Below are 57,671 nucleotides of genomic sequence, written 5' to 3'. Positions count from 1 at the left end.
CTCGGCGCGCTTGCGATACGGAATGTCGCGGCCGTTGATCCGCAACACGCCGTCCAGCTGCACGGGGCCGCTGGCCTGGCTGGTGAAGATACGTTCGAGCGCGCGGTGCGCTTCGGCACCAGGCGGAGTCAGGTACACCCGTGCCTGGGCCAGCGCACGCAGTCGCCAGTCATGCGATGACGCCATCTCGACCACGTGGCAATGCCGTTCGATCGAGGCGATCGCCGGCAGGAAGCGGGCGCGCTGCAGGCCATCCCGGTACAGGTTCGCCGGCGCCGTGTTGGAGGTGGTGACCAATGCCACGCCGCGTGCGAACAGCGCGTCGAGCAGCCCGGCGAGGATCATCGCGTCGCCGATATCGTTGACCAGGAACTCGTCCAGGCACAGCACGCGGCAGCGTTCGGCAAGCCCGGCGGCGACGTCGACCAGCGGATTCTGACGCTCACCGAGTGCGCGAAGGCTATCGTGCACTTCGCCCATGAAGCGGTGGTAATGCCGGCGCAGCGCAATGTTGTGCGGCAGGCTGGAGACGAACAAGTCCATCAGGAACGTCTTGCCGCGGCCGACGCTGCCCCACAGATACAGGCCCGGCACGGGCGCGGCCGGTTCATTGCCAAGCAGAGACTTCAGCCGTCCAAACAGTCCATTGCCGGCGCTCGGTTCGGCGCACAGCGCGGCCTGCATGCGATCGAACTCGGGCAGCATCGCGAGCTGGGCCGGATCGGATTCCCAGCGATGCGCGGCCACGCCTTCCTGGTAACGCGCACTGGGCGCATGCAACGGGTTTTCACTCATGGAACGAAAGTCTTTGGGATAGGGGAGAGCGGCGGAGCATCAGGGGGGGGAAATCAGACAACACAAGCCCCTGCGCTCATGACTGGCGCGGGGGTGGCAACCAGTCATGCACGGCATGCTTGATCGCGCCGCGCAGATCCATCAATCGACGGTGGAAGAAGTGGCTGGTGTCGGGCATGCGCACCAACTCCGGTTTGTGCTCCAGCGTATCCACCCAATCGAACACCGCTTGCGGCTCGACGATTTCGTCGGCTTCACCCTGCACGATCAACCACGGGCAAGTGGGCAGGGTGATTTCCTCGAACTTCCACCGCCCGACCGGCGGCGCGATGCTGATCAGCGCGTCGGCATGCAGCCGCGCGGCATTGCTGATGCTGACGTAGCTGCCAAACGAAAAGCCGGCCAGCCACAGCGCGTCGTCCGGCCGCACGTGGCGCGCCCAGGCGACCACGGCCGCCAGATCGTCGCCCTCGCCACGGCCATCGTCGTACTCGCCTTGCGAGGCGCCGGTGCCGCGGAAATTGAAACGCACGGTGTCCAGCCCGGATTCGCGCAAGGCGCGCTCGGCCATGGTCACCACCTTGTTGTGCATGGTGCCGCCCTGCAGCGGATGCGGATGACATATCACCGCCACGCCGCGCCGCGCATCGGCCGGGGTGGCAATGTCGCTGATCGCTTCGAGCTTGCCGGCTGGGCCGTCCAGCAGGAAACTGGCAGCCTGATCGGGAAACTGGGTCGGGTCGGCGGGGAGCTCGATGGGGTTCATGCGTATGATCATAACCGCCCCCGGCTACCTGCTGCCGATTGGCCGGCTTTTGCCGGGCCGACGCATCGAATCTCCCCACCTACCTGACCTGTGCGAACCCCATGACCAAGGCCTCCGATCTGCCCCGCTGCCACTGGGCCATCAGCGACGAACTGCTGCGCGATTATCACGACACCGAATGGGGAGTGCCGCTGCACGACGACCGCGGACTGTTCGAATTCCTGTGCCTGGAAGGCGCGCAGGCCGGATTGTCATGGCGCACCGTGCTGGCCAAGCGCGAGCACTATCGCAAGGTATTCCATAATTTCGAAATCGCCCGTGTCGCAGCAATGAAAGATCGCGAACTGGAAAAGCTGCTGCTCGATCCCGGCATCATCCGCAATCGTTTGAAGGTCACCGCGACACGCGACAACGCCAGCGCCGCGCTGCGCGTTATCGAGGAGTTCGGAAGTCTGGACGGCTATCTGTGGTCGTTCGTCGATGGCAGGCTGCTGGTCAACCGTTGGCGCGACAGCAGCGAAGTTCCCGTCAGCACGCCGCTGTCCGATCGCATGAGCAAGGAGCTGAAGAAGCGCGGTTTCCGTTTCGTCGGCACCACCATCTGCTACTCACTGCTGCAGGCCACCGGTATGGTGAACGATCATCTGGTGGGGTGTTTCCGCTACAAGGCTATTGCCGGAAAGAAATGAGCGTCAGCTGGCAATGCTCGCGACCGCAATGCGCCCGACTTCGGCCACGACCTGATTGCGAGCGGCATCATCTGTCGACGGATTCGCGTAGTAAGCCGTTACCAACAACGGCTTGCGTCCCGGCGGCCAGATTATCGCCACGTCATTGGACTCGCCATGGCTGCCACTTCCCGTCTTGTCGCCAACCTTCCAGCCCATAGGCACGCCAGCGCGCAGCTTTGCATCCCCGGTTGACGTCGCGCATAGCCACGCGATCAGTTGCTCACGCGAAGTGTCGGAAAGCGCGTAACCGAGCAGTATCTTCTGCATGTCACCAAGCATGGCACTCGGCGTCGTGGTATCGCGCACATCGCCTGCAGCGCCGACATTGAGTTCGGGCTCCATGCGATCCAGCCGAGTTGTACCATCGCCCAGGCTACGCGCAAGAGCGGTTACCGCCGCGGGCCCACCAAGGCTTCCCAGCAGCAGGTTGGCCGCCGTGTTGTCACTTACCGTGATCGCCGCCTGGCAAAGCTCGGCGACCGTCATTCCATGTCCGCCTGTCCGATGCCGCGTTATTGGTGCGTAAGACAACACGGCGTCATTGCCGAAGACGATGCGCCGGTCGACCTGCTCAACGCCGCAATCCACCCGAGCCAGCACCGCCGCCACAGCCAGCAGCTTGAACGTGCTGCACATCAAGAACCGCTCGTCCGCACGGTACCCAGCACTCCTCCCATTGCCGGTATCCAGAATCGCCACACCGAGTCGCCCGCCATGCGCGCGCTCCAGCGCCTCCAGCCGCGCTTTGACGTCGCCCACACTGGCTGCCAGGGAAAGCTTCGGACGAAGGGCTAGCGCCGCAGCGCCCAGTACCGCGCCTTTCAACAGACTTCGACGATTCATGGAAACACCTTTGTGGATAGGATCTGAGATCAGGACACGCCATCTGGCCCGCCCGAGCCTAACCACCCAGGCGGAGCATTCGCGGTAAAAGATAAGGCAATACCGTGGCAATGCTGCGCGCGCGGCTTCAGCTTTGGAGAGGATGACGTTCGACAAACACGGATCACCGATTTCGTTAGCGTGCTTACTTTTTCGTCCGCGGAAGGGGGTCAGCATTTCGCGCATCAATTACTTCTCATATGAAATTGAAAGGCTCGTCTCCTCAAGAAGAAGTCAGCCCTCGAGCTAAACGACATGGGTATCATTACCAGGCCCGATGGCCATCCCATCATCGTGACCGCGTTTTTGACTGCTTCCCCTGCCGATAAAAAGCACAGAGATGCGCTCTTTGCCGAGACGCCAAAGACGTATTGGCGACACCGGCTCGCTATCGGACTCGACGATACCGGCAAGGTTGCCAGCTTGTCGTTCGGTTGATCCGTCGTACAAGGATGCGCTGCACTTAGTCCTCGACGACACCGATCGTCCTCAGCCACACCTCGACCAGCCGGGGCCAGTCCGAAATCGGAAGCTGCGTTCGCCGCAAACCGAATGCATGGCCGCCATGCGCATACAGATGCATCTCCACCGGCACGTCGGCCTTTTTCAACGCGCTGTAGTAAACCAGCGATTGGTCCACGCCATCCACGTAGTCGTCTTCCGCCTGCGCCAGAAATGTGGGCGGGGTCTCATGCGAGACCGGAACATTCTTATTCAACGTATCGTTATCGGTGGTGAGATGTCCCGGATAAATCGCTATCGCAAAATCGGGGCGGCTGCTTTCTTTGTCGGCAGTGTCCACGGGTTTGTACAGATGACGTTTGAAGTTCGTGCTGACCTCGGCCACAAGATATCCGCCCGCTGAAAACCCAAGCACTCCAATCTTGTGGGGATCGACGTGCCATTCCGCGGCATGAAAGCGCACCAGCCTCAACGTTCTCTGGGCATCCTCCAGCGACGGCAAGGATGTCGCCAAATTGTGCGGTCGACAATCGCATTGCCAGACATAAGGCACACTCGGGACGCGGTATTTCAACAGCACGCAAATGATGCCTTTGGAAGTCAGCCAGTCGCAAACTTCGGTACCTTCGAGATCTATGGCAAGGATCTGGAAGCCGCCACCCGGAATCACGATAACCGCGGCGCCGCTGCTCGTTCCCTTTGGGGTATAGACCGTCATCGTGGGGTGGGTCACGTTGGTCGCCGCCCCCTTCGTTTCGGTTTCCGGTCCTGGAACGGCTTGCTCATCCGGCGCTACTGCGGGCCATATCAGTACTTGCGTATGCCCAGCGGTGGGTTGCCAAACGACTGTCTGCGCGTAGACGTTTCCGCAGCCTATGCACAGCAGGCACATGGCAATGGTCCACAGCTTCATGTCGCTCCTCCACATTGGCGCTCGGCCAGAGTTTTACGATCGAGGCAAGTCGCCGGATAGACCCCCATCTCTCCAATCCTGCGCGCCATATCGGGCGTTCAGCGGCAGCCGCCGGGAATTTTTTCGGGCAAGCTTGCCGTCAGCGCGGCTGCCGGCCACGGCGGACATTAGCTGCTATGTTGAAAGCTCGGTAAGCGGGATTCATGAAGAGACCATTTTTCACTCTGGCCATGGCATCCATTGCCGTACCGGCTTGGGGACAGAGCCCGGCGTGGTCTCTGCATGACACTGAGGTCTTGTGCGGCAGCGGCGCGCCCGAAATCCGAATCAAGATGTGCACCAGCTTGATTCAGTCTGGCCGCGAAAGCGGGTTGGCCTTGTTGCAGGTCTACTACGATCGTGGCACCGCTTATTTACAGCGGGGTTTTTACGACCAAAGTATCGCTGACTTGACCAAGGCGATTGAGCTCAATCCAGATGTCATCTACACCTATATCTATCGCGGCCTTGCGTATGCGAAAAAAGGTCTTAATGACCAAGCCATAGCTGATTACACCAAGGCGATCGGACTACGCCCTGATTCCGCCGCCTATTCCGGTCGTGGCCAAGCCTATGACTCCCAGGGCTACTACGATTTGGCTATTACCGACTACACCAAAGCGATCAAGCTCAACCCGGGTGACGCGCCTGCTTACAATAATCGTTCCTGGGCTTATCACCAGGAAGACGAAGACGCTCAAGGTTTGCCAGACGCCGAGATGGCTGTGGCCATGGCGCCGCAGAATGCCCACTTCTTCGGAACGCGGGGTGCGATTTACGAGAACCTCGGGCAGCGCGACAAGGCCATGGCCGATTACTGGGTTGCGTTTGGACTCGATCCTGCCGATCAAATTGTAAAGGACGGGCTGGCGCGTCTCGGCGCCGGGCCGTAGCGTCCGCAAAACCCAGGGGGCGGCAGTGGCGCAGTAGCAACTCAAAGCATCTGCCGACAGGTCCATAGCCATACGTCTGCTTGTGGCCGCGAACCGCCCTTGCACAGCGGACAGCCAAGGGGCAATCTCAGGAGGTCTGTTTCCGACCCGAAGCTGACAAAATCGCGAGACCTTTGAAGGTGGCAAGCATGACAGTAGTGGCCTGGCTATGCTGCTTGGCAAGCGCGCTATGGACCTTAAGGATTCTGGGAGCCATCCGAACCGGAGGAGTTCGAGCGATTCCTTTTCGCAGCGGTCATGTTCATTTCAGAGCCAAGCAACCGAGAGCCTTTTATTGGACGCTGGCCATGTTCGCGATGATGGCTTTCATCTCCGGCTGGGTTGCGTTCGACGCACTCAGTCGGTCGGCCTCATGACCGCTTCCGCCGCCGGAAGCAGACGCTTCCGGTTGCGCCAAGGCCTTCGACGTCAGCGACGTCTCGAACCGCGCAGGCTGTCTACGGAGAAGCTGGCTATCTCGCTGCCATCGGCGTTGCGTCGGCCCTGGCCGTGTGGCGGGCCCCAGGCGTGGGCGGTGATGACTTCCCAGGTGGCGGGAATGCGGTCGTCTACGCGCATGGCTTCGTAGGCGGCGAGCATGCGTTGATAGCGGGTCTTGCCGGTGAGGCCGCGGACTCGGGCGTGGTCGGCGTTGGTGGCGCCGAGGCCTTGCAGTTCCTGCAGCAGCTTGCGTGGTTCGCTGTAGGTCAGCGTGTAGCGGAATACGTCGAGTACCGGGTCGCGCAGGCCGGCGGCGAGCATGGCGTCGCCGACGTCGTGCATGTCGAGGAAGCGGCTGACGTGTGGTTGCTGGTCGGCTTCTGCCCAGGCAGCGCGCAGTTCCTTCAGCGTATCCGGACCGAAGGTGGAGAACGCTAGCAGGCCACCGGGCTTCAGCACGCGCGCGCACTCGTTGAATAGCGCGGGGAGGTCGACAATCCACTGGAAGCACAGATTGGAATGCAGCACGTCCACGCTATGGTCGGGCAATGGCAACGCGGTGGCTTCCGCGCACACGCGCTGGAAGGGCTTCAGCCAGCTCGCGTGTTGCTTCGCCGCGCGCAGCATCGGCAGCGCCAGATCAATGGCAATCACTTCGGCTTTGGCGTAGCGCTGCTTCAGCTGCGCGCTCCCACGGCCGGTGCCGGCGCCGACATCGATGATGCGTTGCGGCGTTTGCGTATAGAAGTCCAGACGCTCCAGCAGCGCAGCCTGCACTTCGCGTTGCAGCACGTCATGTTGTTCATAGCTGCTGGCGGCGCGGCCGAAGTGGCGGCGCACTTGATCCTGGTCGAGTTGGAAGGTATCCATCAAATCGTGCTCATTGCTGGGTGGGTGCTTGCCAGCAGTGGCTGGAGTGCTTGTGCGACCAAGGCGGCGTGACCGAAAAATGGTGCGTGGCCAGCGTGATCGATTTCCTGATAGCTGCCGGCGCACTGGCTGGCCGACCATTGCATGGCCTGCGGTGGCACCAGCCGATCACGGCGACCGGCGATCCATGCGCTGGATACCGTGAGATCGGGCAATGCGGCGCGCCTGTCGGTGGTTTCCAGGATCAGGATGCCTTCCTGCAGCACGCGCAGGTCAGGTTCGCCGCGGGCAAATACCAAGGTACGCAGATGGCGCAATTCGGCGCGCGGGTCAGCGCTGCCCATTGCCTCCAGCGCGAGGAAGCGCTCGATCGTGGCGTGGTAGTCGGTTTCCAGATCGGTGGCCAGTTGATGCACCAGTGTCGCGTCGTTGCCGTAGGGCCAGCTCGCATCGCGCACGAATTTCGGTGTGGCGCACAGCATCGCCAGGCCGCGCACCTGCTGTGGCATCTCCAGCGCGGCGGTCAGCGCGATCAGTCCACCCAGCGACCAGCCCAGCCAGATTGCTGGCGGAGTAGCTGCGGCAATCGCAGCGGCGCACACGCGCGGCTCCAGTGGCAGCCCGCAATCACGCGAATAGCCGTGACCAGGCAGATCCACCACGTACATCGTGCAGCGATCTTCCAGCGCCTCGACCAAGGGCGCCATCACGCCGCCATGCATCGCCCAGCCATGCAGCAGCACCAGTGGCACCGGGCCATGGCCAAGTTTGTCGACATGCAACGTCATGCCGATTCCTCCTCTCCCCATTGGGGAGAGGATCGAGGTGAGGGGCGAGTGCTCGCGGGGTCGTCGCTCGAAGTCGGCTCTGACGCGACTTCATCGCAAGACTGCCCCCTCACCTCGATCCTTTCCCCGCAAGGGAGAGGACGCAAAGGCGCGAGCTGTTTATCCACTGCGCCGCGCTCGTCGAACACGAAGCAGTCGCCGTACCAATGCGCAGCGTCGGTCTGCTCCAGGTATTTCAGGATGCCGCCTTCAAGTTGGTAGACGTGCGGCATGCCGAGGTCCTGCATGTGCAGCACGGCTTTCTCGCAGCGGATACCGCCAGTGCAATACGACACGACGGTCTTGCCTTCGTAACGCGCGCGGTCGGCGGCAATTGCGGCAGGAAATTCGGTGAAGCTGGCGATGCGGTAGTCCACTGCCTGGGGGAATTTGCCGACATCGGTCTCGTAGTCGTTGCGGGTGTCCAGCAGAACAACCTCGCGGCCGTTGTCGTCTTGACCCTGATGGATCCAGCGCTGCAGTGTGGATGCATCCACCGCCGGCGCGCGACCGCCTTCGGGGCGGATCGTCGGTAGCCGCATGGTGATGATTTCTTTCTTCAGGCGTACCCGCATGCGGCCGAACGGCACCGTGTCGGACGGCGACTCTTTCGGCGCGATGTCGGCGAAGCGAGCATCTTCATGCAGCCAGACAACAAAGCTGTCGATCGCGATGCGATCACCGGCAAGGAACAGGTTGATTCCTTCGGGCGCCAGCAGGATGGTGCCTTTCAAGGCCAGCGCAGTGCAGCGTTCGAGCATGCGTTCGCGCAGCGTGGGCAGTTCGTCCAGGCTGACAAATTTGTAGGCGGAGATGTTGACGATCGGCATGCGGGGTTATCGGTAAATCAGGTGGCGATTATAGGTGGTGAGTCGCTGATGTCCGGCGATCAGCCGGGAGCGGGCGCGAGACGCAGTGTTTCCAGTGCATCCAGCAATTGATCGACGTGCTCTTCCTCGTGCGCAGCTGACAGCGTGATGCGCAGTCGTGCGCTGCCCGCAGGGACGGTGGGCGGGCGGATTGCTGTGACGAGCAGGCCTTGCTGCTCCAGTGCCTGGGCGGCATCAACCGCGGCCTGCGTATCGCCGAGCACGAGCGGTTGAATCGCGCTGCTTGAAGGCGATAGCGTGAGGCCGAGCTGCACGGCGCCCGTGCGAAAGCGGCTGATGAGCGCGGTGAGCTTCTCGCGGCGCCATGACTCTGTCTGTGCCAGCTGCACCGCCGTGAGTGCCGCTGCGGCGAGTGCCGGCGGCATCGCGGTGGTGTAGATGTACGGTCGCGCGAATTGCATCAGGCCATCGATCAGTGCGGCCGGTCCGGCGACAAACGCCCCGGCGCAGCCCAGCGCCTTGCCCAGGGTGGCCATCAGCACGGGTACTTCACGCTGGCCCAGGCCTGCAGCGCGGACGCTACCGGAGCCGTCTTCACCGAGCACGCCCAGGCCATGCGCATCGTCGACCATCAGGGTGGCGTGTTCGCGGCGACACAGCGCAGCCAGCTCGTGTAGCGGCGCGACATCGCCGTCCATGCTGAACACGCCATCGGTGGCCAGCAATGCGCCGGCTTCACCGCGCGCAGCAAGTTGGCGCGCGGCGGCGGCCACATCGGCATGCGGATAGCGCTTAAGCTCGGCACCGGAAAGTTGGGCGCCATCGAGCAGGCACGCATGGTTGAGCTTGTCCTGCACGCATAGGTCGCCGCGCGCCAGCAGTGCCTGCAGCACGCCGAGGTTGGCCATGTAGCCGGTGGAAAACAGCAGTGCGCGTTCGCGGCCTGTCCACGCGGCGAGCGCTTCCTCGAGCATCGCGTGTTCTGCGCGATGACCGCAGATCAGATGCGCCGATGTGCTGCCCACGCCTTCGTCGTCGGCTACGCGCTTGAATGCAGCGATGAGCTGCGGATGCTGCGCGAGACCGAGGTAGTCGTTGCTGCAGAAAGCCAGCAGACGTCGACCACCGGTTTCCAGCCACGGGCCGTCGGCGTGCTCGATCGTGCGCAGGCGGCGCCGTAATTGCGCGCTCTCGCGTTCGGCCGTCTGGACGGCCAGTCGATCGAGCAGATCAGGCCGCGGCGCTGCAGCCACAGCTCTGCCCACAACTTGCCTGATCGGTTCCGCTCGATTCAGTTTCAAGGATGTCCGCGTGCACGGTGCCGACCTCCTCGATGACCTGCAGCGGATGCAGGTCGAGTCGCGCAAACAACGCACGATCATGTTCTACATCGGGGTTGCCGGTGGTCAGCAGCTTTTCGCCGTAGAAGATCGAATTCGCGCCGGCGAAGAAGCATAGTGCCTGCACCGCATCGTCCATCTGCTGGCGGCCGGCCGACAGGCGCACCATCGAGGCGGGCATCAGCAGGCGCGCGACCGCGATCGTGCGTACGAACTCGAACGGATCGAGCGCCGCGGTGCCGGCCAGCGGCGTACCTTCCACCTGCACCAGCTGATTGATCGGCACCGACTGCGGATGCTCGGGCAGATTCGCCAGGGTCTGCAGCAGGCCGGCGCGCTGATCGCGCGATTCGCCCATGCCGACGATGCCGCCACAGCAGGTTTTCATGCCGGCCGCGCGCACGTGATCGAGCGTGTCCAGACGATCCTGGTACTGACGGGTGTGGATCACTTCGCCGTAGAACTCCGGCGCGGTGTCGAGGTTATGGTTGTAGTAGTCGAGCCCGGCCGCTTTCAAGGTGTCGGCCTGCGAGCCGCTCAACATGCCCAGCGTGGCGCAGGTTTCCAGGCCCAGGCCTTTGACGGCGCGGACGATCTCGGCCACCTTCAGCACGTCGCGATCCTTCGGGCCGCGCCATGCCGCGCCCATGCAGAAACGACTGGCGCCGGCATCCTTTGCTGCCTGCGCGCGCTCCAGCACGGCCTCCACGCTCATCAATTTCTGCGCCTGCACGCCGGTGTCATAGCGCGCCGCCTGCGGACAATAGGCGCAGTCTTCCGGGCAACCGCCGGTCTTGATCGAGAGCAGGGTGGATACCTGCACCGCGTTCGGGTCGTGGTACTCGCGATGTGTCGAGTGCGCGCGGTGCAGCAGCTCGTTGAACGGCAGCGCGAACAGCGCGCTGACTTCGTCGCGGGTCCAGTCGTGGCGGATGGTGGCGTCGACCATGTAACAGCTACTCCCAGGCGTTAGGCCGGAAAGTGTGGAAGCGGCCCGGAACCGTGTCAACCCAATATTCAGGCATCTGGTTGACGAAGGGCCTCCGGCCCAGGTGGGCTACCATCCGGTCAAGAGCCACGGATGGAGTGACCCGCATGGATGCGCTGGTTGAACGGCTGTATCGATGGCAGCGATTTCTGCTGCCGCTGCGCTGCCTGTTGTGCGGGGCTGCCGGTGCAAAGGGCATCGATCTGTGCGCCGATTGCGCGGCCGACCTGCCACGCAACCACAGTTGCTGCGCTCGCTGTGCACTGCCATTGGCAATACCGGCAGCGTTGTGCGGCGAGTGTCAGCGACACGCGCCGCCCTGGGACGGGGCGTGGGCGCCGTTCCGCTACGGTTGGCCGCTGGATCGGTTGGAATCGCGCTACAAGTTCGGTGCGGATCTGGCAGCCGGCCGCGTGTTGTCGACGCTGTGGCAACGCGAGTCCTGTCCGGTAGCACTGGCGCAATGCCTGCTGACCGTTCCGCTGCATCGCCGTCGGCTGCGTCAACGTGGTTACAACCAGGCGCTGGAACTGGCTCGACCACTGGCGCGCGCACTGGGTCTGCCCTTTCGTCACGATGTGCTGCAACGCACGCGCAGCACCGAAGCGCAAACCGAACTCGATGCGATCAGTCGCCGCCGCAACGTGCGGGGCGCGTTCGCCCTGCGCCACGGCATCGAGCTTCCCGCGCATGTGGCGATCCTTGATGATGTGATGACTACTGGGGCCACGCTGGCCGAATGCGCGCGCGTGCTCAAGCGGGGAGGCGTGCAGCGGGTGGATGTGTGGGCACTGGCACGGGCACCCTCGCCGAGCGGAGGATGAAGAAGAGCGAGGGGCGAGTCGCGAGGGACGAGGGGCGAAGAGCCAAAAACGAAGGCGCCGGCAAGTAGCATGTCGACGTGGTGGACCTTGCGCCCTCGCTACGCGCTACTCGCCCTCGTCCCTTAGTCTTCAGCGCACCGCCAGCGCCAGCACGATACCGACCCAAACAGTCAGTCCGAGCCAGTTGTTGTGGCGGAACGCCGCGAGGCAGGCGTCGCGTTGGCGGTCGCGGATCAGCCACATCTGGTAGCCGAACAGGCCGGCGGCGATGAGCAGGCCGAGCCAGTAGGGCCAGCCCAGCGCGGCGCGCTGGCCAACGAACAGCATGGTCAGCAGGAACGTACCCATCAGCACGCCGAGGATCGGCAGGTCGGCATCGCCGAACAGGATCGCGGTGGAGCGCGCACCTGCTTTCAAATCGTCTTCGCGATCGACCATCGCGTACTCGGTGTCGTAGATCACCGACCACAGAATGTTGCCAATAAACAGCAGCCAGCCCATCGGTGGCACGCCGTTCGTCACCGCCGCGAACGCCATCGGGATCGACCAGCCGAAGGCAGCGCCCAGCACCACCTGCGGCATATAGGTGTAGCGTTTGCTGAACGGATACAGGGCGGTCAGCGCCGCACCGGCAAACGACAGTTCGATCGTCAGCCGGTTGGTGAACAGCACCAGCACGAACGCAAACGCGAGCAGTGCGGCAAACACGACCAGGGCCTCGCGCGGCGTCACCCGGCCGCTGGCGATCGGCCGGCCGGCGGTGCGCGCCACCTGTGGGTCGAGCTTGCGGTCGGCGTAGTCGTTGATCGCGCAACCGGCCGCGCGCATAGCGAATACGCCGAGCGTGAAGATGATCAGCGGCTTCCATGGCGGGAAGTCGCTTGCCGCCAGCCACAGCGCCCACCAGGTTGGCCACAGCAGCAGCAACGCGCCGATCGGCCGATCCATCCGGGTCAGCACCAGATAATCCAGCGCCTTCTCACGATAACCTGCGGGCAAATTTTGCAGCAGCCAACTCAGTACCCGTGTGGCGCGGGTGGAGCTGTCAGCCGGTCGGACCGGCTTTTTGACCGCAAATCTGGCGACGCCAGGCGGCTGGCGCGACGCCGGAATCGGCGTCGGTTTGCGTTGCTGGCGTTTGCGGGAGGAAGAAGCCATCCGAACAGTTTAGCGTGACCCGGGCCCCATGGTTGCGTGACGGGGTGCCCGAAACGGTGTCATCGATCGAACACACGATTGGTGCGAAGATTGAGTGCTCCTCCTCCTGGTTTATCACGGAGCCTGCTCATGCCGAATGCCATCGACCACATCGCGCTGATGGTGCGCGATCCTGCCCGGACCGCGACGTTGTACGCACAGCTGTTCGGAGACGCCATCATTACCCCCAGTCGGGAAGTGGGTCATCACTCCAGCCTGGTGCAGCTCGGTGGCACGTGCTTCGTGTTGTCGCAGGGCGAGCCGCCGGCGAAGTGCAATGGCGACCATATCGCGCTCTCGGTGAGCAAGGCGGAACAGCTGATCTGTGCAGCCAAGGTCAAGTCTTTCGGTCTGGAGTGCCAGTTTGCGCGAGGGGGCACCGCGCTGTATTTCACCGACTACGACAACCATGTGTTCGAGCTGGATTCAGAAGGCGGCGGTGTAACAAGTTAGCTGCCGGACTTCGAAAGAAAATGCTCAGCCGCGCAGCAACAAACGATACGCCGGGTGCGCGCTCTCATCCACGTAAGGATAGCCAAGCGTGGCGACGAAGCGCTCGAACAGCGGCTGCTCCGCATCGGGTACCTGGATGCCGACCAGGATGCGGCCGTAGTCGGCGCCGTGATTGCGGTAATGAAACAGGCTGATGTTCCAGTCCGGATGCAGTTGGCTGAGAAAGCAGGTGAGAGCGCCGGGGCGCTCGGGGAATTCGAAACGGTACAGCCGTTCGTCCTGTGCCAGTAGGGAACGGCCGCCGATCATGTGGCGCAGATGCAGCTTGGCCAGCTCGTCGTCGGTGAGATCGAGCACACCAAACTGCTGCGCGTGGAACGCAGCGACTAATGCTTCGCGCTCACCACGGCCGGCCGTCTGCACGCCAACAAAGATATGCGCCTGGCTGGCATCGCCAATGCGGTAGTTGAACTCGGTGATGTTGTGCTGGCCCAGCGCGGCGCAGAAGCGGCGGAAACTGCCGCGCTGCTCCGGTATGGTCACCGCGAACACTGCCTCGCGCTGCTCGCCCAGCTCGGCGCGCTCGGCGACGAAACGCAGGCGATCGAAATTCATGTTGGCGCCGGAGACAATCGCCACCAGCGCGCCGTCGCTGCTGGCGCCGTGGGCTGCGACGTACTGCTTCAGCCCGGCCAGCGCCAGTGCGCCGGACGGTTCCGGCACACTGCGGGTGTCCTGGTAGATGTCACGGATCGCCGCGCAGATCGCATCGTTGTCCACCCGCAGCATCGCATCCACATGCTGTTGGCACAGCGCGAACGTATGCGCGCCGACCTGCTTCACCGCCGTGCCGTCTGCAAACAGGCCAACCTCGTCCAGCATCACCCGCTCGCCGGCTTCCAGCGAACGCGCCATCGCATCGGCATCGGCCGCCTGCACGCCGATCACCTGAACTTCCGGGCGCAACGACTTGATGCATGCTGCCACTCCGGCCAGCAAACCACCGCCGCCAACCGGCACGAACACCGCATGCAGCGGGCCCGGATGTTGGCGCAGGATTTCCAATGCCACCGTGCCCTGGCCGGCGATCACCGACAGATCGTCGAACGGATGCACGAAGGTGGCGCCGCGCTCGGCCTGCAACTGCACCGCTGCAGCCTGTGCGTCGCTGAAGGAATCGCCGACCAGCACGATCTCCACCATCGCACCGCCCAGTCGGCGCACTGCATCCACCTTCACCTGCGGCGCGGTTACCGGCATCACGATGAGGGCGTGAATGCCCAGTTTCGCCGCCGCAAGCGCAACGCCCTGCGCGTGGTTGCCGGCCGAAGCGGCGATCACCCCGTGCACACGTTGCGCCGCATCCAGCTGCACCATGCGGTTGTAGGCGCCGCGCAATTTGAACGAGAACACCGGCTGCTGATCCTCGCGCTTGAGCAACACCCGATGGCCGAGTCGCACGCTGAGCAGCGGAGCTGGCTCGAGCGCGGATTCCTGGGCGACTTCGTAAACGCGTGCCACGCGAATCCGTGAAAGCAGATCGGTGGTCGCTTCGGCGTCGTCATCCGTGGGCAGCGCAGCGGCAGTAGTCACGCCGCCAGTGCCGTCGCCGGATGTGCCACCTGCAGCACGTCGACCAGCTTGCGCGTCTGCTGCAGGATCTGGGTGAGCGCAACGTCGTCGCACTGCAGGCTCAGCGTCAGCCTTGAGACTGCGGGATCAAGCGTTGCCGCCACGGTGAGCGTGTCGATGTTGTAGCCGCGCGCCGCGAACAGTCCGGCCACGCGCACCAGTGCCCCGGCTTCGTTCTGTAACAGGATGGAAAGGGTGTGGTTCATGGTGGTACCTCTCTGCATGTTCGTCGTCCCCGCGCAGGCCGGGATTCAGGGGCTTGCACGTCGACGACACTGGGTGACCCGCTTTGCCATTGATAAGCGCTTCCGGCCTGCGCCGGGACGACGAGCTTCAGAACGACGAACGTCAAAACATTCCGCTGGCGGTGGTCTCCTGCGTCGAGGGCGCATTGCGCGAAGCGATGAAATCCCCGGTGATCATCTGCGCGTAGCTGGCACCGGGGCCAACCATCGGATACACGCCAGCGTCCGGGTCGATCATCACCTCAAGAAAAGCCGGGCCATCGAACGCAAGGAAGGCGGCAATCGTCGCCTCCAGCTCGTCCGGACGCTCCAGCCGTTGCGCCCATGCGAAGCCGTCAGCCTGTGCGGCGAGCACGAAGTCTTTCTTGTGCAGGCTCTTGTCGGAGGCAGCGAAGCGGCCTTTGAAGAAAAGCTTCTGCCACTGCCGTACCATGCCGTCGCCGACGTTGTTGAGCACGACCACTTTTATCGGTAACGCGTAGGTGGTGACGGTCTCCATCTCACCAATGTTCATGCGAATGCTTGCATCGCCGTCGACGTCGATGACGAGCTTGTCACGGTGGGCGAACTGCGCACCGATCGCCGCCGGCAGTCCGAAACCCATCGTGCCCATCGAGCCGGAAGTGAGCCAATGCCGTGGTGCGCGGAAGTCGAAATACTGAGCCGCCCACATCTGGTGCTGGCCAACGCCGGTGCTGATGATCGCGCGGCCATCGGTGTGCCGGTTGATTGCCTGCAGTACCGCATAGGGCTGGATCAACGTATGGTCGCGGTCATAGTTCATCGCGTGTACGCGCTTCAGATCCGCCACATGCGTATGCCAGGCATCGAGTGACGGACAAAGGCCGTGCGCGCGGCCGTACGCGGTGAGCCGTTCCAGTGCGCGAGTCATGGGGCCGACGTGGTGCCAGTGCACCGGCTTCACCTTGCCGATTTCGGCCGGGTCGATGTCGAGTTGCGCGATAAACTTCGCCCGCGGCGCAAATTTGTCAGGCATGCCGGCGACTCGGTCGTCGAAACGCGCGCCCAGCGCGAATACGAAATCGCAATCTTCGACCGCGTAATTCGCATAGGCGGTGCCGTGCATCCCAAGCATGTGCAGAGCCAGCGGATCGGTGGTGTCGAATGCACCCAGTCCCATCAGCGTAGTGGTCACCGGCAGCGCGAATGTCTCGACGAACACACGCAGAGGCGTTGCCGCATCAGCGGCGATCACGCCACCGCCAGCGTAAATAAGTGGACGTTTCGCCTGCATCAGTGCAGCGAAGAATGCGGCGCAGTCGGCGTCGCTCAACGCCGCCTGCTCCACCGCATGCAGTCGTGCGCGGTAGCCGGCCAATGCAAGCTCGCCGTTGCCATGGAAGCTGAGTGCGGTGTTCTGCACATCCTTCGGCACGTCAACCACCACCGGTCCCGGGCGACCGCTGCGGGCGAGCGTGAACGCGGTACGCAGGGTCGCTTCCAGCTGACCGGCGTCGGTGACCAGGAATACGTGTTTTGCACAGGCGCCCATGATGTTGCTGATCGGTGCCTCCTGAAATGCGTCGCTGCCGATCGAACTACTGGCTACCTGGCCGCAGATCACCACCAGCGGAATCGAATCGGCCATCGAGTCGCGCACCGGCGTGACCATGTTTGTCGCGCCGGGACCGGACGTGACCACCGCCACGCCGACCTTGCCGGAAGCGCGCGCATAGCCCGCCGCCATGAATCCTGCGCCCTGCTCGTTGGCCGGTACGATCAGCGGCATCGACTCGTCGCCGTTGTCCTTCAGGTGCAGGGCGTTGTAGCGAAACACCGCGTCGTAGACCGGCAGGATCGCGCCACCGGAATAGCCGAACAGCACCTCGACGCCCTCATCGGCGAACACCTGCACGATCACGTCGGCGCCGCTCATCGGCTGGCCGGCGAGCGCATGGCGCTGCGTGTCGAGTTCGGTTTTCAGTGGTTGCGCATTCACAAACAGGATTCCTGGAGGGGCGATGTGCAGTGCTCCCGCCCCTATCTGGAGGGAGGGTGTTTGCCGTGCTTCCTCCCCTGCTTGCCCCGAAGAAGGGACTTCCTTCGGTCGCAGGGGAGGGCTGGGGAGGGGTGCTCTTGATCATTCCGCAAGCTCGGACGAGCCCCTCCCAACCTCCCCCTGCGAGCAGGGGGAGGAGCCAAGAGCGTCAGCCCGCTTTCTTCAGCGGCGGGGTCACAGCCGCCGCGACCGGCACAGGCACGCTCTGCAACCACGGCATGCGCGCGCGCAGCTTCGCGCCCACCTGCTCGATCGGATGATCGAGGTCGGCCTGCTTGAGGCGTTTGTAGTTCGGCAGGCCGGCTTTGTATTCGGCCGTCCAGTTGCGTGCGAAGGTGCCGTCCTGAATATCGTCGAGGACCTCTCTCATCCGCTGCTTGGTGCCGGCGTCGACGATCCGTGGGCCGCTGACGTAGTCACCGTACTGCGCGGTCTCGGAGACGAACTCCAGCATCCGCGTGAGGCCGCCTTCGTAGAACAGGTCGACGATCAGCTTCAGCTCGTGCATCACTTCGTAGTAGGCGATCTCCGGCTGGTAGCCGGCCTCGACCAGGGTCTCGAAGCCCTTGATCACCAGCTCGCTGGCGCCGCCGCACAGAACGGCCTGTTCGCCGAACAGATCGGTCTCGGTCTCTTCCTTGAAATCGGTCTCGATGATCATCGCGCGGCCGCCGCCGATGCCGTCGGCATAGCTCTTGGTGTGGGCCTCGGCCTGGCCACTGACGTCCTGGTGCACCGCCCAGATGCAGGGGACCCCGCGGCCACGCTCGTACTCGCTGCGCACCAGTGCGCCCGGGCCTTTTGGGGCGACCAGGATCACGTCGATGTCCTTGCGCGGGTCGATCTGCTTGAAGTGCACGTTGAAGCCATGCGCGAACAACAGCGCTGCGCCGGGTTTGATGTTCGGCTCGATCGCGTCCTTGTAGAGCGCCGGCTGTACCATGTCCGGGGTCAGCACGGCGACCAGGTCGGCACCACGCACGGCCTCGGCTGGTTCGGCGACGGCAAAGCCTTCGGCTTGCGCGCGCTGCCACGACGGGCCGCCCTTGCGCAGGCCGACCACGACGTCGAGACCGGAATCGCGCAAGTTCAGTGCGTGCGCGCGGCCCTGGCTGCCGTAGCCGAGCACGGCGATGCGGGCAGTTTTCAAGGTGTCGGTGGAGGTGCTGGTGCTCATGCGGTGACTCCTGCGGGTTCAGTGAGGGTGGTGGCTGAGGTGGCGCTTGGTGACTTGGCGGTTTCCGCGTTGCGATGAATGGACGTCTGGACGTCCGTAGATGGATTTGTGGTGGCGCCATCGGAAGCGGAGCCGACCAGGCGCGCATATTTGGCGAGCGCGCCATGCGTGACCTTCGGTTCGCGTGGTTGCCAGCTGGCGCGACGGCTTTCAATATCAGCGCTGGTGCGCAGCTCGCGGTGCGCGGCGTCGATCACCACCGGATCGCCGTCGCGCAGCAGGGCTATCGGGCCACCGCGAGCTGCTTCCGGCGCGATGTGACCGACCATGAAACCGTGGGTGGCACCGGAAAAGCGGCCGTCGGTGATCAATGCCACGTCGTTACCGAGGCCGCGACCGACCAGCGCTGCCGTCACGCCAAGCATCTCCCGCATGCCCGGCCCACCGGCCGGTCCTTCGTTACGAATCACGATGACGTCGCCGGCGCGGATGCGATCACCCTGAACGGCGGCGAACGCTTCCTCCTCGCTCTCGAACACGCGGGCAGTGCCCTCGAAGTGACCGCTCTCCATGCCGGCAAGCTTGAGGATGCAGCCGTCCGGCGCGAGATTGCCGTACAGGATGGAATAGCCGCCACGCGGTTTCAGCGGACGACTTACAGGATGCACGACGTCTTGCGTATCAGCGCGAGGAGCGGCCGCGGCTTCGACGAACAAGCTGCGGCCGGTGACGGTGGGGGAGTCCTCCAGCATGCCGGCGGCGATCAGTTCCTGCGCCACGCGCGCGCTACCACCCGCGCCGAACAATTCGACCGCAGTGTGCCGGCCCGCCGGCAATAGGTCGGCGATCACCGGCGTGTGCACCGAGGCCGGCTCGAAATCCTCGAGTGTCCACTCGACGCCTGCCTCGCGCGCGATGGCGAGCAGATGCAGCACCGCGTTGGTGGAGCCGGCAGTGGCGGCGACCATCCGTGCAGCATTGCGGAATGCAGCGCGGCTGAGCAGGTCCAGCGGCTTGCGCTCGGCGTTCAGACATTCCATCACCAGCTCGCCGCAACGAAACGCGGCCGCGCCCTTGGCCGGGTGCGTGGCGGGAATGTCGTTGTAACCCATCGGTGAGAGCCCCAGCGTGGTCAGTACCATGGCCATCGTGTTGGCGGTGAACTGGCCGCCGCAGGCACCGGCACCGGGACACGCATCGCGTTCGACGGCGGCGAGTTCCGCGTCGTCGATCTTGCCCGCGCCATGCGCTCCGACGGCTTCGAACACTTGCTGGATGGTGATCGGATGGTTGTCGTGGGTGCCATGCGCGATGCTGCCGCCGTATAGCGCCACGCCCGGAATATTCAGCCGTGCCAGCGCCATCGCCGCTGCCGGGATGGTCTTGTCGCAGCCGCACAGCACGACCATCGCGTCCAGACAATGGCCATCCACCGCCAGTTCGATCGAGTCGGTGATCACCTCGCGGCTGATCAGCGATGCACGCATGCCGGGGGTGCCCATCGCGATGCCGTCGGTCACTGCAATCGTGTTGAATTCGATCGGCGTGCCCCCCGCGGCGCGGATGCCAGCCGCAGCCTCGACGGCCAGCTCACGCAGGTTGAGGTTGCACGGGCTCACGTTCGACCACGTATGCACCACCGCGACCAGGGGCCGGGCGATGGCGGCGTCGTCCAGGCCGGTGGCGCGCAACATGGCCCGTGCAGGGGCGCGGTCGGGCCCGCTCTTGATCTGGTCACTGCGCATGCGGATTCAGCCTGGATGGAAAGAAAAAGCGCCCCATGCGTGCACGGGAAGTTGGCGAGGCGGACAGCAGCGGGCGACTTGGGAACGCACGCTGGGCATCCGCTGCCGAAAGAGGCACGCAGGGGGCGGCAGAAAGTACGGACACGTCCCTGTGTCCGTTGGGAAGACGGTTATGCATCAGCCGCATGCGCGTACTCCGCTGAAAAATGCGGCGGCAGTATCGACGTGATCGTCTATCGCGCTGAGCACTGCATCGCGCACCGCCGAAGTGCTGGCGCTGCCGCCGATGTCGCGACTGTGTGGGCCGTGCTGAAGCACTTGCTCCACGGCAGTCTCGATCGCCGAGGCCTCCGTCTCCAGGCCCAGCGAATGACGCAGCAGCAGCGCTGCGGAAAGAATCGCGCCCACTGGATTAGCCACACCCTGTCCGGCGATGTCCGGTGCGGAGCCATGGATCGGTTCGTACAGACCACGGCGACCTTCACCCAACGAGGCCGATGGCAAGAGGCCAAGTGAACCAGCCAGTGCGGCGGCTTCGTCGGTGAGGATGTCGCCGAACAGGTTCTCGGTGACCACCACGTCATAGCTCGACGGCTGGGTCAGCAGCAGCATCGCCATTGAGTCGACCAGCTGGTGTTCAAGCCTTACATCCGGATAGTCCGCGGCGATGCGTTGCACTGTGCTCCGCCATAGACGAGAAGTTTCCAGCACGTTCGCCTTGTCCACCGAGGTGACGCGATGACGGCGACCGCGTGCCAGATCGAACGCACGGCGCACCACGCGCTCGACTTCGGCAACGGTGTACTTGCATTCGTCGGTGGCGGTGTCGGCCGTGCGCGTCTTCGCACCGAAATAGGCGCCGCCGGTGAGTTCGCGAACGAACAGCACGTCGACGTTCTTCAACTTTTCATTCTTCAACGGTGACAGGTTGGCCAGCGCCGGATGCACTTGCAACGGGCGCAGGTTGGCGTAGACACCGAGCGCGGCGCGCAACGCCAGCAGTCCCTGTTCCGGGCGTACCGACGCATTGGGATCGGACCATTTCGGACCACCGACAGCACCCAGCAGCACCGCGTCGGCAGCCTGGCAGGCGGCCAGCGCGGCGAGAGGCAGCGGCACGCCGGTGGCGTCAATCGCGCAGCCACCGATCAGCTGCTCATCGAAAGTGAAGGTGTGGCCATAGTGTGCGGCCACTGCTTCCAGCACGGCGACGGCTGCCGCAGTGACTTCGGGACCGACGCCGTCGCCGGGCAGGGTGACGATGTGAGCTTTCATGCAGCCTCCTGTTGAGTCCGGGTGCGTTGTTCGTAGGCGCCGATCGCATCGGCGTGTTGCAGCAGGTAGCCGAGCTGGTCGACGCCGTTGATGAGGCAGTGCCGTGCGAACGGTTCCAGCTGGAAGCGGATGTGGCCACCATCGGGCAACGCGATGAACTGCTCGCGCACGTCGATCACCAGCTCGATGCCGGGATGCTTGAGTAGCCAGCGGTGCTCGGGTTCGTCGATCACGATCGCCAGCAGGCCGTTCTTCAGCGCGTTGTTGCGGAAGATGTCCGCGATCTCGCTGCACAGCACCGCCTGCACGCCATAGTCGAGCAGCGCCCAAGGCGCGTGCTCACGCGAAGAGCCGCAACCGAAGTTGCGTCCGGCGACGATAATCGAGCACTGCTGAGCCTGTGGCTGGTTCAGCGGAAAGGCGGGGTTGTCGCTGCCGTCCGCCTGGTAACGCCAGTCGTGGAAACACAGCTTGCCGAGCCCGCTGCGCTCCGTGGTGGTGAGGAAACGCGCAGGAATGATGCGATCGGTGTCGATGTTCTCGTCGGCCAGCACGGCAGTGCGCGAGTGGATGCGGGTGATGGGCAGCATTAATAAAATTCCTCGCTGTTTGCATTCGCCTCCTCTTCCCCTCGGGGAGAGGATTGAGGTGAGGGGCGGGTGCTCGCCGCATGGTTGATCGAGGCGGGCTTCGGCGTAGGTGCCCCGCAAAATGTGCCCCTCACCCCACCCTTCTCCCCGAGAGGGTGAGGGTGTAGAGCACTGCGGGCGCTCGCTCTGGCTCCTCCCCCTGCTCGCAGGGGGAGGTAGGGAGGGGGTAGAGCTCTGGAGTTTGAGGCGAAGAGCACCCCACCCCACCCCTTCCCTGCTTGCGGGCGAGGGCGCAAAGCAAAAGCCGAAGAGCTCATGCGGCCACCTGCGTCAGGTATTCGCGCGGATCGGCGATACGACCTGCCAGCGCGGAAGCGGCAGCGGTCGCCGGACTCGCCAGCACGGTGCGCGCGCCCTTGCCTTGGCGGCCTTCGAAGTTGCGGTTGGATGTGCTCACCACGAGCTGGCCCGGCTGCGCCAGGTCGCCGTTCATCGCGATGCACATCGAGCAACCCGGCACGCGCCACTCGGCACCGGCGGCGGTAAACACCTGATGCAGGCCTTCGCGCTCGGCATCGCGTCGCACCGCCTCGGAGCCCGGCACCACCAGCATGCGCACACCTTCGGCGATGCGGCGGCCGCGCAACACGTTGGCGGCTTCGCGCAGATCAGACAGCCGCGAGTTGGTGCAGCTGCCCACAAACACCACATCGACGGGCGTGCCCTGCATCGGCTCGCCCGGCCGACTCTGCATGTAATCCAGCGCACGACGTTCCTGTGCATTGGTCGCGGCGGGTACCGGCGCGTCCATCGCGATCGCCATACCCGGGTGGGTACCGTAGGTGACGGTGGGCTTCACCGCGCTGGCGTCGATATGTACTTCGCGGTCGTAGGTTGCGCCATCGTCGCTGCGCAATGCGCGCCAGCGTTCCACGGTGGCATCCCACGCTGCGCCTTGCGGCACATGCGGGCGTCCTTTCAACCAGGTGAACGTGGTCTCGTCCGGCGCGATCAGGCCAGCGCGTGCGCCGGCTTCGATGGACATGTTGCAAACGGTCATGCGCTCGTCCATCGACAGCGCCTCGATCGCCGCGCCGCGGTATTCGAGCACGTAGCCGGTGCCACCATCGACGCCAATCGTGCCGATGATGTGCAGGATCAGGTCCTTTGCGCTGATGCCTTGTGGCAACTTGCCGTCGACATGGATCGCCAGTGTCTTCGGCCTGCGTTGCAGCAGGCACTGCGTCGCCATCACGTGGCCGACTTCCGTGGTGCCAATGCCGAATGCCAGCGCACCGAACGCACCATGGGTCGAAGTGTGGCTGTCGCCGCAGACGATCGTCATGCCTGGCTGGGTGGCGCCCAGCTCAGGGCCGATCACGTGCACGATGCCGCGGTCATCACTGTCCCAGCCATGCAGCTCGACCCCGAACTCGCGACAGTTCGTTTCCAGCTGCGTTACCTGCGCCTGCGCTTCGGCGTTGGCATACGGACGGGTGCCATCGGCGTTCGTCGGCAAGGTCGGGGTGGAGTGATCCAGCGTGGCGAGCATGCGATCGGGTCGACGCAGCTGCAGGCCGCGTTCGCGCAGTTCGCTGAACGCCTGCGGTGAAGTCACCTCGTGCACCAGGTGCAGGTCGACGTAGAGGATCGCCGGCGTATCGTCGGTTTCAGGCACGACGATATGCGCGTCCCACAGTTTCTCGAAGAGCGTCTTTGCACTCACGCTGATGCCTCCATGGAAGCGGGCTGTTGATGAGGAGTCCGGCCATGGATGGCCGGGCTTTCGCTTTCACGGTCAGGGATGGCCGCATGGATAGAGCTCAGCCAGCCCCAGCGGTCTTCGGTACGACCGTCGAACAAGCCGAAGAAGGCCTGCTGCAGCGCACGGGTGATCGGACCGGGTTCGCCATTGCCGACGTTCTTGCGATCGACCGATCGCACTGGCGTGATTTCGACGGCGGTGCCGGTCAGGAACACTTCGTCGGCGGTGTACAGCGCCTCGCGCGGCAAGTCGCGCTCTTCGACGCTGAGGCCGAGATGCCCGGCCAGTGTGACCACGCTGTCGCGGGTGATGCCGGCGAGGATGCCGGCGCTCGACGGTGGGGTGAGCAGCTTGCCGCGTTTGACCAGGAACAGATTTTCGCCGGCACCTTCGCTGAGCAAGCCGTTGTGGCCCAGTGCGATGCCTTCGTCGTAGCCGCCGCGGCGTGCCTCCAGCGCAATCAGCTGGCTGCTGAGATAGTTACCGCCGGCCTTGGCCCAGCTCGGCAACGTGTTTGGTGCAGGGCGCTGCCACGAAGAGACGCAGACGTTCGCGCCTTTCTCCACCGCATCGCCCAGATACGCGCCCCAGTCCAGCGCCATGATGGCCACGTCGACCGGTGCGCCGTTCTTCGGCAACACGCCCAGGCCGCCAGCGCCGCGAAACACGATCGGCCGCACGTAGGCCGAACGCATGGCGTTGGCGCGGATCAGCTCCGCGCACGCAGCGTTGATCTCGTCCTCGCTATAGCCGATCTCGATCTCGTAGATCGCCGCGGACTCGAACAATCGGCGCGTGTGCTCGGCCAGTCGGAAAAACACCGGGCCCTGTGGCGTCGCGTAAACGCGCTCGCCCTCGAACACCGAGGAACCGTAATGCAGGGCGTGCGTGCTGACATGGACGGTGGCATCGGCCCAGGGTTTGATGCTGCCGTTGTGCCAGAGGAAAGGCGTGCTCATGAATAGTTCTCGCGATGACCGATGGGTGACTACAGGTTGGCGACGGCAACTGGCGTAGTAGCTGGCGCTTGTCGCTCGATGCGGTTGACGATGGCAAGCGCGGCCTGTGCGGTCGCCTCCACGATGTCGGTGCTGACGCCATGCCCGCGCCACTCGCGCGCGGCGTGACGGGCCGTGAGCTGGGCATGGCCCTGGGCGTCGCCACCTTCACTGACGGCGCGCACCTTGAAGTCGGTCAGCTGCAGCGCGTTGCCGGTGGCGCGCTCAATCGCACGCAGCACGGCATCGACCGGTCCGTCCCCGATCGCGGCCTCGCCGGCTTCGCGGCCGTCGTCGTGGCGCAGCTTCACCGAGGCCGACGCGCTGCCGCCCAGGTGCGTGCTGGTGTTGAGCTGCACCAGCCGCCATGGGCCGGCGGCCTCCGGGTCGAGGCCCAGCGCGATCGCTTCCAGGTCCTCGTCATGCACTTCGCGCTTCTTGTCGGCCAGCGTCTTGAAGCGCGCGAAGATCACGTCCAGCGCTGCATCGTCCGGCGTGTGGCCCAGTGCTTCCAGGCGCTGGCGCAAGGCGGCGCGGCCGGAGTGCTTGCCCAGCACCAGCCGTGTCTCGGCGATGCCGACATCTTGCGGGCGCATGATTTCGTAGGTGCCACGATGCTTGAGCATGCCGTGCTGATGGATGCCCGACTCGTGCGCGAACGCGTTGTCGCCCACGATCGCCTTGTTGCGCGGCACCGCCTGACCGGTCAGCTGGGTCAGCAGTCGCGAGGTGGGATACAGCCGGCGCGTGTCGATGCGGGTATCGACGCCGTAGTGCGGTGCGCGCACCTTCAGCGCCATCACGATCTCTTCCAGTGCGGCGTTGCCGGCACGCTCGCCGATGCCGTTGATGGTGCACTCGACCTGGCGCGCGCCAGCGCTCACCGCGGCCAGGCTGTTCGCTACCGCCATGCCCAGGTCGTCGTGGCAATGGCTGGAGAAGATCACCTTGTGCGCATCGCGCACATGTTCGCGAAGGTAGGTGAACAGCTCGACGATTTCGGCTGGCGTGGTGTAACCGACCGTGTCCGGCGCATTCAACGTAGTGGCACCGGCGGCGACCACGGCGCTGAACACCTCGACCAGGAACTCGGGCTCGGTTCGCAGCGCGTCCTCGGCCGAGAACTCGACCTCGTGGCACAGCCCGCGGGCACGCTCAACCGCGGCCACCGCGGCATCCACCACCTGCGCCTTGCTCATGCCCAGCTTGTGTTCGCGATGCAGTGGGCTGGTCGACAGGAATACGTGGATGCGCGCGTGCCGAGCCTGCTCCAATGCCCGCGCGGCACTGTCGATGTCGCCGCTCTGGCAGCGTGCCAGGGCGCACACCGTGGTGGTTTTCAGCATGCGCGCGATTTCGGCAACCGCGGCGAAATCATCCGGCGAGGCCTGCGGGAATCCCGCTTCAAGTACATCGACCCCAAGCGCCTCGAGTGCTTGTGCAACGCGCAACTTGGTGCGCCGATCCATCGAAAAGCCGGGCGCCTGCTCACCGTCGCGCAAGGTGGTATCGAAGATGCGCACGCGATCGGCGGCAGCTTGGGCGCTGCCGGACATTGTTTCGGTTGTAACCGAGTTGGGGTTCATCGCTTAGCTCCGCTGATGCGAGCCAAGGGCAACAAAAAACCCCGCGCCGTTTCCGGTGCGGGGTTCTTTGGGAGTCTTCAGGTTACTGCTTGGTTACCTGGATACTTGCCCTCAGCCCGCACCTCCGTTGGTAATAAGGAGTACGAGTACAAGGGTAAGAAGGAGCGTGCCGCGAACCTGCAGCAGCCCGGCAACCGTCAGAAGGCGGTTGGTTTCGGCGTTGCGGCGGTGGTTGCTGCGTTGCGACATGTGATCGAACGTAGACCATGCGTTTGTAGGCTGTCAACAGTTTTCTTTATGACGAAAACTACTAAGCGGCCTTAAGTGATTCAGACGGCTATCCGTCCAAATGGAAATACCAGTTCTCTCGTTCGTGCGTTGCGCCCGTGAGAAAAAAGCAGCTCAGTGCGGCTTGAACAAGGCGCGAAGGTAGAGCTGAAGAGCCTGCTGCAGCTGGTTCAGCGCCAGTCGCCGGCCGGTCAGTCCGGGCTCCGCATTCAGCGCGACCGCGGCCTTCATCAGCTGCAATACCACCACAGCGGCCGCGCGCAGATCGGCCGGTTCCAGGTGGGGTGCGTGCCGGGCCAGCAATGCCTGCAATTCTTCCCGCAGGTGCTCGCGGATCGCCATGCCGCGTATGGCGGGAAGGGGTGCGGTGGACTCGGCGAGCACGGCAAAGGCCGGATGACGACGACGAAATCCCACCAGGAAGCGGATCAACTGAGTGCCAAGCTGATCGCCGTCCCAGTCAGGCGAACTTGCCGCCAACTTTTTCAGGCGCAACTGCAAGGTCTCCATATAGCCGCCCATCAAGGCCTGCGCCAGCGCTTCCTTGGTCGGAAAGAACTGATACAGCGAACCGATCGAGGCGCCGGCACGGGCGGCAATTTCGGTCGTGGTGGCAGCCTCATAGCCTTTTTCGACAAAGCAGGCTGCGGCCGCATTCAGCAGGGATGCCACGCGCTCGTGACCGCGCTGTCGTTGCGGTTGGCGGATACGCTCGTTTGACTTTTGTGAGGTCATCCTCATAAATTCCGTAAGTAGGTGAGCCTCACCTCATATCTGGAGAGTACCGTGGAAAACTTGGATCCGCACCGCACTGCGCTTGTTCTCATTGATCTGCAGAAGGGAATCTTGCCGTATGCCGGTGGCCCGCACACCGCGGTCGATGTGTGCGCAAGGGGCGGTGCGTTGGCGGCGCGCTTCCGCGCGCTGGGTGCGCCTGTGGTGCTGGTGCGCGTGGGTTGGTCGGCGGACTTCGGTGACGCGCTGAAGCAGCCGGTGGATCAGGCGACTCCCGCCCGGGCGCTGCCGGACAACTGGCTGGAGCTCGTCGATGAGCTGGCTGAAGCGCCAAACGACATCCACATCACCAAGCGCCAGTGGGGCGCGTTCTACGGCACTGAGCTTGACCTGCAGCTGCGCCGCCGCGGCATCACGCAGATCGTGCTGGGCGGCATTTCCACCAATATCGGCGTGGAGTCGACTGCTCGAGCCGCATGGGAGCATGGCTATGCGCTGGTGCTCGCCGAGGATGCGATGAGTGCGGCGAACGCGGAGCAGCACCGCTTCGCGGTGGACACGATCTTCCCGCGGCTGGGCCGCGTGCGCTCGACGGCACAGATACTCGACGCGCTGGCCTGATGCCTGGCGTCCCCCGGCAAGCGGGGGCGCCATCTAGGCGGTGACCTGGTCGAGCAGCCAGTGATGTAGCACATCGTCATCGGCCGTCAACGGCTCGGCCGAGGCAGGACGTGCCAGCATCGCCGCAAGCGATCCTGGCACGGCTACCGGATGCCCGATCAGCGGTTCCACCACGCTTTCAAACTTGGCCGGGTGCGCGGTGGCGACCACTGTCCAGTTCGCGCTGTCGCCTTGCTCGCGCATGTGATCGAGCAGGTGCATCGCGGTGGCCGTATGCGGGCAGAAAACGTCGCCGTGGTCGCGGGCATGGCTGGCGATGGTCTGCCGGATCGATGCATCGTCGACGCTGTGTGCCTGCAACTGTTCGCGCAAGTCGGGTTCGTTGGGGTAGGTCCAGCGCAGTCGCTCGAAGTTGCTCGGCGCACCCACGTCCATGGCATTGGCCAGCGTGGCGATGGCTACGCGTGGCGCATACGGCGCACCGGCGAAATAGTCAGGCAGCGTGGTGTTCGCGTTGCAGGCGAGCCGCACCTGGCCAATCGGCAAGCCCATCTCGCGCACCCACAGGCATGCCATCGCGTTGCCCAGGTTACCGGTGGGGACGATGAAGTTCATCGGCGTGCCGTGTGCGTGCCATCCGGCCAGCGAAGCGTGTGCGTAGTAGCTCATCTGCGGCAGCAGTCGGCCAAGGCTGATGCTGTTGGCCGAGGACAGCGGCCGCTGTTCCTGCAGCGTGGCATCGGTGAGTGCGGCCTTGACCATGCGCTGGCAGTCGTCGAAGCGGCCGGCTACGCGCAAGGCTTGCACGTTGTCACCGAAGCAGCCGAGCTGGTGTGCCTGGCGCGGTGAGACCAGACCATCGGGATACAGGATCACCACTCGTATGCCGGGTTGGCGGTGGAACGCGGCGGCCACCGCGGCGCCGGTATCGCCGGACGTGGCCACAAGAATCGTGAGCGGTCGTTCGTCCGTGCGTGGGAGCCGACGCATGCAGGCGGCGAGAAAACGCGCACCCACGTCCTTGAATGCGGCCGTAGGGCCATGAAATAGCTCCAGCACCTTCGCGTTCTGTTGCGGCAAAGCGCGTGCCGGCGTGGCGAAATCGAGTGACTCGCTGCAGATCGCCGATAGCTCGGCCGCTAGCGGGTCGCCAGCGAAGAAAGGTGCGAGCAGCGTCGCGGCAGTGTCGGCCAAAGAGCCATGGGGATCAAATGCGGACGGGTCGAGCTTTGGCAGCACCTCGGGCACATACAGTCCGCCGTCCGGGGCGAGTCCGGCGGCGATTGCCTGACTGATCGGCACGGCCGCGCAGCGGCCACGCGTGCTGATGTAGGGCAACGATTCGCTCATGGGCGCCTCAACACGCGGGCTCTTGTGGGAGCGCCTTCAGCCGCGATGCTCTCGGCCCATGTCGCGACTGAAGTCGCTCCCACAGTCTGGGCCGCGCTCATGATTGAGTCTCGCCGTCGATCAGAGTCGCGGCTGGGCCATCGATGGGTGCCACGAACGGATCGCTGTCCAGCCCCGCTTCGGCGAACGCGCTGCGCATCGCAAGCGCGGCGGCCTCGGCATCGCGACGCTCCTCGTACCAGCCGAACACGCTGGGGCCGGCACCGGAGATGCTGGCACCGAGCGCATGATGATCGAGCGCCGCCTGCTTCACGCGGGCGAAGTTCGGCACCAGCGGTGCGCGGCGCGGTTCCACCAGCACGTCCTTCAAACCCTCGCGTACCAGTGCCGCTTCACTGCGATAACAGCCGGCGAGTACCAAGGCGAGGTTGGCGCTTTGCGTCACGAAATCGCCCAGTGCGTAATCACCCACCAGAGCGGCGCGCGCCTTGCGCGTCTCCAGCACGTAGTGAGGATGCACCAGCGCACAGTGCCAGTCGGCTGGCACCGGAATGCGCAGCAGCCGCTCGTGGGTGGCCAGCACCAGACCGCCGAGCAGCATCGGGCCGAGGTTGTCGCCGTGGCGGCTGCCACTGGCGACCGCTTCGCCATCCAGCGCGAAACTGTATAGCGCCTCGCGCGGTAACGGCTTTTCGAGCAAGGCATTGGCGGCCACCAGCGCGGCCACGCAAGACGCCGCCGAGCCGGCCATGCCCGAGCCCAGCGCGATGCCCTTGTGCAGCGTCAGTTCGAAGCCGTATGACAGGCCGAGTGCCTTGCGCAACGCCAGCAGCGCCGTGCCCGCGGTATTGCCTCGCGGATCGGTCGGCAGATCGGTCACGCAGCCATGGATCGCCGCGATACGTACAGTCGGTTCGTCAATGCGACGTACCTCGGCGCGGTCGCCGGCACCGGCCATGCTGTGGCCGAGGATGTCGAAACCCACACCCACATTGCCCACGCAAGCGGGAGCGAAGGCGGTGGCGGCGAGGGCGAGTTGCGGTGACATTTTCCTGGATTCCTGAAGTAGGGCGTTCATGCGCGCGGCTCCAGCGCTTCGGCAATGCGCAACAGGTCGGCGAATACACCGGCTGCAGTCACCTCCGGCCCGGCACCGGGGCCTTGCACGAGTAAGGGATTGTCGCAGTAACGGCGGGTCGTGAACTGCACCACATTGTCGGTCAGCCGCGTATGTGCGAACGGATGCGTGGCAGGCAGCACGGCCAGTCGCACGCTGGCGCGACCATGGCGGTCGAGGCTGGCGACGTGGCGCAGCACGCCGCCGGCGGCGTGTGCGGCGCTCAGCTGCGCGGCCATCGGTGCATCGAGCTCGTCCAGCCGCTGCATGAATTCCGTGTCGGGCAAGCCGACCAACGCGGGTGGCACCAGACTCTGCACTTCCACATCCGCCAGCGATAGTGCGCGCCCGGCCTCGCGCGCCAGGATCACCAGCTTGCGCGCCACGTCGAGACCGGACAGATCTTCGCGCGGATCGGGCTCGGTATAGCCCAGCGCATGCGCCTCGCGCAGCAACGCGGAAAACGGTTGCTGGCCGTCGTGGCGGTTGCACAACCATGCCAGGGTGCCAGAGAGCATGCCGTCCACCGCGAGCAGTTCATCGCCGGTGTCGAGCAGGTCGCGCAGCGTCTGCATCACCGGAAGGCCTGCGCACACGGTAGCTTCGTAGCGAAAGCGCATGCCACCATGACAGGCCGCATGAATCGCCTGCCAGCGTGCCAACGGACCGCTGCCGGCCAGCTTGTTCGGCGTGATCACATGCAGTCCGGCGGCGAGCCAGCCGGCGTAGTGCGATGCCACCGCATCGTTCGCGCTGCAGTCGATCAGCAGCGCATGGCCGCCATCGCTGCCGCGCACATGGGCAGCAAATTCATCGAGATCGCTGGGTCGCCACGTCTGCGCACGGTCGCAACGGTTGTTGAGTTCGGGGTCGTCGCTGTCCAGCCACATGCGCTTGCTGGCGGCGACGCCACAGAGCTTCAGCTCCAGTCCACCCAGTGCCAGTCGCGACTGTGCGGTGCGTAGCTGGGCCAGCAGCGCGCTACCGACGCGACCGGGACCGATCAGGCCGACGGCCAGCACACGGCGACGCGCCTGGAACGCGGGTCGCACAACGCTGGGCGGCTGATGCTGGCTTGCAAGCGGTTGGCTTGCGGATTGAGATGCACAGAGATTCACGATTGCCTCCGGTGGAGGCCCGTGCTCGCTGGCGATGTCGGTATGTGCCGGCCCGCCTCTTCGAGGGCGGGGCCGTTGCGTTGTTGAAGCTACTCGCGCACGGACACCCACCCCGACCCTGTCGTGGTCGTGGTCGTGGTGGTAATCGTGGCGATGGACAGAGTGCCTGCGCAAAGCAGCATGCGCCCGGTGATGACCGGGGCGAGCAAGCTGCGGGCTGGCATGAGAATCGATGACATGGCACCGACCATAAAGGCGATGCTGCACCGCAGTCAACAGATGCATTTGAAACCAGTTTCGGCTGCTCCCTGCCAAGCCAGCTCATCAGTCGAGCCTGAAGGTATCCATGGCTTCGCTCATGGGTCGCAGATCAAGGCGCCTACCCGGGCGCTTATAGCCATGCAGCGGGAGGGTTCCAGGCAGCCACCCATGCGGGTATCGATTCCGCCGGCATCGGGTGGGCGATGACGTAGCCTTGCAACTGCCGGCAACCCAGCGAGATGAGCAGTTCGCCTTGCGCCTCCGTCTCGATGCCTTCAGCAATCACCGTTATGCCCAGCAGACGTGCCGTGGTGATGATGCCGGCGGCAATCGCAATGTTGCGCGACTCCACCAGGATGTCACGCACGAAGCTCTGGTCGATCTTCAATGTGCCCACATCCATCTTCTGGATGTGGCTGAGCGAGGCGCTACCGGTGCCGAAGTCATCCAGGCTTACGATCACGCCCCGCGCACGGCATTCGTCGATCACCAGGCGGGCTCTGGCCGGGTCGAGCAGCGGCCCCGTCTCGGTGATCTCGATGCCCAGCAGGGACCCTTCGATGTCGGCGTGCGCGGCAAGCGCCTCATCGAGATCGGCAATGAACTCCGGGTGCATCAGATGACGCGTGCTGATGTTGACCGACACGGGCATCCTGATCCCCTGAGCCAGCCAGGTCCGATTGGCTCGCAATGCGGCATCCAGCACATAGCGGCCGATGGGGCGCGCGAGTCTGGCGTCGTCCAGGGTGTGATGGAACAGCGCAGGTGGCAGCAAACCGAGCGCCGCATCGCGCAATCGCAACAGGGCTTCCGCGCCCACGACGCGTGGGATGCTGGAATCGGCGTCGATGGCGACGATCGGCTGAAAAAGCAGCGCCATACCGCCATCATCAAGTGCGGCCGCAACGCGCGCTTTCATCGAGCGCTGCTCAACATTCGTGAGTTCAAGCGCGGTGGCGTAAACCTGGTCGCGGTCGCGTCCATTGTCCTTGGCGGTGTACATGGCGAGGTCGGCATGCCGGATGAGGGTTTCCGCATCCGCGTCGTCGTGGGGATACAACGTCCAGCCCACGCTCGCGGTCAGGCGCAGCACCTCGTCACCCCACGACACGGGCTCGCGAATCGCTTCAAGGATGCGAGTGCTTACCAGGTGCATGTCCCTATCGCTGCCAAGGTCGGTGAGCAGCAGGGCAAACTCGTCCCCGCCCAGGCGTGCCACTACATCGCCATCGCGCAAGGTGCTTACTATCCGGCGCGCGACTTCCTTCAGGACGTCGTCACCGGCAGCGTGCCCAAGATGGTCGTTGACGTGCTTGAATCCATCAAGGTCCATCACGCCCACTGCCAACAACGCCTGGCGCCGCCGCGCATGGCCCCGCCCGCGCTTGAGCAGCTCAAAGAACAATCGGCGATTGGGCAACTCGGTCACCGGGTCGTAGTAGGCAAGCCGTTCAACCTTGGCTTCCTGCACCTTGCGCTCGGTGATATCGATGTGATGCCAGACGCGTCCATACGATTGATCGTCGATCGTGATCGGCGAGAAGCTGCGCAGATACGTTCGCGCGTGGCTGATCGAGACTTCTTCGCTCTCCACGGGTTCGCTGCCAAGGAGGATCGCGCGTATGCGCTCAAGCTCGCGATCGGGGTCCGCATAAGCGGCTCGAGTCCTCTCGAGTAAAGTGGTGGAGGGCGTTCCGATCAGTTGCTCAGGTGACTCAACCAGATCGAACAGCCGGCAATACGCCGCATTGCAAAACTGCACGCGGTCGGTTGTGTCGATGACCAGGACGCCCGCGTACCTGCTTGCCAGGATCGCCTGGAAACGACGCAGGTTGAGTCTGAGTTCTTCCTCAGCCAGGTTTCGAGCCTTGCGGGCGCGTAGTCGTTCCAGACCCAGACTCAGCTCTTGCGCCATCTCCTCGAAGATCCGTATCTCGGCGTGGGTAAACGCCTCCTCCGAATCGGCGCCGATGACCATCACGCCCGCCAACTGTCCTTGCAGGCACAACGGAAGCCCCAGCAGCGCACCAAGCCCCAGTGTGCGCGCATGGCTGGCCCAGCTCTCTTCGCCGCCCTCACGTGGCAGCTTCACCACCGACGCGCCCGAGCGGATCACGGCAGCTGTCACGCTTCCGGAAAAGCTCGAGTCAGCGAGGCGGATCTTGAGCGCCTGATAGGAGTCCGCGCCACGTCCTGCGTGCGCACGCAGTGCCAGTGCCTGGATCGAATTGTTCTCCAGCTGACCCATCCAGCACACCGGATACCCACCGGTATCTACTACTACGCGGCAGGCTTCGCCGAACAGATCATCTTCGGTCTTTGCGTGGGTGGCGGTCTTGAGTGTTTCGCTCAGTAACCGCAATGCACGGCGACTTCGCTCAGCGGCAAGCAGGGCATGATCAAGCCGGGTGCGTTGTACGTCGCCCTCAAGCGCGTGGCCGATACTTATCGCCGCCCGTTCCAGCAGTTGCAGCAGCTCCGGGGCGAAGAACGCGGGGTCGCGCGAGCGCAGGATCAGCGCAGCGTGGACTTTGCCGAAGCAAACTACCGGCACCGCCGCCGAGGCGCGGATACCGGTGCGGGCGTAGGCAGGTCGCAGCGTTTCCCGCCCGGGCGCGTCGACGATGTTGGGCTCGACCTCGATCTTGCCCTCCCAGAATCGCGGTCGGGCAAGTGCAATAGGCACCGAGTCCGGATAGATATCTTCCATTCCTGTGGGCGGCGGATCAGGCGCTTGACGCCGCATGACGCCAGCCTCGTAGTCGATTTCTCCCACGATGACCAGTAGTGCGCCGACATGGCGTTCGAGAATCTCCACGATCCCGGTGTACAGCGCCTGCGGCTGCGGCATCGCTGCGACGAGATCGCCGATGTCGGCCAACGCGGCATAGAGGCGCTCCACCGTGCCTGTCAAAGCTGCATCAACCGATGCAGTGGGCGGAATCGATGACATGAATGATCTCGCTGTGGCTCAAGCAAGGTTGCCTCGAAGCTGCGTCAAGCAAGTGTGTGGACGTCCTCTTTCCCCTGACGAACAGCGCACAGCCAGTGCACTGCGACGAGACCATCTCGGCCAGCCCCCCGACCGGCAAAAGTAAGGGTACATGAACGAGCAATGTCATGCCCTTCATGACACCCCGCTCCCATGCCAACCACAACGTGCCGGGCTGAGGAAGAGTCCATCCCGTGGCTTCGGGCCGCTAGTCAACACTGACCTCGCCGGGATCCTCAATGTGCGATAAACGAACATCCGGCATGGACCGGATTACAGCCGCGGCCGCATATGCTCGCGATGGGGCGACGATCTTGACCCGACGTCCCCACCCGCAGGATCGCATGGCCCCCGGCACGCGGCTGGTGCTACCTTGCGCGCGTGATCGAGCGCTGCCTGCCGATAGTCGTTGCCTTGGTGATGCCGCTGTTGGCGGTCGCTGCCGATATGCCGGTTGGCAGCACTGGGTTGCGGAAAGATGTCGTGTTCACCGACTACGCGCCGCTTTCGCGCAGCATGGAGCTGGCGCGACGTCTGTTGAGTCCGTTGAACGCGATGCGCGTTAACCAGGAGTTGGCGCGCACAGGGCAGGTCGCGCGCGAGCAGTCGATTGATCTGGCGCGCGAAAAGTTCGCCGTCTATGTGCCTGCCCACGCCCCGCTGCACGGCTATGCGCTGCTGGTATTCGTGCCGCCGTGGCAGGAGGCGACAGTGCCACCGCGCTGGACTTCGGCACTGGACCGTCACGGCATGATCTTTGTCAGCGCGGCGAATTCCGGCAACACCGCGGATGTCCTCGACCGCCGGGAGCCGCTGGCCCTGCTGGCGGCGTACAACATCACGCGGCGCTATCCCATCGATCCGGACAGGATTTATATCGGCGGGTTCTCCGGTGGCTCGCGGGTGGCCATGCGTATCGCGCTCGGCTATCCGGATCTGTTTCATGCAGCCTTGCTCGATGCGGGCAGCGATCCGATCGGCAACGCGCAGATCCCGCTGCCGCCGGCCGATCTGTTTCGTCAATTTCAGGACTCGACGCGATTGGTTTACGCGACGGGCCAGCATGACGATGACCATCTCGACAAGGACGTGCACAGCCGCGATTCGATGCAGGCCTGGTGTGTGTTCCGTCTGGACACTGTGGCGATGCCATGGGTCGGGCACGACCTGGCCGATCCGGCGAGCTTGAATCGCGCGCTGGATGCGCTGCTTGAGCCCGCGAAGTCCGATCCGGACAAGTTGGCTGCATGCCGCTCGCGCATCGAGCAGGAACTGACCGCGCAACTGAAACAAGTGGAAGACCTGCTCGCGAATGGCAAGCGTGATGAAGCAAGCACGCTGCTGGACAAGATCGACGCGCACTACGGCGGGTTGGCTGCGCCGCGCAGCACCGAGCTGGCGAAAGCAATCGATGCACAGCGTTGATCCCGTGCCTTGGTGTTTCGCCGAACCAGTCGGTGTGGCCTGAGAGGGTGGTGTCAATCAGCGTCCACCCCGATACCCGCTTTCGATCATCCTGCGCGGTCCGCGCACACTGCGATCACTCGAGTTGCACTCTGGCGCTTGATCGCAATGCCCAATAGTCACCAAAACGCCTGGTCAATCAAACGCTCGGTCTCCTTCAGCATCAATCTTTCGGTGCACAACCCGCCCCATACAGGTCGTGATACACCTGACTCACACGTTCCCCCAGCTCGCCATCCTGACGGCCCTTGTTGAACGCGTCATTGAGCTGCTTCTCGGCAAGGTGAAGACTTCGCAGAAACCGCCGTGCGTCGTTCGATAGAGCGAGCTCGGCCATCTGCTGTTCCAGGCTCGCTTCGTCGCCTGCAATGCGTGTCTGCTGATTTTCTGAGGTGGATTCGGTGAGCATGGGCGGTATGTGGGTGGTGTCGTTCATGGCCGATAGTCAAGCAAGACACTTGCCAATACGGCCTGGACCCAGGCAACCCGCAGCGTCGCCACGCTCAGGGTCCCGCACCCCGCTGGAGCGCTCACGCGGGCGTGGATTGAGGGCAGCGCACGAAATAGCCGAACCGGTCATCCGGCGACACGATGGCGAGCGTTCCCTGCCGATGACAGCGAAAATTGCCTCTACCTGACGTCTACGGTCAGCCAACGGAGGGCAGCTTGGGGGGCATGCGAGCGGGGTGAATGGCGTCATCCAGGCGCAAGCTGAATGAGCAGCCGAAAGTGTGGCGTTGTTCGCACCATTGGCTATCGCAGTTGCCCGAGGGGCGGTGAACAGCTACAACGATGAGCAAATCGAGCAAGGGTTTCAGCCTTTGCCCGTGTTTTGACGAGACTGTAGATCACCCTACGTCCGACCGGACGATCCGGATCAAACCAGGTCGGCACCGCCGAGCAGGGATCACCGATCAGGTAAGCGATGAGCTATCGACTGCAGTGCGGCATATCCGTCAGTGATCTCTGCATCGAGGCGCGTCGACCGCAGCCGCCCGCGCGGCGGCTCGGAAGCCGCGCCACCCGCGTCCGGCAAGCCGGCGCGAACACCTGATGGCGGCCCGGCAGCGTTGGTTCACGTTTTCGCTGGTCGTGGCGACACTGTTGGGGATTGCCGTCGGCTGGATCTGCAACCGCCACCTGACGTCGCAGCAGGCGGTCGATGTCGCGGCAGATCTGTCCACCATCACGGACGCGTTTCTGCGGCTGATCAAGATGATCATTGCGCCGCTGGTGTTCGCCTCGCTGGTAACGGCGATCGCGAGAATGGGCGGGGCGGCCGAGATCAGTCGTGTCGGGGTGAAGGCGCTGGCGTGGTTCCTTGGCGCATCCTGTGTTTCCCTGACAATCGGTTTGCTGATGGCGCACTGGATGCAGCCGGGCGCGGCGCTGCATGTCCAAGCACAGCATCCACTCGCCCTATCGGGCACGGCGAGCGGCGTGGATACCGCAGACTTTACCGTTGCGGATTTCGTGACGCATCTGATCCCACGCTCGTTCGCTGAGGCTATGGCTGGCAACGAGATCCTGCAAATCGTGGTGTTCTCGATCTTCATCGGTGCGGCAGCAGCGGCGCTGAAGGACAAAGCGCTGCAATTCGTGGAACTCGTCGAGCAGCTCGCTGCCATCATGTTCAAGGTGACCGACTATGTGATGAAGGCGGCGCCGATCGCCATCTTCGCCGCACTGGCAAGCTCGATCTGCATTCATGGCATCGGCATCGTGGGAACCTACGCACGGTTCGTGGCCGGTTTCTATTTTTCGCTGGGACTGCTGTGGGGTGTCCTGATCGCCGCGCTCTTGCTGATCGTCGGCTCGCGCGGTTTGCGTTTGCTTGCTGGGGTCCGGCAACCCGTGTTGCTGGCATTTGCCACCTCTTCGTCCGAGGCGGCTTATCCGCGGTTGCTGGAGGAGCTGGTTGCGTTCGGCATCCCTCGGCGCATCGCAAGTTTTGTGCTGCCGCTCGGTTATTCGTTCAACCTGGACGGCGCAATGATGTATTGCACGTTTGCGATTCTGTTCATCGCGCAGGCCTATGGGATTGAGCTCACGGTGACCCAGCAGATCACCCTGTTCGGTCTGCTCATCGTGACGACGAAGGGTGTCGCCGGCGTTCCACGCGCGGCGATCGCCGTGGTCGCCGTCACCTTGCACTATTTCAACTTGCCGGACAGCGGCATTGCGCTCGTACTCGCGGTCGATCATGTGCTCGACATGGGGCGGTCCGCGACGAATATCCTGGGCAATTCCGTCGCGGCCGCGGTCGTTGCAAAGTGGGAAGGTCAGATCGCGCCGACGTCGGATGCCGGTCGTTCGTGACTCCCTGATTCCCCGCAGTGAATGGTTGCCACCCTAACGGATGATTCCCCATGCCTGCCATTGCCTACCTAGAATGCTCTCGTTGCCACGCAAGACTTTCCGCCGACACGCCGCAGACGCTCTGCACGCAATGCCCCGACCAGCCAGCCGGCGCGCTGTATGTGAGGTACGACCTGACGCATCTGCAGGGTCGATCGGCGGAAGAAGTTGTCGGCAATGACCCAACATCGCCATGGAGCGGCATGTGGCGTTACCGCGCCGTGCTGCCCGATGTCGAGCCGGTCACCCTTGGCGAAGGCTGGACGCCAATGCTGCGCAGCAAGCGGCATCCCGGCGCGTTCCTGAAAGAGGAAGGCGCCAATCCCACCGGTTCGTTCAAGGCGCGCGGTTTGGCGCTGGCGGTGACCATGGCACGCCACTACGGCCTGAAAAAGCTGGCCGTGCCTTCCGCTGGGAATGCGGCAGGCGCGCTGGCCGCATACGCTGCAGCGGCCGATATTGAAGCGCACATCTTCATGCCACGCGACGTGCCGCTCGCGAACTATGTGGAAGCCATGGCGTACGGTGCCAACGTGACGCTAGTCGATGGTGTCATCTCCGATTGCGCCCGGATCGTTGGTGAGCGAAAGCAGCGCGAAGGCTGGTTCGATATCTCCACGCTCAAGGAACCCTTCCGTGTGGAAGGCAAGAAAACCATGGGCTACGAACTCGTTGAACAACTTGGATGGGAATATCCCGACGCGGTGTTCTATCCCACCGGCGGTGGCGTCGGCCTCATCGGTATGTGGAAGGCGTTCGAAGAGATGGAACAGTTGGGCTGGCTAAAACCCGGCAAGCGCCCACGGATGTTCGCGATCCAGTCTTCCGGGTGCGCGCCGGTCGTGCAGGCCTTCAATGACGGAGCTGCCGCAAGCCAGATGTGGCAGAACGCGGAAACCGCCGCCTCGGGCTTGCGCGTACCGAAAGCCTATGGCGACTACATCATCCTGGATATTCTGCGCGCCTCCGGCGGTATGGCCGTGGCTGTTTCCGACGACGATATCTTCGCCTCCCTACGAGACTGGGCTGCCAACGAGGGCATCTTCCTGTCACCCGAGGGCGCGGCGGCCACGGCAGCCTATGACCATTTGCTGTCCACCGGCGTGCTGGATGCTTCGCATCGCGTCGTACTGTTCAACACGGGTGCCGGTTTGAAATACACGGATGTCACTGCGGCTGCCTTGGGTCTCAAGCATCCTGGCGGAGCGTGACCTGGAACGGCCAGCTCTTTCGTTCGGACTTGCAGCGCAATGGCGCGACCGATTGACCAGCAAGCACACCGATCAGCTCAAAAGCTATCTGCGATGCGCGGAAGACGACATGATTTGTCGCGTAGTGACCAGGTAGCTATCGACGAAGAAGGTAACGAGAGACTCATGATGTGCGTCGGGATGTGTCGACGGACGGCCAAGCCGCTACGCAAAGTGTCGAGAGGCGCCGGTGGTCAAGCACAAGCGTAGTGCTGCATGGCTAAGCTGATTCAGCTGGCCGAGTTCGCGGAAACCGCAGCCGGAGCATGGCTCGCAGCGACATTCGAGACCGTCGTCTGTGTTGTGAGCATGGCACCAAGGGTCAGCACGCAGATCAGCAGGCAGGCGGCGAAAAGGCTGTGCAGCATCAGGGTTTCGAATTTCATGATGGTTCTCCGCGAGTGGGTTGGGAAGCTTTCAAGAGGTATATGGCAAACCCCGTGCCAACCTTTCGAATTCCCCGCAACCCGCATTCCTTTGCCATTTCAACCGTCGCCTCCGGGCAGGAGCTGATGTCCGCGGACGGTGTTGGTATTGTCCGGACATGCGCGGACAGCGGACAGTGCATATCCGCGATCGATCCGCAGCAGACCATTTGCTTTCTCTCGAGCTCAGACGCAGCCCGAAGGAGTTTCAACCATGTACGTCGCTGGCCTGGTTATCCCCGTGCCCGAGGACAAGATGGATGCCTATCGCCGATGGGCTGAAAACGGGGCGAAGATCTTCAAGAGCCATGGCTGCCTCGAGATCGTCGAGAGTTGGGAGGACTACGTCCCCGATGGCAAGCAGACCGACTTCCGGCGCGCCGTCGCGGCAAAAGACGGTGAGAAGATCGTATTTACCTGGCAAATCTGGCCAGACAAGGCGAGCTTCTACGCGGCCGAAGCAAAGATGCACGAGGATGGATCTCTGGACACGCCCGACGAACCGCCGTTCGACGCCGGACGTCTCATCCTGGGCTGCTTCGAGCCCATCTTTTCGATGGGCAGAGATTGACATCGCAGCCGCAATAGCGTGTGTCGCCATGTTGCCGGCGGCCCCACATCAGTGCCTTCTGGCTTTCCGTGTAGCACACCGGGGTCCTGGTGCCATGGGCACAGTCCCTCAGCTTGCGCGCCAATAGCTGCAACAGTGGTCACATCGCTATCCTGGAATCGAGACGCGATTCCTTGCGATAGCCCCAACTACGGTTATACGAGGGCCCGCACACGCTCACATCGCTCCCATCAGGCGGCAGGGATGAGCGCCGCGAACGCGGCCTGGAAATGTGCGGTCACGCTGTCCATGTGCGCCGGGCCGACGTCGAATACCCACTGGCGAAGTGAGTGCGGCGGAGCCAGGCCCGTGGCGGCTATTTGCACCTGCGCCGAAATCGCGCCAACCACCGCTTTCAGCATCAGGGCAGCGACGTCGCCCGTGGCGCTCGGCGCAAGCCCCGCATCAAGCAGGCTGGGGGCGAAAGCTGCACTCTCTATTCCGTGCTGCATGGCGGCACGAACCGCGGTAGCCGCCGCCTCTGCGGTGAGCGCAGGTGACCAAGTTGATGGATCGCCAAGCCCTACCACCATGACGGCCCGAGCGAGGACGGTCGCCGGCAGCCGGCTGAGCAAGAGCGTCTCCATGGGCTGAGCCCGAAAGTATCCCGCGCGCCGAAGCTTGGTCAGCGTACCGCCAAGCGCGTCATCCAGATGGCGCAGACCGCCCGCCGGACCGGTATCAGAGAGCTCGCGCTCAAACATGCAGGCAAAAGACAGGTCGACTGCCGCCATCACTCCGTCCCAGGCCGCGACGGTAAGGGACACACCATGCAAGACACCAATCGTTCGCTGCTCAGTCATGCTCCGAGCCTCCCGGGGCCAAGGCCAGATCATAGCGTTGTGCCAGCCTGCTCGATGGCGAGCGCCATCGCCATCATCAAACGATCATGTCGATTCGCGTTGCACATATGCATGCGCGCATCGAGCTTGGCCGAATGTCCGGTCTGGGCAAGCGGTCCTTGTTCACCGGACATCCAGGCGGCAATCTCATGATGTTGGCTTCCGGCGGCGACCTGAAGCGGTCGATGCACGATGGCCGAGGGGCTGGCGCGCCGCTGAGCGCGCCTACTTCGTCACGAACAAGCCCACGGTCAGCGCAATTCCGATACAGACGATAGCGATGCGCAGTACCTTCTCGTTGACTCGATGCAACAAGTGGGCGCCGATCTGGCCGCCGATGATCGCAGGGGCTGCTACGCATGCGATCAGTGACCAAGGAAGGGCGCGAGACTGCACCAGGAAGATCGCCACTGCTGAGGCGTTCATCACCGCTGCCAGCACGTTTTTGGTTGCACCAGCGACGCGCACGCTCAAACCCGTCGCAGTAAGTGCGGCCAACATCAGAATACCGATGCCGCCACCGAAATAGCCGCCGTAGATGGCGATGCAGAACTGCACAACCATGGCAAAGTGTCTGTCCAGTGCCGGTTTAGTGCCGTTGTTCGGTAGCTTTCTCAAAAAGCTACCCCAGGCGAATACGACTGTGGCGAACAACACGAGATACGGCACGAGCCGGGTAAACACGCTGACCGGCGTCACAAGCAGTAACACAGCCCCAAACGCGCCACCGACCAAGCTGATCCATAGCAGCAGGCGGAACGATAAGCCCTCGGAACCCGCAACGTCCGCGCGTCCAGCCAGCCCCGTGGTCACTTGGCCTGGAAACAGCGCAATGGTGGAAGCGATATTTGCCGCGCGGGGATCGAGGCCTGCGAACAACAGTGCCGGAAAGGTAAGAAAGGATCCGCCTCCAGCCAAAGCGTTTTGCACTCCGGCAGCGAACGATGCAAGGATCAATTCCAGCCAAGACCATGTCGGGTGCATACGAGCTCGTCGGATGATGGCGCATCACTATGCGGGACTTCACATCGACCGGAGGGCGACCCCATCCGGGGCTTTGACAATACCTGATCAAGGTATCGGGCTGACGCTAGATGCACCACGCCAAATTGCCTCCAGTTCTGGCAATGCGTCATGCGATCCGTTTTGGTGGAACTCAAGGCTTGCTGCGGACTTCCACACTACGCGCCATACTCGGCAGCTTCTTTCCCTCGGCAAGCGGGGAAAGTCCGCTCCCTTCAATCCGAAGCGGACATCGTGCGGCACTTCATGTGCCGCGATTCGGCAATTAGGCCCTAGGAGGATACCCAGATGAAGCGCACGTGGACGATCATCGGGGTAGGTGATGTGGCTGGCAGCTTCAAGTGGTACCAGTCGCTCTTTGGACTGCCACAGACGCAACCTGCCCATGACGACTTCGGGCAGATTCTCGACTCGGATGGCACGGTCTTGCTCTGCCTGCACGAGTGGGGTGCCCACGAGCATCCCACCTTGATGAGGCCTGATCGCGCGACGCCTGGCAACGGCCTTCTCTTGTTTTTTCGTGTGGACGATTTCGAGATGGCCCTGCCAAGGGCACGCGCTCTCGTCACCAGGCTCGAAGAGGAGCCCCGCATGAACCCGAACACGGGAACCATGGAGTTCTCGCTCCGAGATCCTGACGGGTATTACGTCATGATCAGTGCGCTTTCTGCGGCCTGACCCATTCAAGCCGACTTGGGCGAAAGCCGGGCCGAAGGGCTCAACCTACGCGTTGAATGTCCGCTGGTTCTTATCCCTAACGCAGTGAGCGATCTGCTTTGTGGTGTGGATCATCTTTGAACCAGTTCGTGAACCGAACGCGTATCAGCCAAAAGATCATTACCAGCAAAGGCGCAATCCCCAACGCCAGGAGGAGCGGCGATCCGTGCATGTACACGGGCATGACCTTCTGCTGTCCGAGAAAGAAAAAGGATGCTGCAAAAAACAAGGCGAAGCACATACGCCACAGATGCCGCGCGATACGGCGTACGCCGGAAATGCCACCTCGCAGGATCATCCTGAGGTCCCCGGTGGCGGCGAACGCCGCAAATGCAGCGAAGACAAAGTAAGGCACGTATCCGCCGGGCCGCGTCATCGGGATGCTTGCCGCACGCAAGCCAAAGATCAGCAGAGCAGCGGTTACACCCAAGGCGACGAGAAGCGCGCCCTTTTCGAATCGCCCAATGCATCCCTCCTTGCGCCTGACCGTCATCCAGGCGGTGGCCACGAGGTAGATGGTCAAAATCCCGACAGAAACAGAAGCGCTCGGCGGCGCGCCTCCAGCGGCAGTGGGCGGCACAAAAATGGCCAGATATATGGCGAGCGCGGACACCGTAAGCATGGAGAGAAAAAACACGGTGCCGAACGCCCGGTGCAGGCGTTCGCCCTTGCGAACCGACAAGGCCGCCGCGCCGGAGAGTATCCCGACGCAACCCGCGCTGACATGGACAATCAAAAGTGGAGACACTTCAGCACCCGGCGACTAGCTGCAACAGAACGGCAATCGCAATCCAGAGTATGTCGATTGTGCCTATTTATCGGACATGGGGTATCCGTTCCTTCGCGCCCATGATCAAGAGCCACAATACGAATGCCAACTCTCCGAGTCGGGCAGGGGAGCCAAGATTGAAAATCGTATCCTCGAATCGCGGAAGCCATTCGCCGGTGAAGCTCAGGGCCAGGTAGGAGAAGCCAGCGATGACGAGCCAGACGCCCAGGAAGCGGGGCAGAAAGCCCGACCGCAGCGTCAGGATAGCCAGCGGGAACAACCACAGCCCCCATAGCACCTCGGCGGCAACGTCCATCTGATGATGCAGACGAAGGAACAGCAAGGCCAGGGCGTCGCGCTGAGGTTTCTCGAATACCGACAGAAAGTCAGCGCCGCGGACAAGGATCAATGCAGCCGCGTCATTCACGACGTTGATGAGGTAGATTACGCCCGGCATGACACCCCCCAGGATCACCATCAGCACAGCTTGCGTTTGATCCACTCCCTTGAACAATCGCCAAAGGGCCAGCATCAGGTAGATCAGGAGGGCCGCGCAGAAAAGGCAGGTGACGATACCAAAGCGGAAAAGGGATTCGTGCGCGGCGATGTTGGCAGCGGTAACAGTGGCGTCGGTGTTTGCGAACAGAGTATGAGGAATGTAGATAAGGCGGATGGAGCCGGCGAGGATGAGCAGCAGATACAGCAACCCCGCGACTCTGGCGTTCTTGCTGAGTGAGGTCATGTCTTCTCTCCCGAGCAACTATGATGAATGGCCGTGACGGTCGTTACGTTTGGGGCTGCAGGACGATGATTGCCATACCCAGGAGAGCCACACCTGCTCCGGTGATGTCCCATCGGGTTAACACCGCGCCATCGACAAATCGCAGCCACAGCAACGCGACCGCAATATAGATCCCGCCATAGGCGGCATACGTTCTTCCGGCGGCGGCAGGGTGCAGCGTAAGCAGCCAGGAAAATAGGCCCAGCGAAACGGCTGCCGGCACCAAAAGCCACACGGATTTGCCCTGTTTCAATACGAGCCACGGCAAATAACAGCCGATGATCTCGGCGAGTGCCGTCATCACAAACAGTGACGCTTGTTTGAAGAAGTCCAACATTTCTCTTCCAGGGCTGAGTTCAGGGCGACCTAATCGTGTTCGTATGGTGCCTCAAATCTTCGAAAGGTCGGCTTCTGGTCAGGCGCAGACGTTGCGCCGCCGAGGTCGGACTGGCACGCTGCCCGCCACCCAAGGCCGACATCTTCACATTCCACGCAACCTAATTCGGATGAGGAAGTTATGCACCATTCCCGTCTTTGCGCGCTGCTCATCGATTGCAATACGTCCGATATCGACAAGGCCGCCAGCTTCTGGACTGAAGCATTGGGGCGGCCGATCGACCTGGATCATCCAGGCACTCGCGGCAATTACCGCATGCTGGAAACGCCCGACGACGAACCCATCGTTGAGATTCAGCGCGTCACGCATGAGAGCAGGGTTCACGTAGACATTGAGACCGACAACATTCCCGCCGAGGTGGCTCGCCTGGAGAAGTTAGGGGCTCAGGTCGTGGATCGCCTTGAACGTTGGGTCGTGATGCAAGCACCTACGGGGCAGCGCTTCTGTGTCGTCCGGGTACAGCGACCGGGGTTCCCCAAGAATGCCAATCGCTGGGACTAACTTGCGCTGGGCCAGTGGATGGATTTCACACCTTTCCATTGAGTAGCCAGTTACGGGCGCCGATGGCTTCCGGCTGATAACCGACATCGCCCGTCAGCTCAAAGACGTACCGTCATCATCGCGACAGATCGATCGCGTACGTCGCGGTGCCGTCGCCGTTGTCCTTGATCTGGCGAATGTGCCTGAGTCCTGCTGCCTGGGCCACATCCTGTTTGCCTGCGGCACCCTTGAACACGATGGTGCCATGAGCCTTCAATGGCGCGAAATGCCATGAGGTGGGTTCGAGATCCTTCGCGCTGAGCTCTTGATGGCGTTGCAGCCATTTCACCAGGATCTCGCGGGTGCCGTCCGGTGCGGACAGCACGATGTTCTTGCCGTCGAGGCCGGGAAAGTTTCCGCCGCCGCTGGCACGGTAGTTGTTGGTGACGACGATGAATGGCTGGGTCAGCGCGACGGGTTTGCCGTGCCAGGTCAGCGACGTGATGCGTTGGCCCGCGGGCTTCGACACGTCGATGACGTAGCGGATACCGCCCTGGATCTGGTCGAAATTGAAGCCGGGGTAGTGGTCGTTGATCAGTGTCTGTTCGCCGTCCCTGGTCGGGTCGATGCGGTTGAAGCGTTCGGCGGATTTTTCCAGCCACGCCTTCAGGACGCTGCCGTCGATCTTCACTGCGGCCAGCGTGTTCGGATAGAAGTACAGGTCGGCGGCACTGCGCACTGTCAGCGCGCCAGAGGCGACGTCGGTGTAGTCGTCGGGTCCGCCGAAGCCGGTGCGGAAGGCGGCAGCGGACGACAGCACCGGCACCTGGGCAAGCTCGGGATGCAACCGCGGCAATTCGGACCGCACGTAGTCAGCCTGCGCGGCGTTGATGGCGGCCAGTGCGGTCATGTTGCCTTCGTCCGCAAAGTAGCTGCTCATGCGCAGCGTGCTTTCGCCGATCGGCGTGTTGACGTATGCGATCGCCGCTTCATGCACGCTCTGCACCAAAGGTGCGATCCCGGGATCGGCCGGCACGCATTGATTCTTCTGCGCACAGATCGGTCGCACTTCGCTATGCGTGTTGTCGAGGTCGACCACCCAGCGACCCTGCTGCCGATTCAAGACCAGCTGGATAACGCCCAGGTCCTTGCCGAAGAAGCCACCCATGACGGCCGGCACGTTGCGCACGAAGCCGCGCCGGGCGTCGACGTCCTTCATGCCTGCGTAGCGCGGACCGGGAAATTCGGTATGCGCGTGGCCGAGCAGCAGCACGTCGATGCCCGGAACGCCGGCCAGATACCAGCCGCCGTTTTCCATCTCCGGTGTGTATGGCGCGGTATCCAGTCCACCGTGCAGGATCGCCACGATCACGTCAGGATGCTGCGCTTCGAGTTGCGGCAGATACTTCTGCGCGGCCTCGACCACGCCGCTGACGGTGACCTTGCCGGCCAGGTTCTGCTTGTCCCACTGCATGATGGGCGGCGGGGTGAAGCCGATGATGCCGATTTTCAGCGGCACCTCGACCTTGCTGCCGTCCTGTGTATAGGCCTCGATGGTTTTGGTGAGCACAGCCCACGGCTTGAAGATCGGGGCGCCGTCGCGCGTGCTGTCGACGTTGGACAACACCAATGGGAAGTGCGGTCCGGCGCAACGGTTCGCGCGCGCGCCATCCACGTTCATTGGCGTGCCGGTGACCTGCGACAGAAAGCCAAGACCGTAGTTGAACTCGTGGTTGCCGATGGTGCCGCCGTCATAGCCGATCGCATCCATCGCCTGATAGATCGCCAGTTCCTGCTCGCAGGCCACGGGCTTTACCAGCGCCTGATAGTCGGCCGGTACGCTGCCTTGAATGGTGTCGCCACTGTCGAACAGGAAGGTGTTGGGAAACTCAGTGCGAGCGCGGCGGATCAAGGTCGCGGTACGCTCGAAGCCGAGCGAATCGTCCGGCTTGAGCTTGTAGTAGTCGAAGCTCAGCACGTTTGCATGGATGTCGGTGGTTTCAAGGATCGCCACGCTCGCTCGCGCGCCATCTGAAAGTTGGATCGGCTTGTGGGCTTGGCTGACGCAGCCGGCGAGCAGGGTGACTGCCAGGGTGACAAACGGGGCGAGGCGAAGCGACATGGTGGTTCCGTGAGATGCGTGTAGGCCTTGAGCGTAAAAACTAGCAGATCGCGATGACAGATCTTGTCTGGGGTCTTGTGTCGCGTAGCCGCAGGCCTTTTTTGCTCCTGCCCCTGCTTGCAGGGGGAGGCTGGGAGGGGGTTAGGCTTTTGACCTTTGGGCGAAGAGCGACCCCGCCCCAGCCCTCCTCTGCAAGCAGGGGAGGGAGCACATCCGCCGAGTCGTGCGCTTGTCGGTTGGGGTGAGCATAGCGATGCCCAACATGGCGCCGAGGTGAAGTTGGGCATCGCTATGCTCACCCCAACCTACGGCGTGGATTCCCCGCGAGTACCGGTCCCTTATCCCAACCTTCTCCCCGTCGGGGAGAAGGGGCAAATGAAAACGCCGCCCGAGGGCGGCGTTGGATGTTGCTTTGTTGAAGCGGGCCTTACTTTGCCTGGCCGACGATCCAGGTGACGGCGGCTTTGACCTGCGCGTCGGTCAAGGCGGGGTTGCCGCCCTTTGCCGGCATGAAGTTGCCATCCGGACCGTGATAACCCTCGGTCGCATGCTTGATCAGCGTGTCGAGACCCTGGGCGATGCGCGGACCCCACATGCTCTTGTCACCCAGCTTCGGCGCACCGGCGACGCCGGCGGTGTGGCAGCTGGTGCACAGGTTGTCGTAGATGGTCTTGCCGTCGGTCGTGCCACCGTAGGCGACTTGCGACGCGGCGGCCTTGGTGGCGGCATCGGCCGCGGCCTGCATCGCGGCGCGACCGGTGTCGCCGGCATACACGGCGCCGGCCGGGGCAATCCGCTCGGCGATCTGGGCCGTTTCGTTCGGATTGGTTTCATGCGGCTCGCGCTGATAAATCTCGAAGCCGGCGAAGATCAGTACCAGCGTCAGCACGGCCAGACCGCCGATCATCAGCGAAAGTTGGCGGATGGTTGCCTGGTCGGATTTGCTCATGGGACCGCTCACGCACGTACTCCTGTCAGTAGGTCAGCCGGAAGGCCACGATGGCTGCTCCGGCATGCCTGAATGCTTGCACTGTTGCACCGGCCTGGCGAAATCAGCCCGGCGTGGATTACCGCACCGCAGATGGGCGGTATCGATTGCCATGGTGCCGACAGACCCTGATCTTGGGGTCGGACAGACAACCAGTCGCGGATTATAAACGAAGCGCGCGGCAAGTTTCAGGCCTTCCGGTAGATGGCTGCGAGACCCTGGTCCAGACGAGGCCGTTGTCATCGGAGTCGGCGAAGTCGCGCCGATGCCTCAAATACGCCTTGAAACCACGGTTTCCCCTGCCATCGGTCATGCCTTACCCCTGTCAACCGGCATTGTTCAAGGTCGTTCAACAACCCCTATGCTTTCACCCCATGAGGAGCCCGTCGGACGAAAGTCGCCGGCTGGGGGAAGCCCGACAAACTCCGGACACATCCGACATATGAATATATATATGCTGCGTTGTTGTGTGCGGGGTAGCCACACTGTTTAACCCAGGAGTTTTACATGTCGCGTTTTTGGAAGATCGCGTTGATCGTCGTTGCCGTGATCGTGGTGGCACTGATCGGTTTCCGCCTGCTGCACAAGCCTGAAGGCGCGGCTGGCGAAGGCCATCATCGGCAGGGTGCGGGTCAGGACAAGCAGAGTGCATCGGACAAGGCAGCGAATGGCCAGGACAACGGCCCGGTGCCGGTCACGGTCGAGCCGGTGACCAAGCAGAATGTGCCGGTCTATCTCACGGCACTCGGCACCGTGCAGGCGCTGAATACGGTCACGGTGAACGCACAGGTCGCTGGCCAGATGCTCTCGATCAATTTCAAAGAGGGCCAGCCGGTCACCAAGGGCCAGGTGCTGGCGCAGATCGACCCACGCACGTTCCAGGCGGCCTATGATCAGGCAGCGGCCAAGCAGAAACAGGACGAGGCCCTGCTGGGCACCGCGCAGAGCACGCTCAAGCGCAACCAGGCGCTGGTCGCCAACGGCTACGTCGCTGCGCTGGACATGGACACTTTCCGCAACAACGTGGCCCAGCTCGAAGCCACCGTGGTCGCGGATGCGGCGAACGTCCGGTCCACGAAAGTGCAGCTGGATTTCACCAAGATCATCTCGCCGATCGACGGCGTTGCCGGTATCCGCAATGTGGATCCGGGCAACGTGGTGACCACCACCACGGCGATCGACACGCTGACCCAGATCCAGCCGATCTACGTGGTATTCAATCTGCCGGAAGTGAACCTGGAGATGGTGCGTGGTGCCGCCAAGGGTACCGATCCGCTCGAAGTGATCGCGCTCGACCGTGCCGACGCACACCCGCTCGATACCAGCGGCGTGCTGCAGGTGGTCGACAACCAGATCGATATCACGACCGGTACCTTCAAGCTGCGCGCCGTGTTCGCGAATCCAACCAGTAGCCTGTGGCCTGGCCAGTTCGTCAATGTGCAACTGAAGGTACGTACCGTGGACGGTGGCCTGGTGGTGCCGGCACAAGCAGTGCAGCGCGGTCCGGATGGTGATTACGTCTATCTGGTGCAGAGCGACCAGACGGTGAAGATGCAGCCGGTCAAGTTGGCCGGTGAAGTCGGCGACAGCCACGTGATGATCAGCTCCGGCCTGTCCGTGGGCGAGCAAGTGGTGACCGAAGGCCAGTTCCGCCTCAAGCCGGGCAGCAAGGTCAATGCACTCAAGCCGGGCCAGGTGCCGGCGACGCCGACCAGTGCCGAACTGGACAAGGCCAAGAAGAACCAGAGCGGCGGCAAGCGTCATGGTCAGTGACGTCGGCGCGCTGCTGGCGGTGAAGGGCGGCCACCCAGTGGACGACTTCACCGCGGCGCTGCCAAGGACGACTTCGCCGCGGCTGTTTGCCGCCCCTGTTCCACTGAAGGTCGCCCGCGACCTCGCCTACTGACGGTTCCGACGCCCCATGGGATTCTCCACGCTCTTCATCCGCCGACCGATCGCCACCTCGCTGTTGATGGTGGCGGTGCTGCTGCTCGGCATCCTCGGCTACCGGCAATTGCCGGTGTCGGCGCTGCCCGAGATCGAAGCACCCAGCCTGGTGGTGAGCACCCAGTATCCGGGTGCCAGCGCCTCGACGATGGCCTCGCTGGTCACCACGCCGCTGGAGCGCCAGCTCGGACAGATCTCCGGGTTGTCGATGATGACCTCCGATTCGTCGGCGGGCCTGTCGACCATCGTGCTGCAGTTCAACATGGACCGCGACATCGATATCGCCGCGCAGGATGTGCAGGCGGCGATCAATCAGGCGCGCGGCACGCTGCCAAGCACACTGCCATATCCCCCGGTGTACAACCGGGTGAACCCGGCCGATGCGCCGATCATGACGCTCGAGCTCACCTCGGACAGTCGACCGCTGCGTGACGTCAACGATTACGCCGACTCGATCCTGGCGCAGAAACTGTCGCAGGTGCAGGGCGTGGGCCTGGTCTCGATCGCCGGCAATGTTCGGCCGGCGGTGCGCATCCAGGTCAATCCGGCGCAGCTGGCCAACCTCGGCCTGACCATGGAAGACGTGCGCAACGCGTTGACCGAGGCGAACGTCAACGCGCCCAAGGGCACGCTGAACGGCACCACGCAGTCCTACACCATCAGTACCAACGACCAGCTGGCCACCGCTGCCGAATACAAGAACACCATCATCTCGTACAGCAGCACCACCAATGCGCCGGTGCGTTTGTCCGATGTGGCGAACGTGGTCGACGGCGTCGAGAACGACCAGCTCGCCGCCTGGGCCAACGGCAAGCCGGCGGTGCTGCTGGACATCCGTCGTCAGCCGGGCGCGAACATCGTGCAGACGGTGCAGCAGATCCGGCAGATCCTGCCGCAGCTGCGCAGCGTGCTGCCGGCCGATGTGCACCTGGGTGTGTTTGCCGATCGCACGATCACCATCCGCGCTTCCGTCGAGGACGTGGAGTTCACCCTGCTGTTGACCATCGGCCTGGTGGTGGCGGTGATCTTCGTGTTCCTGCGCCGGTTGTGGGCCACGATCATTCCGTCGGTCGCGGTGCCGTTGTCGCTGCTCGGCACGTTCGGTGTGATGGCGTTCACCGGGATGTCGCTGGACAACCTTTCGCTGATGGCGCTGACCGTGGCCACCGGCTTCGTGGTGGACGATGCGATCGTGATGATCGAGAACATCGTGCGCTACATCGAGCAGGGCGTTGAAGGCAAGGAGGCGGCCGAAATCGGTGCCAAAGAGATCGGCTTCACCGTGCTGTCGCTGACCGTTTCGCTGACCGCCGTGTTCCTGCCGCTGCTGCTGATGCCTGGTGTCACCGGGCGTCTGTTCCACGAGTTCGCCTGGGTGCTCACCATCGCCGTGGTGATCTCGATGCTGGTGTCGTTGACGCTGACGCCGATGATGTGCGCCTACCTGCTGAAGCCCGATCAGTTGCCCGAGGGCGACGATGCGCACGAGCGACATGCTGCCGCCGGCAAGCAGAATCTATGGACGCGTACGGTCGGCCTGTACGAGCGCACGCTGGACTGGGTGCTCGATCACCGGCCACTGACCATGATGGTCGCGGGCGCGGCGGTGGTGCTTACGGTTTTCCTGTACATCGTGATACCGAAAGGTCTGTTGCCCGAACAGGACACCGGCCTGATCACCGGCGTGGTGCAGGCCGACCAGAACGTGGCGTTCCCGCAGATGGAACAGCGCACCCAGGCGGTCGCCGAGGCGCTGCGCAAGAATCCCAACGTGGCAGGTGTGGCGGCGTTTATCGGTGCCGGTTCGATCAACCCCACGCTGAACCAGGGACAGCTCAGCATCGTGCTTAAGGACCGCGGCGATCGCCGCGGCCTGGATGATGTGCTGGCCAGCCTGCAAAACAATGCGGCGGACATTCCCGGCGTAGAGCTCTACCTGAAGCCCGTGCAGGACGTGACGCTGGATACCCGCGTTGCCGCCACCGAATATCAGTACTCGATGTCCGATGTAAATGCGGACGAACTGTCGACCTATGCGGAGAAGATGACCCAGGCGTTGCGCGATCTGCCGGAGCTGTCCGACGTCGACAACAACCTGGCCAATCAGGGCAACGCGCTCAAATTGACCATCGATCGCGAGAAGGCGAGCCGACTCGGCGTGCCGATCCAGACCATCGACGATACGTTGTACGACTCGTTTGGCCAGCGCCAGATCTCGACCATCTTCACCCAGCTGAACCAGTATCGCGTGGTGCTGGAAGTGGCCCCGCAGTTCCGCACCAGCACCGCATTGCTCAATCAATTGACCGTCAAGAGCAACGGCAGCGGCGCGCTGACAGGAAGCAATGCGACCAGCTTCGGTCTGGCCGCTTCGAGCAACTCGTCGACCAGTACCGGTATCAGCGTCGCCAACACCGGCATCATCATCGGCAACGGTGGCACGATCCCGCTCGCTTCGCTGGCCAATTCCATCAACACCAATGCACCGCTGGTGATCAGTCATCAGCAGCAGCTGCCGGCGGTGACGGTGTCGTTCAACCTGGCGCCGGGGTACTCGTTGTCGCAGGCGGTGGATGCGATCGGCAAAGTGGAGCAGAAGCTGAACTTCCCGCCGCAGGTACGCGGCCAGTTCATCGGCAAGGCGGCGGAGTTCTCATCTTCGCTGAGCAACGAGATCCTGCTGCTGCTCGCCTCGGTGATCGTGATCTACATCGTGCTGGGCGTGTTGTACGAGAGCTACATCCATCCGCTGACGATCATTTCCACGCTTCCACCGGCTGGCGTCGGTGCGCTGCTGGCTCTGATCATGTGCGGCATGAGCCTGTCGGTGGATGGCATCGTCGGCATCGTGCTGCTGATCGGTATCGTCAAGAAAAACGCGATCATGATGATCGACTTCGCGATCGAGGCGAAACGCACCGGCATGAACGCGCATGACGCGATCCGCCGTGCCTGCCTGCTGCGCTTCCGTCCGATCATGATGACTACCGCGGCGGCCATGCTCGGTGCGCTGCCGCTGGCACTGGGCACCGGCATTGGTGCCGAATTGCGGCGGCCGTTGGGTGTATCGATCGTCGGCGGTTTGTTGCTTTCACAGCTGGTGACGCTGTACACCACGCCGGTGATCTACCTGTATATGGAGCGATTCTCCGACTGGTTGGAGCATCGTCGCGAGCAACGCGCACTGATACAGGCGCGGAGCACCACGTGAGTGCGGGCGCCAGGTTCCTCGACGCAGCCATCAACGGTGCGTCGAAAAAGAAGCTGGCAGGAAAGGGGCGGGCCCGCGGGCCGTCGCCCCTTTCGGCGTTTTGTCGAGCGTGATTCAACATGGCGCCATGACTCAACGCGTCGATCCTGACTCAACGCTTTGGCGGCTCGTGCGTTGAGTCACTCATGAAGCGAAGCTACCCTGTCAATTCCCCCCTGCCGTGTGCGGGGGCTGGATCTGCCGCATGAATATCTCCGGTCCTTTCATCCGTCGCCCGATCGGCACCTCGTTGCTGGCGATGGGTGTGTTTGCTGTCGGCATCATCTGTTATGTGCTGCTCGGCGTGGCGGCGCTGCCGAACATGCAGTTTCCAGCGATCTTCGTCACTGCCAGTCAGGCGGGCGCGAGTGCCGGCAACATGGCGTCCACCGTGGCCGCACCGCTGGAGCGGCATCTGGGGCAGGTGCCGGGCATCGACACGATGCGCTCGACCAGTTCGCTGGGCAGTACCCAGGTGCTGCTGATGTTCGACGCCGGGCGAAACATCGATGATGCCGCGCGCGATGTGCAGGCGGCGATCAACGCCGCCGCCCCCGATTTGCCGGCTGGCCTGAACAGCCCGCCGAGTTACGAGAAGGCCAATCCGAACGACGATCCGATCATTGCGTTTGCGCTGACCTCCGACACCCAGTCGGCGCGCGATCTCTACGATGTCGCCGATTCCCTGATGGCGCAGCGGCTGCGCCAGCTTCCCGGGGTGTCCGAGGTGGACATCCTCGGGGCGGCGACACCGGCGGTGCGGGTGGACGTGAATCTTCGCGCGCTGAATGCGATGGGCCTGTCGCCTGACCAGTTGCGCAATGCGCTGACCGCCGCAAACGTCAATGAGCCGGAGGGCTTTTTGTCCAACGGCGTGACCACGATGTCGGTGAGCGCCAATGATGCGTTGCACACGGCGGCTGATTTTGCGCAGCTGGTGGTCGCGACGCACAACAACATCCCGGTGCATCTGTCCGATATCGCCAAGGTCTACGACGGTCTGCAGGATGCGTACCAGGCGGCCTGGTTCCAGGGCAAGCCGGCGATCCTGATGTACGTCTACAAGCAGTCCGATGCCAACATCATCGCCACCGTGGATCGGGTCAAGGCGGAGGTGCCGACACTGCGCAGCTACCTGCAGCCCGGCACCACGCTGACGCCGTATTTCGACGACACGCCGACGATCCGCGCCTCGCTGCATGAAGTGCAGCTCACCTTGCTGATCAGTCTGGCCATGGTGGTGATGGTGATGGCGCTGTTCCTGCGCCGGCTGGCACCGACCCTGATTGCCGCAGCGGCCGTACCATTGTCGCTGGCCGGTGCCGCGGTGGTGATGTACATCCTGGGCTACACGCTCAACAACCTCACCCTGCTGGCGCTGGTGATCGCGATCGGCTTCGTGGTGGACGATGCGATCGTGGTGATCGAAAACATCATCCGCCATATCGATCAGGGCATGCCGCGCCTGCAGGCGGCGCTGGCGGGTGCGCGCGAGATCGGCTTCACCATCGTCTCGATCACCGCGTCGCTGATCGCCGTGTTTATCCCGCTGTTGTTCATGGGCGGCATCACCGGCATGTTCTTCAAGGAGTTCACGCTCACGCTGGTGGCAGCGATCACGATATCGGCGATCGTTTCGCTCACGCTGACCTCGTCGCTGTGCGGACATTTCCTGAGTGGTCACGACGCGCCGGGTGATCCAGCAACGAGCAAGCCCTCGAAGCTGGCCGTCGCGCTGGATGGTTTCCATGAGGGCATGTTGCGGTTCTACAGCCGGGCGCTGGATTTCTCGCTGCGCCACGCGTTGCTGTTCTCGTTGACGCCGCTGATCCTGATTGGCATCACCGTGCTGCTGTTCACCCAGGTCAAGACCGGCTTGTTTCCGCCACAGGACACCGGCCTGATCCGTGGTCGCGCCACGTCGGGTTCCACCGTCTCGTTCAAGGACGCGTCGAACCGCCAGCAGCGCCTGATCGACATGTTGCTGAAGGACCACGACGTCGCCACCGTGGGCGCGCGTCTTGGCAGCAGTCGGCAAGGCGCCAGTGGTTCGTTCGACATCGAACTGAAGACGCACGCACAGGGCCGTCGGGACGACACCTTTGCGGTGCTTGCGCGGCTGAGCGCCAAGGCCGCCAAGTATCCCGACCTCAACGTACGTCTGCGACCGATTCAAGACCTGCCGAGTTTTGGCGGCGGCGGTACCAGCCAGGGCGCGCAGTACCAGATCTCGCTGCAGGGCGACAATCCGGATGAGCTGCAGGCATGGCTGCCCAAACTGGTGGCCGGGCTGAAGAACAATCCCAAGTTGCTCGACGTAGGTAGTGATCTGGACGATGCCGGGCTGCAGCAGAACATCGTGATCGACCGCGACAAGGCGGCGCGACTGGGCATCTCGATGGGCACCATCGACGGCGTGCTGTACGACTCGTTCGGCCAGCGCCAGGTCAGCACGATCTACTCCGATCTCAACCAGTACAAGGTGGTGGTGAATGCGCTGCCGAATCAGACCGCCACGCCAGCGGCGCTGAATCACGTGTACATCCCGACCAGCGGCGGCACGATGACGCCGCTATCCGCTATCGCTCATCAGGTCGCCGGTCTGGCGCCGACCCAGATCACCCACGAAAACCAGTACACCACGATGAGCATGAGCTTCAACCTCGCGCCCGACGTGAGCATGGGCGAGGCACTGCAGATCATCCAGGCCACCGGCAACAACATGCGCATGCCGGGCGACATCAAGCTCAACGTCGGCGGCGATTTCCGCCGCTTCCAGCAATCGCAGAGCGGCATGCTGTGGCTGGTGCTTGGAGCGATCCTCACCGTCTACATCGTGCTCGGCATCCTGTACGAAAGCCTGATCCATCCGGTGACCATCCTGTCCACCCTGCCGGCCGCTGGCGTCGGCGCGCTACTGGCGCTGTGGATCACCGGCACCGAGCTTTCGATCATCGCGCAGATCGCGCTGGTGCTGTTGATCGGCATCGTCAAGAAAAACGCGATCATGATGATCGACTTCGCCCTGGTCGCCGAACGCGAGCATGGCAAGTCGCCGCTGGAGGCGGCGCGCGAGGCCTGCCTGGTACGCTTCCGGCCGATCATGATGACCACCATGGTCGCCATCCTCGCCGCACTGCCGATCGCCATCGGTCTGGGCGAGGGTTCCGACCTGCGCCGCCCGCTCGGCATCGCCATGATCGGCGGCCTGCTGATCTCGCAAAGCCTGACTCTGCTCAGCACCCCAGCCCTCTACGTGATCTTCTCGTGCCTCGCCGCTCGTTGGAAAAGTCGCCGCACCGTCCGCAGCGTCGCCCAAGCTGTATAGAGCGTGCGCGCGAACGCCCCGCTCTTGTGGGAGATTCTATGTTTGCATGCAAGTGGTTTGGGGTAATTTGGGTTGATACTGCGAATCGGTCTTGAGCAGTGCGAAGGCGATACGG

At 63.3% G+C, this 57,671-nt stretch carries 49 protein-coding genes and 1 pseudogene (1 of these 50 running past the window's edge); 16 read left to right on the top strand and 34 right to left on the bottom strand.

The window, feature by feature from the left end; genetic code table 11:
• Both zapE and HDE77_RS13285 read right to left on the bottom strand, forming a co-directional pair.
• Positions 1 to 795: the 5' portion of a cell division protein ZapE gene (gene zapE, locus HDE77_RS13290; protein WP_184417918.1), read on the bottom strand. Its footprint begins 324 nt before the window's first position; 795 of the gene's 1,119 nt are visible here — the first part of the coding sequence; the start codon lies at positions 793 to 795; its stop codon lies beyond the left edge, outside the window.
• A gap of 76 nt (positions 796 to 871) precedes the next feature.
• Positions 872 to 1,561, bottom strand: coding sequence for an alpha/beta family hydrolase (locus tag HDE77_RS13285; protein WP_184417916.1), 690 nt, complete (start codon positions 1,559 to 1,561; stop codon positions 872 to 874).
• Positions 1,562 to 1,662: 101 nt separating this feature from the next.
• On the opposite strand from HDE77_RS13285, the gene HDE77_RS13280 reads away from it, so the two are divergent.
• Positions 1,663 to 2,250: a DNA-3-methyladenine glycosylase I gene (locus tag HDE77_RS13280; RefSeq protein ID WP_184417914.1), complete on the top strand. Its 588-nt coding sequence runs from the start codon at positions 1,663 to 1,665 to the stop codon at positions 2,248 to 2,250.
• Between the two features lie 3 nt (positions 2,251 to 2,253).
• On the opposite strand, the gene bla is transcribed toward HDE77_RS13280, so the two are convergent.
• Positions 2,254 to 3,135 (bottom strand): class A beta-lactamase, encoded by an 882-nt coding sequence (bla, locus tag HDE77_RS13275; RefSeq protein ID WP_184417912.1) that lies wholly within the window; start codon positions 3,133 to 3,135, stop codon positions 2,254 to 2,256.
• 294 nt (positions 3,136 to 3,429) lie between these two features.
• Here bla and HDE77_RS13270 point away from each other — a divergent pair, with 294 nt between their 5' ends.
• The gene (locus HDE77_RS13270; RefSeq protein WP_184417910.1) at positions 3,430 to 3,612 is read left to right on the top strand and encodes a hypothetical protein; all 183 of its coding nucleotides are present in this window, start codon (positions 3,430 to 3,432) and stop codon (positions 3,610 to 3,612) included.
• Positions 3,613 to 3,637: 25 nt separating this feature from the next.
• On the opposite strand, the gene HDE77_RS13265 is transcribed toward HDE77_RS13270, so the two are convergent.
• Entirely contained in the window at positions 3,638 to 4,549 is a 912-nt protein-coding gene (locus HDE77_RS13265) for an alpha/beta hydrolase (RefSeq protein WP_184417908.1), read from the bottom strand.
• Positions 4,550 to 4,752: 203 nt separating this feature from the next.
• Between HDE77_RS13265 and HDE77_RS13260 the strand changes: the two genes are divergently transcribed.
• A complete protein-coding gene (locus HDE77_RS13260) occupies positions 4,753 to 5,481 on the top strand; it encodes a tetratricopeptide repeat protein (RefSeq protein WP_184417906.1) in 729 nt (242 codons plus the stop codon).
• 468 nt (positions 5,482 to 5,949) lie between these two features.
• On the opposite strand, the gene bioC is transcribed toward HDE77_RS13260, so the two are convergent.
• From bioC to bioB, 5 genes and pseudogenes are all read right to left on the bottom strand, one after another.
• Positions 5,950 to 6,831, bottom strand: coding sequence for a malonyl-ACP O-methyltransferase BioC (gene bioC / locus HDE77_RS13255; protein WP_184417903.1), 882 nt, complete (start codon positions 6,829 to 6,831; stop codon positions 5,950 to 5,952).
• Positions 6,831 to 7,619 carry a pimeloyl-ACP methyl ester esterase BioH gene (gene bioH / locus HDE77_RS13250; RefSeq protein ID WP_184417902.1) on the bottom strand — a complete coding sequence of 263 codons (789 nt, stop codon included), beginning with the start codon at positions 7,617 to 7,619 and terminating at the stop codon, positions 6,831 to 6,833. Before bioH ends, bioC begins: the two co-directional genes overlap by 1 nt.
• Before the next feature lie 131 nt (positions 7,620 to 7,750).
• Positions 7,751 to 8,488, bottom strand: a pseudogene (locus HDE77_RS13245) (sulfurtransferase); the annotation flags it as partial.
• A 59-nt stretch (positions 8,489 to 8,547) separates the two neighbouring features.
• On the bottom strand, positions 8,548 to 9,741 hold the full coding sequence (gene bioF, locus HDE77_RS13240; protein WP_343206111.1) for an 8-amino-7-oxononanoate synthase: 1,194 nt from the start codon (positions 9,739 to 9,741) through the stop codon (positions 8,548 to 8,550).
• Positions 9,719 to 10,777 (bottom strand): biotin synthase BioB, encoded by a 1,059-nt coding sequence (bioB, locus tag HDE77_RS13235; RefSeq protein ID WP_184417898.1) that lies wholly within the window; start codon positions 10,775 to 10,777, stop codon positions 9,719 to 9,721. The genes bioF and bioB overlap by 23 nt, the downstream gene beginning before the upstream one ends.
• A gap of 146 nt (positions 10,778 to 10,923) precedes the next feature.
• Here bioB and HDE77_RS13230 point away from each other — a divergent pair, with 146 nt between their 5' ends.
• The gene (locus HDE77_RS13230; protein WP_184417896.1) at positions 10,924 to 11,640 is read left to right on the top strand and encodes a ComF family protein; all 717 of its coding nucleotides are present in this window, start codon (positions 10,924 to 10,926) and stop codon (positions 11,638 to 11,640) included.
• A 129-nt stretch (positions 11,641 to 11,769) separates the two neighbouring features.
• On the opposite strand, the gene ubiA is transcribed toward HDE77_RS13230, so the two are convergent.
• Positions 11,770 to 12,798, bottom strand: coding sequence for a 4-hydroxybenzoate octaprenyltransferase (ubiA, locus tag HDE77_RS13225; RefSeq protein ID WP_184417894.1), 1,029 nt, complete (start codon positions 12,796 to 12,798; stop codon positions 11,770 to 11,772).
• Between the two features lie 129 nt (positions 12,799 to 12,927).
• On the opposite strand from ubiA, the gene HDE77_RS13220 reads away from it, so the two are divergent.
• Positions 12,928 to 13,290 carry a hypothetical protein gene (locus HDE77_RS13220; protein WP_184417892.1) on the top strand — a complete coding sequence of 121 codons (363 nt, stop codon included), beginning with the start codon at positions 12,928 to 12,930 and terminating at the stop codon, positions 13,288 to 13,290.
• Positions 13,291 to 13,314: 24 nt separating this feature from the next.
• On the opposite strand, the gene ilvA is transcribed toward HDE77_RS13220, so the two are convergent.
• The 11 genes from ilvA to HDE77_RS13165 form a co-directional block, all read right to left on the bottom strand.
• Positions 13,315 to 14,883, bottom strand: coding sequence for a threonine ammonia-lyase, biosynthetic (ilvA, locus tag HDE77_RS13215; protein ID WP_343206110.1), 1,569 nt, complete (start codon positions 14,881 to 14,883; stop codon positions 13,315 to 13,317).
• Entirely contained in the window at positions 14,880 to 15,128 is a 249-nt protein-coding gene (ilvN, locus tag HDE77_RS13210) for an acetolactate synthase small subunit (RefSeq protein WP_184417890.1), read from the bottom strand. The genes ilvA and ilvN overlap by 4 nt, the downstream gene beginning before the upstream one ends.
• 142 nt (positions 15,129 to 15,270) lie before the next feature.
• Positions 15,271 to 17,127, bottom strand: a complete 1,857-nt coding sequence (gene ilvB / locus HDE77_RS13205; RefSeq protein ID WP_343206109.1) for a biosynthetic-type acetolactate synthase large subunit — start codon at positions 17,125 to 17,127, stop codon at positions 15,271 to 15,273.
• A gap of 208 nt (positions 17,128 to 17,335) precedes the next feature.
• Positions 17,336 to 18,364 carry a ketol-acid reductoisomerase gene (gene ilvC / locus HDE77_RS13200; RefSeq protein WP_184417889.1) on the bottom strand — a complete coding sequence of 343 codons (1,029 nt, stop codon included), beginning with the start codon at positions 18,362 to 18,364 and terminating at the stop codon, positions 17,336 to 17,338.
• Positions 18,361 to 20,109, bottom strand: coding sequence for a dihydroxy-acid dehydratase (locus HDE77_RS13195; protein WP_184417887.1), 1,749 nt, complete (start codon positions 20,107 to 20,109; stop codon positions 18,361 to 18,363). Before HDE77_RS13195 ends, ilvC begins: the two co-directional genes overlap by 4 nt.
• A 177-nt stretch (positions 20,110 to 20,286) precedes the next feature.
• Positions 20,287 to 21,384: a 3-isopropylmalate dehydrogenase gene (gene leuB / locus HDE77_RS13190; protein WP_184417885.1), complete on the bottom strand. Its 1,098-nt coding sequence runs from the start codon at positions 21,382 to 21,384 to the stop codon at positions 20,287 to 20,289.
• Positions 21,381 to 21,974, bottom strand: a complete 594-nt coding sequence (leuD, locus tag HDE77_RS13185; RefSeq protein WP_184417883.1) for a 3-isopropylmalate dehydratase small subunit — start codon at positions 21,972 to 21,974, stop codon at positions 21,381 to 21,383. The genes leuB and leuD overlap by 4 nt, the downstream gene beginning before the upstream one ends.
• Positions 21,975 to 22,287: 313 nt before the next feature.
• Positions 22,288 to 23,700 (bottom strand): 3-isopropylmalate dehydratase large subunit, encoded by a 1,413-nt coding sequence (gene leuC / locus HDE77_RS13180; protein WP_184417881.1) that lies wholly within the window; start codon positions 23,698 to 23,700, stop codon positions 22,288 to 22,290.
• Positions 23,697 to 24,698 carry a branched-chain amino acid transaminase gene (locus HDE77_RS13175; RefSeq protein WP_184417879.1) on the bottom strand — a complete coding sequence of 334 codons (1,002 nt, stop codon included), beginning with the start codon at positions 24,696 to 24,698 and terminating at the stop codon, positions 23,697 to 23,699. Before HDE77_RS13175 ends, leuC begins: the two co-directional genes overlap by 4 nt.
• 29 nt (positions 24,699 to 24,727) lie before the next feature.
• Positions 24,728 to 26,323 carry a 2-isopropylmalate synthase gene (locus HDE77_RS13170; protein WP_255482707.1) on the bottom strand — a complete coding sequence of 532 codons (1,596 nt, stop codon included), beginning with the start codon at positions 26,321 to 26,323 and terminating at the stop codon, positions 24,728 to 24,730.
• 402 nt (positions 26,324 to 26,725) lie between these two features.
• A complete protein-coding gene (locus HDE77_RS13165; protein ID WP_184417877.1) occupies positions 26,726 to 27,346 on the bottom strand; it encodes a TetR/AcrR family transcriptional regulator in 621 nt (206 codons plus the stop codon).
• 51 nt (positions 27,347 to 27,397) lie between these two features.
• Here HDE77_RS13165 and HDE77_RS13160 point away from each other — a divergent pair, with 51 nt between their 5' ends.
• Positions 27,398 to 27,967 carry a hydrolase gene (locus HDE77_RS13160; protein WP_184417875.1) on the top strand — a complete coding sequence of 190 codons (570 nt, stop codon included), beginning with the start codon at positions 27,398 to 27,400 and terminating at the stop codon, positions 27,965 to 27,967.
• A 33-nt stretch (positions 27,968 to 28,000) separates the two neighbouring features.
• On the opposite strand, the gene thrC is transcribed toward HDE77_RS13160, so the two are convergent.
• The 4 genes from thrC to HDE77_RS13140 all read right to left on the bottom strand — a co-directional run bounded on the left by thrC (position 28,001) and on the right by HDE77_RS13140 (position 34,766).
• Positions 28,001 to 29,317 carry a threonine synthase gene (thrC, locus tag HDE77_RS13155; RefSeq protein WP_184417873.1) on the bottom strand — a complete coding sequence of 439 codons (1,317 nt, stop codon included), beginning with the start codon at positions 29,315 to 29,317 and terminating at the stop codon, positions 28,001 to 28,003.
• Between the two features lie 97 nt (positions 29,318 to 29,414).
• Entirely contained in the window at positions 29,415 to 30,395 is a 981-nt protein-coding gene (locus HDE77_RS13150) for a homoserine kinase (protein WP_184417871.1), read from the bottom strand.
• The gene (locus HDE77_RS13145; RefSeq protein WP_184418035.1) at positions 30,392 to 31,486 is read right to left on the bottom strand and encodes a homoserine dehydrogenase; all 1,095 of its coding nucleotides are present in this window, start codon (positions 31,484 to 31,486) and stop codon (positions 30,392 to 30,394) included. The genes HDE77_RS13150 and HDE77_RS13145 overlap by 4 nt, the downstream gene beginning before the upstream one ends.
• Before the next feature lie 457 nt (positions 31,487 to 31,943).
• Positions 31,944 to 34,766 (bottom strand): EAL domain-containing protein, encoded by a 2,823-nt coding sequence (locus HDE77_RS13140; protein WP_184417869.1) that lies wholly within the window; start codon positions 34,764 to 34,766, stop codon positions 31,944 to 31,946.
• A 420-nt stretch (positions 34,767 to 35,186) separates the two neighbouring features.
• On the opposite strand from HDE77_RS13140, the gene HDE77_RS13135 reads away from it, so the two are divergent.
• The gene (locus HDE77_RS13135) at positions 35,187 to 36,230 is read left to right on the top strand and encodes a hypothetical protein (protein WP_184417867.1); all 1,044 of its coding nucleotides are present in this window, start codon (positions 35,187 to 35,189) and stop codon (positions 36,228 to 36,230) included.
• A 202-nt stretch (positions 36,231 to 36,432) separates the two neighbouring features.
• Here the strand turns inward: HDE77_RS13135 and HDE77_RS13130 are convergent, their stop codons facing one another.
• Positions 36,433 to 36,705 carry a hypothetical protein gene (locus HDE77_RS13130; protein WP_184418064.1) on the bottom strand — a complete coding sequence of 91 codons (273 nt, stop codon included), beginning with the start codon at positions 36,703 to 36,705 and terminating at the stop codon, positions 36,433 to 36,435.
• A 617-nt stretch (positions 36,706 to 37,322) separates the two neighbouring features.
• On the opposite strand from HDE77_RS13130, the gene HDE77_RS13125 reads away from it, so the two are divergent.
• Both HDE77_RS13125 and HDE77_RS13120 read left to right on the top strand, forming a co-directional pair.
• Positions 37,323 to 38,588, top strand: coding sequence for a dicarboxylate/amino acid:cation symporter (locus HDE77_RS13125; protein WP_184417865.1), 1,266 nt, complete (start codon positions 37,323 to 37,325; stop codon positions 38,586 to 38,588).
• A 50-nt stretch (positions 38,589 to 38,638) separates the two neighbouring features.
• On the top strand, positions 38,639 to 39,838 hold the full coding sequence (locus HDE77_RS13120) for a threonine synthase (protein ID WP_184417863.1): 1,200 nt from the start codon (positions 38,639 to 38,641) through the stop codon (positions 39,836 to 39,838).
• 269 nt (positions 39,839 to 40,107) lie between these two features.
• Here the strand turns inward: HDE77_RS13120 and HDE77_RS13115 are convergent, their stop codons facing one another.
• Positions 40,108 to 40,263, bottom strand: coding sequence for a hypothetical protein (locus HDE77_RS13115; RefSeq protein ID WP_184418062.1), 156 nt, complete (start codon positions 40,261 to 40,263; stop codon positions 40,108 to 40,110).
• Between the two features lie 253 nt (positions 40,264 to 40,516).
• Here HDE77_RS13115 and HDE77_RS13110 point away from each other — a divergent pair, with 253 nt between their 5' ends.
• Positions 40,517 to 40,873, top strand: a complete 357-nt coding sequence (locus HDE77_RS13110; protein ID WP_184417861.1) for a DUF1428 domain-containing protein — start codon at positions 40,517 to 40,519, stop codon at positions 40,871 to 40,873.
• A gap of 230 nt (positions 40,874 to 41,103) precedes the next feature.
• Here the strand turns inward: HDE77_RS13110 and HDE77_RS13105 are convergent, their stop codons facing one another.
• Positions 41,104 to 41,715, bottom strand: coding sequence for a M17 family peptidase N-terminal domain-containing protein (locus tag HDE77_RS13105; RefSeq protein WP_184417859.1), 612 nt, complete (start codon positions 41,713 to 41,715; stop codon positions 41,104 to 41,106).
• Between the two features lie 264 nt (positions 41,716 to 41,979).
• Entirely contained in the window at positions 41,980 to 42,738 is a 759-nt protein-coding gene (locus tag HDE77_RS13100) for a sulfite exporter TauE/SafE family protein (protein WP_184417857.1), read from the bottom strand.
• Between the two features lie 327 nt (positions 42,739 to 43,065).
• Between HDE77_RS13100 and HDE77_RS13095 the strand changes: the two genes are divergently transcribed.
• Positions 43,066 to 43,455: a VOC family protein gene (locus tag HDE77_RS13095; protein WP_184417855.1), complete on the top strand. Its 390-nt coding sequence runs from the start codon at positions 43,066 to 43,068 to the stop codon at positions 43,453 to 43,455.
• A gap of 76 nt (positions 43,456 to 43,531) precedes the next feature.
• On the opposite strand, the gene HDE77_RS13090 is transcribed toward HDE77_RS13095, so the two are convergent.
• The 3 genes from HDE77_RS13090 to HDE77_RS13080 all read right to left on the bottom strand — a co-directional run bounded on the left by HDE77_RS13090 (position 43,532) and on the right by HDE77_RS13080 (position 45,381).
• Entirely contained in the window at positions 43,532 to 44,242 is a 711-nt protein-coding gene (locus HDE77_RS13090; RefSeq protein ID WP_184417853.1) for a DUF2306 domain-containing protein, read from the bottom strand.
• 67 nt (positions 44,243 to 44,309) lie between these two features.
• On the bottom strand, positions 44,310 to 45,005 hold the full coding sequence (locus tag HDE77_RS13085) for a DUF4386 domain-containing protein (protein ID WP_184417851.1): 696 nt from the start codon (positions 45,003 to 45,005) through the stop codon (positions 44,310 to 44,312).
• Between the two features lie 43 nt (positions 45,006 to 45,048).
• Positions 45,049 to 45,381: a YnfA family protein gene (locus tag HDE77_RS13080; RefSeq protein ID WP_184417849.1), complete on the bottom strand. Its 333-nt coding sequence runs from the start codon at positions 45,379 to 45,381 to the stop codon at positions 45,049 to 45,051.
• 180 nt (positions 45,382 to 45,561) lie between these two features.
• Here HDE77_RS13080 and HDE77_RS13075 point away from each other — a divergent pair, with 180 nt between their 5' ends.
• On the top strand, positions 45,562 to 45,942 hold the full coding sequence (locus tag HDE77_RS13075; protein ID WP_184417847.1) for a VOC family protein: 381 nt from the start codon (positions 45,562 to 45,564) through the stop codon (positions 45,940 to 45,942).
• 115 nt (positions 45,943 to 46,057) lie between these two features.
• Here the strand turns inward: HDE77_RS13075 and HDE77_RS13070 are convergent, their stop codons facing one another.
• Both HDE77_RS13070 and HDE77_RS13065 read right to left on the bottom strand, forming a co-directional pair.
• Entirely contained in the window at positions 46,058 to 48,043 is a 1,986-nt protein-coding gene (locus HDE77_RS13070; protein ID WP_184417845.1) for a bifunctional 2',3'-cyclic-nucleotide 2'-phosphodiesterase/3'-nucleotidase, read from the bottom strand.
• Between the two features lie 427 nt (positions 48,044 to 48,470).
• Positions 48,471 to 48,992, bottom strand: coding sequence for a c-type cytochrome (locus HDE77_RS13065; RefSeq protein WP_184417843.1), 522 nt, complete (start codon positions 48,990 to 48,992; stop codon positions 48,471 to 48,473).
• Positions 48,993 to 49,538: 546 nt separating this feature from the next.
• Between HDE77_RS13065 and HDE77_RS13060 the strand changes: the two genes are divergently transcribed.
• The 4 genes from HDE77_RS13060 (at position 49,539) to HDE77_RS13045 (ending at position 57,556) form a co-directional block, all read left to right on the top strand.
• Positions 49,539 to 50,804, top strand: a complete 1,266-nt coding sequence (locus HDE77_RS13060) for an efflux RND transporter periplasmic adaptor subunit (RefSeq protein WP_184417841.1) — start codon at positions 49,539 to 49,541, stop codon at positions 50,802 to 50,804.
• Positions 50,794 to 50,937, top strand: a complete 144-nt coding sequence (locus HDE77_RS13055) for a hypothetical protein (RefSeq protein WP_184417839.1) — start codon at positions 50,794 to 50,796, stop codon at positions 50,935 to 50,937. The genes HDE77_RS13060 and HDE77_RS13055 overlap by 11 nt, the downstream gene beginning before the upstream one ends.
• A gap of 15 nt (positions 50,938 to 50,952) precedes the next feature.
• Positions 50,953 to 54,189 (top strand): efflux RND transporter permease subunit, encoded by a 3,237-nt coding sequence (locus HDE77_RS13050; protein WP_184417838.1) that lies wholly within the window; start codon positions 50,953 to 50,955, stop codon positions 54,187 to 54,189.
• 244 nt (positions 54,190 to 54,433) lie between these two features.
• The gene (locus HDE77_RS13045) at positions 54,434 to 57,556 is read left to right on the top strand and encodes an efflux RND transporter permease subunit (RefSeq protein ID WP_184417836.1); all 3,123 of its coding nucleotides are present in this window, start codon (positions 54,434 to 54,436) and stop codon (positions 57,554 to 57,556) included.
• Positions 57,557 to 57,671 lie beyond the last annotated feature (115 nt).

The organism is Rhodanobacter sp. MP7CTX1, assembly GCF_014205795.1.
Classification (GTDB): domain Bacteria; phylum Pseudomonadota; class Gammaproteobacteria; order Xanthomonadales; family Rhodanobacteraceae; genus Rhodanobacter.
The sequence above is the reverse complement of the archived record's forward strand: the minus strand, read 5'-3'. Positions and strand labels throughout refer to the sequence as shown.

Coding starts and splice junctions, on each gene's coding strand:
- HDE77_RS13285 (WP_184417916.1), bottom strand. CDS start 1,561: ATGAACCCCATCGAGCTCCCCGCCGACCCGACCCAGTTTCCCGATCAG.
- HDE77_RS13280 (WP_184417914.1), top strand. CDS start 1,663: ATGACCAAGGCCTCCGATCTGCCCCGCTGCCACTGGGCCATCAGCGAC.
- bla (WP_184417912.1), bottom strand. CDS start 3,135: ATGAATCGTCGAAGTCTGTTGAAAGGCGCGGTACTGGGCGCTGCGGCG.
- HDE77_RS13270 (WP_184417910.1), top strand. CDS start 3,430: ATGGGTATCATTACCAGGCCCGATGGCCATCCCATCATCGTGACCGCG.
- HDE77_RS13265 (WP_184417908.1), bottom strand. CDS start 4,549: ATGAAGCTGTGGACCATTGCCATGTGCCTGCTGTGCATAGGCTGCGGA.
- HDE77_RS13260 (WP_184417906.1), top strand. CDS start 4,753: ATGAAGAGACCATTTTTCACTCTGGCCATGGCATCCATTGCCGTACCG.
- bioC (WP_184417903.1), bottom strand. CDS start 6,831: ATGGATACCTTCCAACTCGACCAGGATCAAGTGCGCCGCCACTTCGGC.
- bioH (WP_184417902.1), bottom strand. CDS start 7,619: ATGACGTTGCATGTCGACAAACTTGGCCATGGCCCGGTGCCACTGGTG.
- bioB (WP_184417898.1), bottom strand. CDS start 10,777: ATGGTCGACGCCACCATCCGCCACGACTGGACCCGCGACGAAGTCAGC.
- HDE77_RS13230 (WP_184417896.1), top strand. CDS start 10,924: ATGGATGCGCTGGTTGAACGGCTGTATCGATGGCAGCGATTTCTGCTG.
- ubiA (WP_184417894.1), bottom strand. CDS start 12,798: ATGGCTTCTTCCTCCCGCAAACGCCAGCAACGCAAACCGACGCCGATT.
- HDE77_RS13220 (WP_184417892.1), top strand. CDS start 12,928: ATGCCGAATGCCATCGACCACATCGCGCTGATGGTGCGCGATCCTGCC.
- ilvN (WP_184417890.1), bottom strand. CDS start 15,128: ATGAACCACACCCTTTCCATCCTGTTACAGAACGAAGCCGGGGCACTG.
- ilvC (WP_184417889.1), bottom strand. CDS start 18,364: ATGAGCACCAGCACCTCCACCGACACCTTGAAAACTGCCCGCATCGCC.
- HDE77_RS13195 (WP_184417887.1), bottom strand. CDS start 20,109: ATGCGCAGTGACCAGATCAAGAGCGGGCCCGACCGCGCCCCTGCACGG.
- leuB (WP_184417885.1), bottom strand. CDS start 21,384: ATGAAAGCTCACATCGTCACCCTGCCCGGCGACGGCGTCGGTCCCGAA.
- leuD (WP_184417883.1), bottom strand. CDS start 21,974: ATGCTGCCCATCACCCGCATCCACTCGCGCACTGCCGTGCTGGCCGAC.
- HDE77_RS13175 (WP_184417879.1), bottom strand. CDS start 24,698: ATGAGCACGCCTTTCCTCTGGCACAACGGCAGCATCAAACCCTGGGCC.
- HDE77_RS13170 (WP_255482707.1), bottom strand. CDS start 26,323: ATGAACCCCAACTCGGTTACAACCGAAACAATGTCCGGCAGCGCCCAA.
- HDE77_RS13165 (WP_184417877.1), bottom strand. CDS start 27,346: ATGACCTCACAAAAGTCAAACGAGCGTATCCGCCAACCGCAACGACAG.
- thrC (WP_184417873.1), bottom strand. CDS start 29,317: ATGAGCGAATCGTTGCCCTACATCAGCACGCGTGGCCGCTGCGCGGCC.
- HDE77_RS13150 (WP_184417871.1), bottom strand. CDS start 30,395: ATGAACGCCCTACTTCAGGAATCCAGGAAAATGTCACCGCAACTCGCC.
- HDE77_RS13140 (WP_184417869.1), bottom strand. CDS start 34,766: ATGTCATCGATTCCGCCCACTGCATCGGTTGATGCAGCTTTGACAGGC.
- HDE77_RS13130 (WP_184418064.1), bottom strand. CDS start 36,705: ATGAACGACACCACCCACATACCGCCCATGCTCACCGAATCCACCTCA.
- HDE77_RS13125 (WP_184417865.1), top strand. CDS start 37,323: ATGGCGGCCCGGCAGCGTTGGTTCACGTTTTCGCTGGTCGTGGCGACA.
- HDE77_RS13120 (WP_184417863.1), top strand. CDS start 38,639: ATGCCTGCCATTGCCTACCTAGAATGCTCTCGTTGCCACGCAAGACTT.
- HDE77_RS13115 (WP_184418062.1), bottom strand. CDS start 40,263: ATGAAATTCGAAACCCTGATGCTGCACAGCCTTTTCGCCGCCTGCCTG.
- HDE77_RS13110 (WP_184417861.1), top strand. CDS start 40,517: ATGTACGTCGCTGGCCTGGTTATCCCCGTGCCCGAGGACAAGATGGAT.
- HDE77_RS13105 (WP_184417859.1), bottom strand. CDS start 41,715: ATGACTGAGCAGCGAACGATTGGTGTCTTGCATGGTGTGTCCCTTACC.
- HDE77_RS13100 (WP_184417857.1), bottom strand. CDS start 42,738: ATGCACCCGACATGGTCTTGGCTGGAATTGATCCTTGCATCGTTCGCT.
- HDE77_RS13095 (WP_184417855.1), top strand. CDS start 43,066: ATGAAGCGCACGTGGACGATCATCGGGGTAGGTGATGTGGCTGGCAGC.
- HDE77_RS13085 (WP_184417851.1), bottom strand. CDS start 45,005: ATGACCTCACTCAGCAAGAACGCCAGAGTCGCGGGGTTGCTGTATCTG.
- HDE77_RS13080 (WP_184417849.1), bottom strand. CDS start 45,381: ATGTTGGACTTCTTCAAACAAGCGTCACTGTTTGTGATGACGGCACTC.
- HDE77_RS13075 (WP_184417847.1), top strand. CDS start 45,562: ATGCACCATTCCCGTCTTTGCGCGCTGCTCATCGATTGCAATACGTCC.
- HDE77_RS13070 (WP_184417845.1), bottom strand. CDS start 48,043: ATGTCGCTTCGCCTCGCCCCGTTTGTCACCCTGGCAGTCACCCTGCTC.
- HDE77_RS13065 (WP_184417843.1), bottom strand. CDS start 48,992: ATGAGCAAATCCGACCAGGCAACCATCCGCCAACTTTCGCTGATGATC.
- HDE77_RS13060 (WP_184417841.1), top strand. CDS start 49,539: ATGTCGCGTTTTTGGAAGATCGCGTTGATCGTCGTTGCCGTGATCGTG.
- HDE77_RS13055 (WP_184417839.1), top strand. CDS start 50,794: ATGGTCAGTGACGTCGGCGCGCTGCTGGCGGTGAAGGGCGGCCACCCA.
- HDE77_RS13050 (WP_184417838.1), top strand. CDS start 50,953: ATGGGATTCTCCACGCTCTTCATCCGCCGACCGATCGCCACCTCGCTG.
- HDE77_RS13045 (WP_184417836.1), top strand. CDS start 54,434: ATGAATATCTCCGGTCCTTTCATCCGTCGCCCGATCGGCACCTCGTTG.